The 55462-nt window shown below is 62.8% G+C and carries 57 protein-coding genes and 1 pseudogene (1 of these 58 cut by a window edge); 20 read left to right on the top strand and 38 right to left on the bottom strand.

Going from position 1 to position 55462, the window contains the following annotated elements; translation table 11 throughout:
• Both aztC and NKK47_RS23080 read left to right on the top strand, forming a co-directional pair.
• A protein-coding gene (gene aztC / locus NKK47_RS23085) for a zinc ABC transporter substrate-binding protein AztC (RefSeq protein ID WP_352578340.1) crosses the window boundary here: on the top strand, positions 1-610 show its 3' portion. 332 nt of this gene lie to the left of the window's left edge; the window shows 610 of its 942 coding nt (coding positions 333-942); the start codon falls outside the window, past its left edge; its stop codon occupies positions 608-610.
• A 184-nt stretch (positions 611-794) separates the two neighbouring features.
• Entirely contained in the window at positions 795-1133 is a 339-nt protein-coding gene (locus tag NKK47_RS23080) for a protein tyrosine phosphatase family protein (RefSeq protein WP_352457135.1), read from the top strand.
• Between the two features lie 250 nt (positions 1134-1383).
• On the opposite strand, the gene NKK47_RS23075 is transcribed toward NKK47_RS23080, so the two are convergent.
• Positions 1384-1851 (bottom strand): Lrp/AsnC family transcriptional regulator, encoded by a 468-nt coding sequence (locus NKK47_RS23075; RefSeq protein ID WP_023674409.1) that lies wholly within the window; start codon positions 1849-1851, stop codon positions 1384-1386.
• A 139-nt stretch (positions 1852-1990) separates the two neighbouring features.
• Here NKK47_RS23075 and hppD point away from each other — a divergent pair, with 139 nt between their 5' ends.
• Entirely contained in the window at positions 1991-3103 is a 1113-nt protein-coding gene (hppD, locus tag NKK47_RS23070; RefSeq protein ID WP_352569813.1) for a 4-hydroxyphenylpyruvate dioxygenase, read from the top strand.
• A 49-nt stretch (positions 3104-3152) separates the two neighbouring features.
• Positions 3153-3377 carry a type II toxin-antitoxin system Phd/YefM family antitoxin gene (locus NKK47_RS23065; RefSeq protein ID WP_352578339.1) on the top strand — a complete coding sequence of 75 codons (225 nt, stop codon included), beginning with the start codon at positions 3153-3155 and terminating at the stop codon, positions 3375-3377.
• Between the two features lie 19 nt (positions 3378-3396).
• On the opposite strand, the gene NKK47_RS23060 is transcribed toward NKK47_RS23065, so the two are convergent.
• The 7 genes and pseudogenes from NKK47_RS23060 to hmgA all read right to left on the bottom strand — a co-directional run bounded on the left by NKK47_RS23060 (position 3397) and on the right by hmgA (position 8139).
• Positions 3397-3708 (bottom strand): BrnA antitoxin family protein, encoded by a 312-nt coding sequence (locus NKK47_RS23060; protein ID WP_352578338.1) that lies wholly within the window; start codon positions 3706-3708, stop codon positions 3397-3399.
• A pseudogene (locus tag NKK47_RS23055) lies at positions 3695-3951 on the bottom strand (BrnT family toxin). The gene NKK47_RS23060 and the pseudogene NKK47_RS23055 overlap by 14 nt, the downstream one beginning before the upstream one ends.
• Before the next feature lie 50 nt (positions 3952-4001).
• On the bottom strand, positions 4002-4550 hold the full coding sequence (locus NKK47_RS23050; protein WP_352578337.1) for a DinB family protein: 549 nt from the start codon (positions 4548-4550) through the stop codon (positions 4002-4004).
• A gap of 4 nt (positions 4551-4554) precedes the next feature.
• Positions 4555-4848, bottom strand: coding sequence for a hypothetical protein (locus NKK47_RS23045; RefSeq protein ID WP_352578336.1), 294 nt, complete (start codon positions 4846-4848; stop codon positions 4555-4557).
• Positions 4845-5867: a fumarylacetoacetate hydrolase family protein gene (locus NKK47_RS23040; protein WP_352578335.1), complete on the bottom strand. Its 1023-nt coding sequence runs from the start codon at positions 5865-5867 to the stop codon at positions 4845-4847. The genes NKK47_RS23045 and NKK47_RS23040 overlap by 4 nt, the downstream gene beginning before the upstream one ends.
• A 48-nt stretch (positions 5868-5915) precedes the next feature.
• Positions 5916-6815 (bottom strand): MBL fold metallo-hydrolase, encoded by a 900-nt coding sequence (locus tag NKK47_RS23035; protein ID WP_352578334.1) that lies wholly within the window; start codon positions 6813-6815, stop codon positions 5916-5918.
• Between the two features lie 10 nt (positions 6816-6825).
• On the bottom strand, positions 6826-8139 hold the full coding sequence (gene hmgA / locus NKK47_RS23030; protein ID WP_352578333.1) for a homogentisate 1,2-dioxygenase: 1314 nt from the start codon (positions 8137-8139) through the stop codon (positions 6826-6828).
• A gap of 154 nt (positions 8140-8293) precedes the next feature.
• Here hmgA and NKK47_RS23025 point away from each other — a divergent pair, with 154 nt between their 5' ends.
• Positions 8294-8731 carry a MarR family winged helix-turn-helix transcriptional regulator gene (locus NKK47_RS23025; RefSeq protein ID WP_352452268.1) on the top strand — a complete coding sequence of 146 codons (438 nt, stop codon included), beginning with the start codon at positions 8294-8296 and terminating at the stop codon, positions 8729-8731.
• 30 nt (positions 8732-8761) lie between these two features.
• On the opposite strand, the gene NKK47_RS23020 is transcribed toward NKK47_RS23025, so the two are convergent.
• The 3 genes from NKK47_RS23020 to NKK47_RS23010 all read right to left on the bottom strand — a co-directional run bounded on the left by NKK47_RS23020 (position 8762) and on the right by NKK47_RS23010 (position 11720).
• The gene (locus NKK47_RS23020) at positions 8762-9382 is read right to left on the bottom strand and encodes a DUF4304 domain-containing protein (RefSeq protein WP_352578332.1); all 621 of its coding nucleotides are present in this window, start codon (positions 9380-9382) and stop codon (positions 8762-8764) included.
• Positions 9383-9400: 18 nt separating this feature from the next.
• Positions 9401-10435, bottom strand: coding sequence for an L-threonine 3-dehydrogenase (tdh, locus tag NKK47_RS23015; protein ID WP_352452270.1), 1035 nt, complete (start codon positions 10433-10435; stop codon positions 9401-9403).
• Positions 10436-10532: 97 nt separating this feature from the next.
• The gene (locus tag NKK47_RS23010; protein ID WP_352578331.1) at positions 10533-11720 is read right to left on the bottom strand and encodes a glycine C-acetyltransferase; all 1188 of its coding nucleotides are present in this window, start codon (positions 11718-11720) and stop codon (positions 10533-10535) included.
• Between the two features lie 265 nt (positions 11721-11985).
• Between NKK47_RS23010 and NKK47_RS23005 the strand changes: the two genes are divergently transcribed.
• Positions 11986-14058 carry a putative bifunctional diguanylate cyclase/phosphodiesterase gene (locus tag NKK47_RS23005; protein WP_352578330.1) on the top strand — a complete coding sequence of 691 codons (2073 nt, stop codon included), beginning with the start codon at positions 11986-11988 and terminating at the stop codon, positions 14056-14058.
• A 5-nt stretch (positions 14059-14063) separates the two neighbouring features.
• Here NKK47_RS23005 and NKK47_RS23000 read toward each other — a convergent pair whose 3' ends face one another.
• Complete coding sequence (locus NKK47_RS23000; RefSeq protein ID WP_352578329.1) at positions 14064-14306, bottom strand: type II toxin-antitoxin system Phd/YefM family antitoxin; 243 nt, start codon at positions 14304-14306, stop codon at positions 14064-14066.
• A gap of 20 nt (positions 14307-14326) precedes the next feature.
• Positions 14327-14755 (bottom strand): MarR family winged helix-turn-helix transcriptional regulator, encoded by a 429-nt coding sequence (locus NKK47_RS22995; protein WP_023674397.1) that lies wholly within the window; start codon positions 14753-14755, stop codon positions 14327-14329.
• Positions 14756-14872: 117 nt separating this feature from the next.
• On the opposite strand from NKK47_RS22995, the gene NKK47_RS22990 reads away from it, so the two are divergent.
• Positions 14873-15280 (top strand): hypothetical protein, encoded by a 408-nt coding sequence (locus tag NKK47_RS22990; RefSeq protein WP_023674396.1) that lies wholly within the window; start codon positions 14873-14875, stop codon positions 15278-15280.
• Between the two features lie 139 nt (positions 15281-15419).
• On the opposite strand, the gene NKK47_RS22985 is transcribed toward NKK47_RS22990, so the two are convergent.
• A complete protein-coding gene (locus NKK47_RS22985; RefSeq protein ID WP_352578328.1) occupies positions 15420-17465 on the bottom strand; it encodes an oxidoreductase in 2046 nt (681 codons plus the stop codon).
• Here NKK47_RS22985 and NKK47_RS22980 point away from each other — a divergent pair.
• Together NKK47_RS22980 and queF are read left to right on the top strand one after the other, a co-directional pair.
• Positions 17455-17583 (top strand): hypothetical protein, encoded by a 129-nt coding sequence (locus tag NKK47_RS22980; RefSeq protein ID WP_352578327.1) that lies wholly within the window; start codon positions 17455-17457, stop codon positions 17581-17583. The genes NKK47_RS22985 and NKK47_RS22980 overlap by 11 nt on opposite strands.
• Positions 17580-18041: a preQ(1) synthase gene (gene queF / locus NKK47_RS22975; protein WP_352578326.1), complete on the top strand. Its 462-nt coding sequence runs from the start codon at positions 17580-17582 to the stop codon at positions 18039-18041. The genes NKK47_RS22980 and queF overlap by 4 nt, the downstream gene beginning before the upstream one ends.
• A 14-nt stretch (positions 18042-18055) precedes the next feature.
• On the opposite strand, the gene NKK47_RS22970 is transcribed toward queF, so the two are convergent.
• From NKK47_RS22970 to NKK47_RS22945, 6 genes are all read right to left on the bottom strand, one after another.
• Positions 18056-18910 (bottom strand): alpha/beta hydrolase, encoded by an 855-nt coding sequence (locus tag NKK47_RS22970; protein ID WP_352578325.1) that lies wholly within the window; start codon positions 18908-18910, stop codon positions 18056-18058.
• 41 nt (positions 18911-18951) lie between these two features.
• On the bottom strand, positions 18952-20136 hold the full coding sequence (locus tag NKK47_RS22965) for a mandelate racemase/muconate lactonizing enzyme family protein (protein WP_352578324.1): 1185 nt from the start codon (positions 20134-20136) through the stop codon (positions 18952-18954).
• Positions 20137-20147: 11 nt separating this feature from the next.
• Positions 20148-20705 (bottom strand): hypothetical protein, encoded by a 558-nt coding sequence (locus NKK47_RS22960; RefSeq protein WP_352578323.1) that lies wholly within the window; start codon positions 20703-20705, stop codon positions 20148-20150.
• Between the two features lie 4 nt (positions 20706-20709).
• Positions 20710-21189: a DUF3828 domain-containing protein gene (locus tag NKK47_RS22955; protein ID WP_352578322.1), complete on the bottom strand. Its 480-nt coding sequence runs from the start codon at positions 21187-21189 to the stop codon at positions 20710-20712.
• Positions 21190-21294: 105 nt separating this feature from the next.
• The gene (locus NKK47_RS22950) at positions 21295-22944 is read right to left on the bottom strand and encodes an ABC transporter substrate-binding protein (protein ID WP_352578321.1); all 1650 of its coding nucleotides are present in this window, start codon (positions 22942-22944) and stop codon (positions 21295-21297) included.
• 41 nt (positions 22945-22985) lie between these two features.
• The gene (locus NKK47_RS22945; protein WP_352457115.1) at positions 22986-24536 is read right to left on the bottom strand and encodes a trimethylamine methyltransferase family protein; all 1551 of its coding nucleotides are present in this window, start codon (positions 24534-24536) and stop codon (positions 22986-22988) included.
• Positions 24537-24628: 92 nt separating this feature from the next.
• Here NKK47_RS22945 and NKK47_RS22940 point away from each other — a divergent pair, with 92 nt between their 5' ends.
• Positions 24629-25540: a LysR substrate-binding domain-containing protein gene (locus NKK47_RS22940; protein ID WP_352578320.1), complete on the top strand. Its 912-nt coding sequence runs from the start codon at positions 24629-24631 to the stop codon at positions 25538-25540.
• Between the two features lie 8 nt (positions 25541-25548).
• Here NKK47_RS22940 and NKK47_RS22935 read toward each other — a convergent pair whose 3' ends face one another.
• On the bottom strand, positions 25549-26538 hold the full coding sequence (locus NKK47_RS22935) for a zinc-dependent alcohol dehydrogenase family protein (RefSeq protein ID WP_352578319.1): 990 nt from the start codon (positions 26536-26538) through the stop codon (positions 25549-25551).
• A gap of 103 nt (positions 26539-26641) precedes the next feature.
• On the opposite strand from NKK47_RS22935, the gene NKK47_RS22930 reads away from it, so the two are divergent.
• Entirely contained in the window at positions 26642-27544 is a 903-nt protein-coding gene (locus NKK47_RS22930; protein ID WP_352578318.1) for a LysR family transcriptional regulator, read from the top strand.
• 80 nt (positions 27545-27624) lie between these two features.
• Positions 27625-29475 carry a DNA mismatch repair endonuclease MutL gene (gene mutL, locus NKK47_RS22925; RefSeq protein WP_352578317.1) on the top strand — a complete coding sequence of 617 codons (1851 nt, stop codon included), beginning with the start codon at positions 27625-27627 and terminating at the stop codon, positions 29473-29475.
• 205 nt (positions 29476-29680) lie between these two features.
• On the opposite strand, the gene NKK47_RS22920 is transcribed toward mutL, so the two are convergent.
• On the bottom strand, positions 29681-30574 hold the full coding sequence (locus tag NKK47_RS22920; RefSeq protein ID WP_352578316.1) for a DMT family transporter: 894 nt from the start codon (positions 30572-30574) through the stop codon (positions 29681-29683).
• 90 nt (positions 30575-30664) lie between these two features.
• Between NKK47_RS22920 and NKK47_RS22915 the strand changes: the two genes are divergently transcribed.
• Together NKK47_RS22915 and NKK47_RS22910 are read left to right on the top strand one after the other, a co-directional pair.
• Positions 30665-31591: a LysR family transcriptional regulator gene (locus NKK47_RS22915; RefSeq protein ID WP_352578315.1), complete on the top strand. Its 927-nt coding sequence runs from the start codon at positions 30665-30667 to the stop codon at positions 31589-31591.
• Between the two features lie 230 nt (positions 31592-31821).
• On the top strand, positions 31822-32055 hold the full coding sequence (locus NKK47_RS22910; protein WP_031211156.1) for a DUF2093 domain-containing protein: 234 nt from the start codon (positions 31822-31824) through the stop codon (positions 32053-32055).
• 252 nt (positions 32056-32307) lie between these two features.
• Here the strand turns inward: NKK47_RS22910 and lpxK are convergent, their stop codons facing one another.
• The 7 genes from lpxK to epmA all read right to left on the bottom strand — a co-directional run bounded on the left by lpxK (position 32308) and on the right by epmA (position 39107).
• Positions 32308-33336 carry a tetraacyldisaccharide 4'-kinase gene (gene lpxK, locus NKK47_RS22905; RefSeq protein WP_352457109.1) on the bottom strand — a complete coding sequence of 343 codons (1029 nt, stop codon included), beginning with the start codon at positions 33334-33336 and terminating at the stop codon, positions 32308-32310.
• Position 33337: 1 nt separating this feature from the next.
• Positions 33338-34654: a lipid IV(A) 3-deoxy-D-manno-octulosonic acid transferase gene (gene waaA, locus NKK47_RS22900; RefSeq protein WP_352457108.1), complete on the bottom strand. Its 1317-nt coding sequence runs from the start codon at positions 34652-34654 to the stop codon at positions 33338-33340.
• Positions 34651-35430 (bottom strand): lysophospholipid acyltransferase family protein, encoded by a 780-nt coding sequence (locus tag NKK47_RS22895; protein ID WP_023717166.1) that lies wholly within the window; start codon positions 35428-35430, stop codon positions 34651-34653. Before NKK47_RS22895 ends, waaA begins: the two co-directional genes overlap by 4 nt.
• A gap of 5 nt (positions 35431-35435) precedes the next feature.
• Positions 35436-35681: a DUF4170 domain-containing protein gene (locus NKK47_RS22890; RefSeq protein ID WP_023674378.1), complete on the bottom strand. Its 246-nt coding sequence runs from the start codon at positions 35679-35681 to the stop codon at positions 35436-35438.
• A 74-nt stretch (positions 35682-35755) separates the two neighbouring features.
• On the bottom strand, positions 35756-36562 hold the full coding sequence (locus tag NKK47_RS22885) for a 3'(2'),5'-bisphosphate nucleotidase CysQ (protein ID WP_352578314.1): 807 nt from the start codon (positions 36560-36562) through the stop codon (positions 35756-35758).
• The gene (locus tag NKK47_RS22880; protein WP_352578313.1) at positions 36549-37892 is read right to left on the bottom strand and encodes a TldD/PmbA family protein; all 1344 of its coding nucleotides are present in this window, start codon (positions 37890-37892) and stop codon (positions 36549-36551) included. The genes NKK47_RS22885 and NKK47_RS22880 overlap by 14 nt, the downstream gene beginning before the upstream one ends.
• A gap of 168 nt (positions 37893-38060) precedes the next feature.
• On the bottom strand, positions 38061-39107 hold the full coding sequence (epmA, locus tag NKK47_RS22875; RefSeq protein ID WP_352578312.1) for an EF-P lysine aminoacylase EpmA: 1047 nt from the start codon (positions 39105-39107) through the stop codon (positions 38061-38063).
• A gap of 114 nt (positions 39108-39221) precedes the next feature.
• Here epmA and efp point away from each other — a divergent pair, with 114 nt between their 5' ends.
• Positions 39222-39788, top strand: coding sequence for an elongation factor P (gene efp / locus NKK47_RS22870; protein ID WP_352569791.1), 567 nt, complete (start codon positions 39222-39224; stop codon positions 39786-39788).
• Positions 39789-39919: 131 nt separating this feature from the next.
• Here efp and NKK47_RS22865 read toward each other — a convergent pair whose 3' ends face one another.
• On the bottom strand, positions 39920-40927 hold the full coding sequence (locus tag NKK47_RS22865; RefSeq protein ID WP_023674373.1) for an AraC family transcriptional regulator: 1008 nt from the start codon (positions 40925-40927) through the stop codon (positions 39920-39922).
• Positions 40928-41153: 226 nt separating this feature from the next.
• Here NKK47_RS22865 and NKK47_RS22860 point away from each other — a divergent pair, with 226 nt between their 5' ends.
• The 5 genes from NKK47_RS22860 to NKK47_RS22840 all read left to right on the top strand — a co-directional run bounded on the left by NKK47_RS22860 (position 41154) and on the right by NKK47_RS22840 (position 46348).
• Positions 41154-42536: an FAD-binding oxidoreductase gene (locus NKK47_RS22860; RefSeq protein ID WP_352578311.1), complete on the top strand. Its 1383-nt coding sequence runs from the start codon at positions 41154-41156 to the stop codon at positions 42534-42536.
• Positions 42537-43184: 648 nt separating this feature from the next.
• A complete protein-coding gene (locus tag NKK47_RS22855; protein ID WP_352578310.1) occupies positions 43185-43337 on the top strand; it encodes a hypothetical protein in 153 nt (50 codons plus the stop codon).
• Between the two features lie 142 nt (positions 43338-43479).
• The gene (locus NKK47_RS22850) at positions 43480-44460 is read left to right on the top strand and encodes a hypothetical protein (RefSeq protein ID WP_352578309.1); all 981 of its coding nucleotides are present in this window, start codon (positions 43480-43482) and stop codon (positions 44458-44460) included.
• Positions 44460-45494, top strand: coding sequence for a hypothetical protein (locus NKK47_RS22845; RefSeq protein WP_352578308.1), 1035 nt, complete (start codon positions 44460-44462; stop codon positions 45492-45494). The genes NKK47_RS22850 and NKK47_RS22845 overlap by 1 nt, the downstream gene beginning before the upstream one ends.
• Before the next feature lie 113 nt (positions 45495-45607).
• Positions 45608-46348, top strand: a complete 741-nt coding sequence (locus tag NKK47_RS22840; RefSeq protein ID WP_352578307.1) for a gamma-glutamylcyclotransferase — start codon at positions 45608-45610, stop codon at positions 46346-46348.
• Here the strand turns inward: NKK47_RS22840 and NKK47_RS22835 are convergent.
• The 8 genes from NKK47_RS22835 to NKK47_RS22800 all read right to left on the bottom strand — a co-directional run bounded on the left by NKK47_RS22835 (position 46335) and on the right by NKK47_RS22800 (position 55297).
• Positions 46335-48326, bottom strand: coding sequence for a glycoside hydrolase family 127 protein (locus NKK47_RS22835; RefSeq protein WP_352578306.1), 1992 nt, complete (start codon positions 48324-48326; stop codon positions 46335-46337). The genes NKK47_RS22840 and NKK47_RS22835 overlap by 14 nt on opposite strands.
• Positions 48327-48353: 27 nt before the next feature.
• Positions 48354-49211: a carbohydrate ABC transporter permease gene (locus NKK47_RS22830; RefSeq protein WP_352578305.1), complete on the bottom strand. Its 858-nt coding sequence runs from the start codon at positions 49209-49211 to the stop codon at positions 48354-48356.
• Positions 49211-50140, bottom strand: coding sequence for a carbohydrate ABC transporter permease (locus tag NKK47_RS22825; RefSeq protein ID WP_352452309.1), 930 nt, complete (start codon positions 50138-50140; stop codon positions 49211-49213). Before NKK47_RS22825 ends, NKK47_RS22830 begins: the two co-directional genes overlap by 1 nt.
• Before the next feature lie 289 nt (positions 50141-50429).
• Positions 50430-51683 (bottom strand): ABC transporter substrate-binding protein, encoded by a 1254-nt coding sequence (locus NKK47_RS22820; protein WP_352578304.1) that lies wholly within the window; start codon positions 51681-51683, stop codon positions 50430-50432.
• Between the two features lie 70 nt (positions 51684-51753).
• The gene (locus NKK47_RS22815; RefSeq protein ID WP_352578303.1) at positions 51754-52809 is read right to left on the bottom strand and encodes a LacI family DNA-binding transcriptional regulator; all 1056 of its coding nucleotides are present in this window, start codon (positions 52807-52809) and stop codon (positions 51754-51756) included.
• A 250-nt stretch (positions 52810-53059) separates the two neighbouring features.
• On the bottom strand, positions 53060-54034 hold the full coding sequence (locus NKK47_RS22810) for a DUF4917 family protein (protein WP_352578302.1): 975 nt from the start codon (positions 54032-54034) through the stop codon (positions 53060-53062).
• 94 nt (positions 54035-54128) lie between these two features.
• Positions 54129-54881: a hypothetical protein gene (locus NKK47_RS22805; protein ID WP_352578301.1), complete on the bottom strand. Its 753-nt coding sequence runs from the start codon at positions 54879-54881 to the stop codon at positions 54129-54131.
• Entirely contained in the window at positions 54878-55297 is a 420-nt protein-coding gene (locus NKK47_RS22800; RefSeq protein WP_352578300.1) for a hypothetical protein, read from the bottom strand. Before NKK47_RS22800 ends, NKK47_RS22805 begins: the two co-directional genes overlap by 4 nt.
• Between the last annotated feature and the right edge of the window lie 165 nt (positions 55298-55462).

Here is a 55462-nt window from a genome sequence, read left to right as displayed (position 1 = left end):
GGTCACGCCGATCAATTTCAAACCCGAATTCGCCGAGGCCGATGTCGCCGAAGGCGCGGAAACCGATGGCGGCAAGACGGTCACCGATCCGCATGCCTTCCAGTCGATCGCCAATGCCAAGATCTATGTGAAGAACATCGCCGACGCCTTTTGCACGGCCGACGCTGCGGGTTGCGACAGCTACAAGGCAAATGCAGCCGCCTATACGCAGAAGCTCGAGGCGCTTGAGGGCGAAGTGCAGGCGGCGATCCAGTCGATCCCGCAGGAGAAGCGCGTCGTCATCACCTCGCATGACGCCTTCGGCTATTTCGAGCAGGCCTACGGCTTGACGTTCCTTGCCCCGGAAGGCGTGTCGACCGAGTCGGAGCCCTCCGCTGCCGACGTCGCCAAGCTGGTCAGCCAGGTGAAACAGGACAAGGCGGCGGCGATCTTCGTCGAGAACATCACCAACCCGCGGCTGATCGAGCAGATCGCCAGCGAGACCGGCATCAAGGTGGGCGGCACGCTCTATTCCGATGCGTTGTCGCAGCCCGACGGCCCGGCCGCGACCTATATCGATCTGATGCACAACAACATCGCCCAGATCAGAGGCGCGATCCTCGGCAGTTGAGCCAACCGATCCGGTTCATCCAGCCGGGCTGGCGCATGATGCATCCTGGCGACGTACCGCGTTAGCCCGGCTGGATTTCCGGCATCGAAATCTCTATCTGCGCGATGGATTTCTTTTCGCGCGGATTGCCGACCGGGTCAGGGAGTGGCAAGACTGCCGCTAACCAGATTGCGAGGACACCGCCATGGAATACCGTCAGATCAGCGAGGACTATTCGGTCTCCGGCCAGATCCAGCCCGAGGATGTCGCCACCATCAAGGCCGCCGGCTTCAAAAGCGTGATCTGCAACCGGCCGGACGACGAGCAGCCCGGCCAGCCATCGGCCGACACCGTCAAAGCGGCGGTCGAGGGCGCCGGGCTCGCCTTTCGCTACATCCCTGTCATCAGCGGCCAGATCACGGCCGAGAATGTCGAGGACCAGGCCGAGGCGCTGGATGAGCTTGATGGCCCGGTCTTCGCCTATTGCCGTTCCGGCGCGCGCTGCACTAATCTTTATGGGCTGATCCAGCAGTCGAAGGGGTGAGAGGCCTCACATTCCGAGCGGAGGAAGTCAAGTTCCGCACTGTGGCGATCCTTCACACCCCCCTCTGTCCTGCCGGACATCTCCCCCTCAAGTGGGGAGATTGGATGTCGCGTTGGCTTTCGCCAATTTTCAGCGTTGCGGAGTGGGCAGCGAGGTCAGAGCTGCCAATCTCCCCACTTGAGGGGGAGATGGCCGGCAGGCCAGAGGGGGGTGCTGTCCCTCCGCCATATCTAACGAAAAGCCGTCTGGGCTAAATCGGCAGCGCGCCGGTTTCCTTCAATGTCTCGAGCACGATCGCCGTCTTCACATGCTGCACCGATTCGTGCGGCAGCAGCACGCCGTTGACGAACTCCGACAATGATTTGAGATCGGGCGTCACGACTTTCAATATGTAGTCCATCTCGCCGGTCAGCGCGTGCGCTTCCTGCACCTGCGGCAGCCGCGCCACCAGTTCGCCGAAACGCCGCGCATTGTCGCGGTTGTGGGTGGCGAGCGTCACCGAGATGACGTTGACCAAGGAAAAACCGAGCTTGTCGCGGTCGAGCACCGCCCGGTAGCCCTTGATATAACCGTCCTCCTCCAGCCGCTGGCGACGGCGCGAGCATTGCGACGCCGACAGGTTCACCCGTTCCGACAGATCGTTGTTGGTCAGCCGTGCATCGCCCTGCAGCAGAGCCATTATCTTGCGATCAAACTGGTCGATGCGCGCCTCATCCATGAATTTCGGCTCCGCAGTGCACAACTCGCGCATGATCAGACCATTTCAAGTGTTTGAATGCAAGCAATTTGCACTCGCTCCGCGCTATAATTGGGTTCAGATGGCCGACGCGGCCAGTTCCAGATTTCGGAGCAATGCCATGGGTCCCTTCCCGCACGACGCACCGCCCGCCAAGATCAGCAAAACCAATCCCGCCGGCACCGACGGCTTCGAGTTCGTCGAATTCGCGCATGCCGAGCCGGAAAAGCTCGCCGAGCTTTTCACCCGCATGGGCTATGTGCCGGTGGCCAAACACCGCAGCAAGGACATCACCGTCTGGCGGCAGGGCGACATCAACTATGTCGTCAATGCCGAACCCGGCTCGCATGCCATGAAATTCGTCGACAAGCACGGCCCTTGCGCCGCCTCGATGGCGTGGCGGGTGGTCGATGCAAGGCATGCCTTCGATCACGCGGTGGCCAAGGGCGCGACGCCCTATGAAGGCAACGACAAGACGCTCGATGTGCCGGCGATCGTCGGTATCGGCGGATCGCTGCTCTATTTCATCGAAACTTACGGCGAGAAGGGCTCGGCTTACGACGCCGAGTTCGACTGGCTGGGCGAGCGCGACCCCAGGCCGGAAGGCGTCGGCTTCTATTATCTCGACCACCTGACCCACAATGTCTATCGCGGCCAGATGGACAAATGGTGGGATTTCTATCGCGACCTGTTCGGCTTCAAGCAGATCCATTTCTTCGACATCGACGGCAAAATCACCGGCCTGGTCAGCCGCGCCATCACCTCGCCCTGCGGCAAGATCCGCATCCCGCTCAACGAGTCCAAGGACGAGACCAGCCAGATCGCCGAATATCTGAAGAAGTATAATGGCGAGGGCATCCAGCACATCGCCGTCGGCACCGACGACATCTACGGCGCCACCGACAGGCTGGCCGCCAACGGCCTGAAGTTCATGCCGGGCCCGCCGGAGACCTATTACGACATGTCTTATGCCCGCGTGAATGGGCACGAAGAGCCGATCGAGCGCATGAAAAAGCACGGCATCCTGATCGACGGCGAAGGCGTCGTCGACGGCGGCACGACCAAAATCCTGCTGCAGATCTTTTCCAAGACAGTGATCGGCCCGATCTTCTTCGAGTTCATCCAGAGAAAGGGCGACGAAGGTTTTGGCGAGGGCAATTTCCGCGCCTTGTTCGAGTCGATCGAGCAGGACCAGATCAAGCGCGGCGTGCTGAAGGTGCAGGCGGCGGAGTAGGCTAACCGGACTTCTTGCGATTCGGTCAGTAGTAGATCAGACTTTGGCCATGAACATTGCTATCGCAGAGGCCAAGGCAAGACTGTCGGAACTCGTCAGTCGCGCGGAAGCTGGCGAAGAGATTGTGATTACCCGTCGCGGCAAGGTTGCGGCGCGCCTCGTGCCGCTAGCCGTGCCCGAGTCCCTGCCTCGTGTCGGCGCCATGAAGGTCAAAATCAGGATTGCCGACGATTTTGACGAACTCGGTCCCGAATGGGACGGGTATGCCAAATGACGCTGTCACAGGCAAACGTCTATTTGGCGAGGCCGGCGGCTTTGCGCAGAATCTTGTTGATGCGGCTCTGCCAGCCGGGGCCGCCGGCACGAAAGCGGGCGACTACGTCACTGTCGAGACGGAGTGTTACCTGCTTCTTCGGATTATCGAGAGCCGGCCGGCCGCGCGAACGGCGAATGCTTTCGGCAAGCTCAGGGAACGCTTCGGCGAAAGGACGAGCGTTTCGAAAATCCTCCTCTGTCCATTCCGGATTCTCCGAAACGGCTTCCCAGTCTTCTTTGCTGTAGCCGCGACCAGCTTCGAACTCGGTGCGCACCTTACGCTTTGCCATTGAACAATCTCCTTTCCGCGGGACTTGCCGCGCGCATCGAAATTATCGAGATGCCCTCGGAACCGAGCCGGGCAAACACCACCGCAACGATGCCATCGATGATCCGGCCAATTGCCATGAGACGACCGGCCTTGGCAGTGCGGATTGTCGAGGCAAGAAAAACTCGTCATCAAGCGCCGCAAAATCCAAGCCGTGCTTGTCAATGTTGGCCAACCGTTTCGGTTCGTCCCAAACGATCTTCATCAGAATTTATGTACCTACAATAATTAAGTCAATAATTTTCGTAACTACAACTAATTGCGACGTTCGAGCACCAACCTCTCGACCTCGGCTTTCCTGAGTTTCAGATCATAATCGAGGAAAAACTCGTCGAGTTGCGGCGGTTTCACCGAGGTGCCGGACAGCATCGCGTGCACCTGGCCGCGATGATGGATGTCGTGGATGAAGAGATGGGCGAGCAGGTCGCCGATCCGTTCCGGTATCATGCCGTCCTCGCGCCGGTCGGTGACGACGCGGCGCTCGAGATCGTCCGCCGACAGGCGGTCGCAAAAGGCGATCAGCCGCCGGTCGGCCTCCGCCTGTGCAACAAAAAGCGCCTTGGCATCATTGAACGGCACAAAATCGTCATGGGCGGCGGCGCCGACGCCGCCCTCTTCGAGAAAATCGAGATAGAGGTGATCGACCGCCAGGATATGATTGAGCGTTGCCTTGATCGAGGGGAAGAAGCTTATCCTTTCAGCCTCGAATTCGCCGGGCTCAAGCTGCAGCACGGCACGATAGAGCCGGTCGTTCGACCAGAGATTGTTGGCTGCCATGCGGCGGAAATGGTTCAGCAGGTTCATGACTTCACGGCGCGACCCGGAATAGCGACACACCCGCCCATAGAAGCGCAAACCCAGCCAAAACAATCAGCAGCAGCCCGATCATGCGCCGCCGCATGCCTTGCGTTTCCTGGTCCAGCGCGACATTCGTGTTGGTGACGGTGTGAAACATCATCGCCTTGCGCGGAAAGCCGCTGCGGTTGGTCAGGCCGGGCGAGCGCGCCTCGATCCGATAGCTCAGCCGGATCGCCTGGATGAAGATCGCCAGCATGACAAGGGCCCAGACACCGCACAGCAGGTAGAATGTCTCGCCCGTCATTCTCTTGCCCCCGCGTACTTCTCGACCTTCTGCTCGATGGCGCCGAAGATCGAATGCCCACCCCGGTCCTTCATCTCGATACGCACGGTATCGCCAAAGCGCAGGAACGGCGTTTTCGGTTCGCCGGCTTCGATGGTCTCGATCATGCGCAACTCGGCGATGCAGGAGTAGCCGACGCCGCCCGCCGAGACAGGCTTGCCCGGCCCGCCGTCGAGCTTGTTGGAGACGGTGCCCGAACCGACGATGGTGCCGGCGGCCAGCGGCCGCGTTTTTGCGGCGTGGACAATCAGCGCCGGAAAATCGAAGGTCATGTCGATGCCGGCGTTCGCCCGGCCGAACGGCTTGCCGTTGAGATCGACCAGCAGAGGCAGGCTGACCTTGCCGCCGTCCCAGGCATCGCCCAGCTCGTCCGGCGTCACCGCAACCGGCGAAAAGGCCGATGACGGTTTCGACTGGTAGAAGCCGAACCCCTTGGCGAGCTCGGGTCCGGTCAGGCCGCGCAGCGTTACATCGTTGACCAGCATGACCAGCCGGATCGCCGCCCGCGCCTCATCGAGGCCTGCGCCCATCGACACATCGTCGACGATGACGGCGACCTCGCCTTCCATGTCGATGCCAAGGGTCTCGTCGACCATGCGGATTGGGTCGCGCGGTGCGAGGAAAGCGTCCGAGCCGCCCTGGTAGATCAGCGGATCGGTCCAGAAGCTTGCCGGCATCTCGGCGCCGCGCGCCTTTCGCACCAGCTCGACGTGGTTCACATAGGCCGAGCCGTCGGCCCATTGGTAGGCGCGCGGCAGCGGCGAATGGGCGTCATGCTCGTGAAAGCGGGCAGACGGCACCGCATTATTCTCAAGCGATTCGGCCATCGCAGCGAGATGCGGCGCGATGCGATGCCAGTCGTCGAGCGCGGCCTGCAGCGTCCGCACCAGGAACGAAGCGTCGGTAAACCGCGTCAGGTCGCGCGAGACGACGACGAGCTTTCCGTCGCGCGTCCCGTCCTTCAATGTGGCAAGCTTCATGCGGTTTCCTCTCCTGGCGCAGCTTTGGCGCTGCTTTGATTTTTTGTTCTACGCATGATCTCTTCCGAAAACCGGTTCCCACTTTTCGGGATCATGCTCCAGCCCCACAACAAGGCCGTCGCGGGCGATCGTCAAGTCGCCGGCCCATGTTTTCCTGACGGCGGCAATCCAGTCGGCCTCGCCGATCTCCGGATCGTCGGCCGGAATGAGGTGGTTGACGACTAGCCTTTTGACGCCTGCGTCGCTGGCGATGCGGCCCGCCTCCTCGGCAAAGCTATGGCTGGCAAGCAGGTGTTCCCTCAGCCTTGCGCCGTTGCCGGTCTTCGCGACCAGCCGCTCGATACCCACTTCCAGCATGGCCTCGTGGACCAGTATGTCGGCGCCTTGGGCGAAATCCGCCAATGGCGGAAAGAACGCCGTATCGGAGGAGAACACCACACTTTTCGCGCCGTGATCGAAGCGCAGCGCAAAGCAGTCCGTCACCGGCGGGTGGTCGACACGCAGCGCCGATATTTTGAGACCGCGCTCTTCCGCCACCTGGCCTTCACCAAACTCGACGATCGAAACCATGTCGCGGAGATCCGGCCGCCCTTCATCGGCGATGCGGATCTCGATGTCGAATTCCATCGCCTGGCAAAAGCGCTGCCAATAGTAGCCGGTGCCGGGCGGGCCGAACACGGCGACCTTTGTTGCCAGGCCGGCCGTCCATGCGGAGTGGATCAACGGTCCGAGTTCCAGCACATGGTCGGAGTGCAAATGCGTGATGAAGATCAGGTCGAGCGCCTTCAGGCTGATGCCGGCAACGGTCAGCCCGCGCGTTACGCCCAGCCCGCAATCGACGACGATGGTGCGGCCGCCAATCTCCAGCAGTGACGAACTCGGCCACGGCCCGCCCGGCCGCAGCGCCGGGCCACCCTTCGAACCCAGAAGCACCAGACGATCCGTCATGCGACGGCGCTCAAGACCAGTCGCCCTCTGGCGTCCCGTTGAAGCGTTTCTTCAGGTCGGCCCAGCAGTCGATGTAGTTGTCCTGCCGGGTTTCGAGCTCGGCGCCATAGCGGGTCACCATCTGCGGAAAGCGTGTTTCGAACATGAAGGCCATGGTGTGGTCGAGCTTGACCGGCTTCAGCTCCGCGCGCGAGGCTTTTTCGAAGCCGGGTGCATCGGGTCCGTGAGCCAGCATCATGTTGTGCAGGCTGATGCCGCCGGGCACGAAGCCCTCTTCCTTGGCATCGTACTGACCATGTATGAGGCCCATGAACTCGCTCATGATGTTGCGGTGATACCAGGGCGGGCGGAACGTATCTTCGGCGACCAGCCAACGCGGCGGGAAGATGACGAAATCGATATTGGCGGTGCCTTCCTCGCCGCTCGGCGCGGTCAGCACGGTGAAGATCGACGGATCGGGATGGTCGAACAGGAGCGCGCCGACCGGCGAAAAGGTCGCAAGATCATATTTATAGGGCGAATAATTGCCGTGCCACGCCACCACATCCAGCGGCGAATGGTCGATCTCGGTGACATGGAACTGGCCACACCATTTCGCGATCAGCCGACAGGGCGTGTCCTTGTCCTCGAACCAGGCGCAGGGCGTCTTGAAATCGCGCGGATTGGCCAGGCAATTGGCGCCGATCGGGCCGCGATCCGGCAGCGTCAGCTTGGCGCCGTAATTCTCGCAGACATAGCCGCGCACTTGCGGATCCACCAGTTCGACCTTGAACACCAGGCCGCGCGGCAGCACGGCGATCTCGCCCGGCCTGAGTTCGATGACACCCATCTCGGTGACGAAGCGCAAGGCTCCAACCTGCGGCACGACCAGCAACTCGCCGTCGGCGTTGAAGAAATGATCGTCGGCCATCGAACGGTTGGCGACATAGACATGTGCCGCCATGCCGGTCTGGCCGAGCACGTCGCCGGCGGTGGTGATCGAGCGCATGCCGGCAATGAAATCGGTCGGCTCGGTCGGCATCGGAACTGGGCTCCAGCGATATTGGCCGAGCGCGAGCCGGTGGTCGCCGACATTCGGCGCGCTTTTCCAAAGCGGATAATTCGCCGCTTTGAAGCGGCCGGTGTGCCTGACGCTCGGCCTTATCCTATAAAGCCAGGAGCGCTCATTGGTGCCGCGCGGCGCGGTGAATGGAGAGCCCGAAAGCTGCTCGGCATAGAGGCCGTAAGCCGGCCGCTGCGGCGAGTTTCGCCCTTGCGGCAGCGAGCCGGGCAGCGTTTCGGTCTCGAAGTCGTTGCCGAAACCCGGCATGTAGGAATAGGCCATGGAATCCTCCCGAATTCATAGTCTCGGAGCATCGTTTGCGCATCCGCAAAGATGCTCAGAGTTGACCATACCGGTTTCATTTGTAACCATTGAAAATGTAACCATCAACGGTGATTTCGGCATGAGCCGCCAGCATGCCCAGTCAGGGCCAACCATGGAAATCCTCGAGCTGGAATCCTTCCTGCCTTACCGGCTCTATCGGCTTGCCGATGCCGTCAGCCGCGAATTTTCAAGAATATACAAGGACCGCCACGGCCTGACCCGGCCCGAATGGCGCACACTGGCCGGGCTTGGACAGCACGGCACGATGACGGCGACGGCGCTCGGCGAGCAATCGGCCATGCACAAGACCAAGGTTTCGCGCGCGGTCGCCGAACTCGAGCGGCGCCGCTGGCTGACCCGCACGCCAGACGAGAAAGACCGTCGCGTCGAGCATCTGACGCTGACCAAAGCGGGGCTTGCCGCCTATCGCGAAATGGTGCCGCTGGCGAAGGAGTTCGAGCGGGAGCTGCTGGAGAGGCTTGGTGCGGAAGAGCGGGCGGCGATTGTCAGTGGGGTAGCGGCGCTGGAGGCAAAACTCACCCTGGGTTGAAATCCTCTATAGGTTCGACCGTCGCAGAAATCAGATGGCTACCGCGGCAGGCAACGCTCCTAAACCGTAATAGGCGCGTTCGGCTACAATGAAGCCTCTGACACGGCTTCGAAATGCTATCTCATCGATGTAGCCCAAGAGAAGCTGCGCCTGCGAAGCCGCATGTCTCTGAGCGCTTTCAAACAGCCGCCTTGCCGTTTCAAAATCACCAGCCAAACCGGCCGCCACCCCGGCGTGGAAAGCTGCCCATTCGCCGTAGGCGCCCGGCTGCAATTCATTCACGAGGATTGTCGCTGTCGCCTGCACGGAAGGGAACATTGATCGGTGAACCTGATCGATTTCGACGGCCTTCTTGCCCATTTGATCAACCGCGAGCAGAAACTGTGCCGGGCTCTCGAACGGAACGAACTGTCCAATGCGCTGAGGACGATCGAAGGTAACTGTTTCAGGGAGCGAACCCCAGAGCCAGTGGACTGCTACGTTAAGGTAAGTGCCTTTGGACCAAGAGCTGGGCTGGAACTCGACTACACTTAGCCAGAAGCCGCGATCGGCGATCCAGATTCGAGACTTCCCTTTGCGTTGAAATCCGGCGGGCTTCAGTACGATCTTTGCCTGCGAGGCAATGATGCGACCGTGCTCATTATCCGCCATCTTGCACCCCTATATGCCTCACCAATCCATCACCACCTTGCCGGAATTGCCGCTCTTCATCGCTTCGAAACCGGAAATGTAATCGTCGATGCCGATCCGGTGCGTGATTAGCCCCGACACATCGAGCGGGCCCTGCACCAGGGCGATCATCTTATACCAGGTCTCGAACATCTCGCGGCCGTAGATGCCCTTCAGATGCAGCATCTTGAAGATGACCTTGTTCCAGTCGATCTCGAAGCCGGTCGGCGCAATGCCGAGGATGGCGATCTTGCCACCATTGTTCATGGTGTCGATCATGTCGCGGAAGGCGGGCGCCGCGCCCGACATTTCGAGGCCGACGTCAAAACCCTCGGTCATGCCGAGCGCCGGCATCACGTCGCGCAGCTTTTCCTTCGACGCATCGACGACATGCTGGACGCCGAGCTTTTTCGCCAGTGCCAGGCGCACCGGATTGATGTCGGTGATGACTACTTTTCGCGCGCCCACGCACTGCGCCACCAGCGCGCCCATGATGCCGATCGGCCCGGCGCCGGTGACCAGCACGTCCTCGCCAACCAAGTCAAAGGACAATGCCGTGTGAACGGCATTGCCTAAGGGATCGAAGATTGCCGCGATCTCGTCCGGCACGTCGTCGGGGATCGGCACGACGTTGTGCTGCGGGATCGCCAGATACTCGCCGAAGGCGCCCGGCCGGTTGACGCCGACACCAAGCGTGTTGCGGCACAGATGCCCCCTGCCCGCCCGGCAGTTGCGGCAATGGCCGCAGACGATATGGCCTTCTCCGGAAACGCGCTGGCCGAGTTTGTACTCGGTCACCGCCGTGCCGAAATCGGCGACGGTTCCGACGAATTCGTGGCCGGTCACCATCGGCACCGGCACGGTCTTTTGCGCCCACTGGTCCCAATTGTAGATGTGCACGTCGGTGCCGCAGATCGCCGTCTTCCTGATCTTGATCAGCACGTCGTTCGGACCGATTTCCGGCACCGGCACTTCTTCCATCCAGATGCCCGGCTCGGCCTTGGCCTTGACCAGCGCCTTCATCATGTTCGACATTCTCTTGTCCCCTGAACCTTAGTCGCCTGAACCTTAGTCGCCTGAACCTCAGTCGCTTGAATCTCTTGATCCGGAATCGCTTTTCGGTTCCGGCCGTTCAGGAAATTACGCCGAGTTCGCGACCGACTGCCGCGAACGCCTCAACCGCGCGATCGATGTCTGCCCTGGAATGGGCGGCTGACATCTGCGTGCGGATGCGCGCCTGGCCCTTCGGCACCACCGGGAAGGAGAAGCCGATGACGTAGATGCCGCGCTTCAGCATCCGCGCCGCCATCTCCTGCGCCAGCGTCGCGTCGCCCAGCATCACCGGGACGATAGGATGGTCGGCGCCGGCCAGTGTAAAGCCGAGCCTGCCCATCTCGGAGCGAAACCGCGCTGCGTTGGCATATAGGCGCTGACGCAACGCATCGCCATTGCGGACCAGTTCGAACACCCGAATCGAGGCGCCGGCGATCGCCGGCATCAGCGTGTTGGAAAACAGATAGGGCCGCGAGCGCTGGCGCAGCCAGTCGACCACCTGCTTCCTGCCCGAAGTGTAGCCGCCCGACGCGCCGCCCAACGCCTTGCCAAGCGTGCCGGTGATGATGTCCACCCTGCCCTCGACGCCGCAATGTTCGGCCGAGCCACGGCCATTCCTGCCGACGAAACCAACTGCATGGCTGTCGTCGACCATCACCATTGCATCATATTTGTCGGCGAGGTCGCAGACGCCCTTCAGATTGGCGATGATGCCATCCATCGAGAACACGCCGTCGGTGGCGATCAGCCGGAACCGGCAGTCGCGCGCCTCTTTCAACCGCGCCTCCAGATCGGCCATGTCGTTGTTGGCGTAGCGGAAGCGCTTTGCCTTCGACAGCCGCACGCCGTCGATGATCGAGGCGTGGTTCAGCGCATCGGAGATGACCGCATCCTCCTCGCCGAGCAGCGTCTCGAACAGGCCGCCATTGGCGTCGAAGCAGGAGCCGTAGAGGATCGTATCCTCCATGCCGAGGAAGCCAGAAATCGTCGCCTCGAGCTGCTTGTGTTCTTCCTGCGTGCCGCAGATAAAGCGCACCGACGCCATACCGTAGCCGTAGCGGTCAAGCGCCTGCTTGGCCGCTTCCCGCAGTTCGGCGCTGTCGGCGAGGCCGAGATAATTATTGGCGCAGAAATTCAGCACCTTCTCGCCGCCGACCTCGATCTCGGCCGATTGGGTCGAGGTTATCACCCGTTCGGATTTGTAAAGGCCGGCCGATTTCAGTCCTTCAAGCTCGCTGTCGATGTGGGAAAGGAATGCTTCGGTCATGATCAGGCCCTGTTGAGATCGACGAGGACTGTCGCGCCGCGAGGGCGAAAAATCCATCGCAAAAGCGACCGCTTCGGTGGCGGCAATGGCACGGCAGAGGCCACGATGTTCAAATGCGGAGGCGCCGCGAAAGATTGCAATAACCACTTTGCGGGTTTCCCGCCACGGTCGCCGCCGCCGGCCTGCTGCCGTCCCAAACCTGTTAACACTTTGAAGCCAAAGGTTGTCGCACAAGAATTCGTTGGCGAGAGGGCCGCCTCAGAAAATGTCGCAGCAGCCGGTGCACGCCGTTTCAGGCAGGCTCATACTCCTGATCAAATCCGGCTACTGGCTGGCTCTGCTGATCATAGCCGCCATGGTCGTGGCCTCCTTCATCCTGCTGCAACAGGTGATGTCTACCCAACGGCACAATCAGGCGCTGCTCGATATCGTCAGCACACAGAAAGCCCTGTCGCAGCGCATCGTCTTCCTCGCCGGCGCGACAGGCAGCGCCTCACGCGACCAGCAGCCGGCCCTGGTTAGCGCGCTCAAGCAAGCGACGGTGGAGTTCGAGAAGAACTACGATCTGCTGCTCGAACGGACCGCCGCCGATCCGGCGTCGCCGGCAAGGTTCGATCCGAAATCGATCGAGAGCGTGCTTTTCGCCAAGCCGTACCATCTCGACTATTTCTCGGTCGGGCTTATCGCCAACGGCGAACGCCTGATCTCGTCATTCGAATCGCGGCTCAACATGGCCGGCAATGGTGGCTACAAAGGCGGAGAGGAGCGTGTCAACCTGAACGCTTCCGTTGCCAACGCAACATTGTCGGGCTATGCCGCACTTGGCCAGCGCATCAGCGCCTTTGCAGACCAGCGATCCGAAACACTTCTCGATCTTAACCGCACATTGTTCTACTCGACCATCGGCGTCATCGTGCTGGTGGCGCTTTTCATTTTCAGGCCGATGTCGAATGCCATCCTGCGCCGGACGCGCGAGCTGGTCGATGCGCGCAATTCCATGGCCTTTATTGCCGTGCATGACGGGCTGACCGGCCTGCACAACCGCACCTTCCTGACCGAGCATTTCGATACGCTGATCAATGCGGCGCGGCGACGGCGTGAACGGGTTGCCGTGGTGCAGTTCGATCTCGACCGGTTCAAGCAGATCAACGACACGTTCGGCCACGCCGCCGGCGATTATGTGCTGGTGGCGGCTGCGCAGCGCATGCGTGATTCGTGCCGTACGTCGGATCTCAACGTGCGGCTCGGCGGCGATGAATTCGTCATGATTCTCAATGGCGCCGGCAGCACCGAGGACATCGATACCGTCGCCCGGCGCATCCTGACCAAGCTCAACAAGCCGATCGTCTTTCGAGGCACGACAATCCATCCAGGCGTAAGTGCCGGGATTGCGGTCTACCCTGTCGACGCCGACAATGCGCAGGATCTGCTCGTCCATGCCGATCTGGCGCTGTATTCCGCCAAGAAGCAGGGCGGCGGCAGCTTGTCGTTCTTCTCCGAGGAGCTGAGGCACGAACTCGATTATCGCAAGCAGCTCGAGCTCGACATCAGGACCGCCATCTCGGAGAAGGCGTTCGAAGTCTATTTCCAGCCGCAGGTGTCGCTGTCGGACGGCGGCATCAGCGGCATCGAGGCTCTGGTTCGCTGGAGACATGCCGAGCGCGGCATGATCGCGCCGGGCGAGTTCATTCCGATCGCGGAAAAATGCGGTCTCATGCCCGAGATCGGCCGCATCGTCATCGCCAAGGCGATCGACGAAGCAGCCGAATGGAACCGCGCAGGCATCGCCTTCGGACGGATCGCCGTCAATGTATCCGGCTCGGAGCTGCGCGAGACAGATTTCGAAGTCTTCCTGTTCGACATGCTGGAGAGGGCTGGCCTGCCAGCGCACAGATTGTCGCTGGAGATCGTCGAATCCGTGATCCTCGACGACGAGAAGACCGGTATCGCGGCAAAGCTGCGGCACATTCGCGCCGCCGGCATCCATCTTGAGCTCGATGATTTCGGCACCGGCTACGCATCGCTCAGCCATGTCAATCCAAACGAGATCGATCGGCTGAAGATCGACCGCCGTTTCGTCCAGAACATCAACGAGAACAGCGGCAACACCAAGATCGTGCGTGCCCTCACAGAACTCGCCCGCGGTCTCGGCATCTCGATCGTTGCCGAGGGCGCTGAAACCGAAGCCGAGCTCGACTCGCTGATGGCGATCGGCTGCGACCAGGTGCAAGGCTATTCCATCGCTTTCCCGATGCCGCCGAACAGCGTGCGCGGATGGCTGGTGGCGCGAACGCCCAAGAAGGCCAGGCTGACGGTGCTGCAGGGCTGCCGGGCGTAGATCCGTCATGGTTCGGCCTTGCGAACCGACATGATCTGCCGAGGCGGAAGGTCATCCTCATCACCGGGAAATCCTGCCAGCAATTGTCCAAAGTTGGGCACACGCGCCAGTCTTTCGTAGTCCTGAAACGACAAAATGACCGCCTGCTTGCGGCCGTGCCGGGTGATGATGGCCGGTTCTCCCGCGACGACCTGATCGAGCAGCGCCGAGAGTGTAGCCCCGGCATCCTTCAGCGAAATTTCGCGCATGGCGTTTCCTATCCTAATTTCTAACCCTCGACATTGGCCCGCAGCGCAGCCAGCACCTGTGCAAACTCCGCCAGCCTGTCGTCGGACAATCCCTTCCGCAGCCGTTTGTCGAAGGCTAACGCGGCGGTGCGCAATTTCAGGAACAGCGCTTCTCCGGCTTGGGTCAGCTCCACCTGGTGAACCCGGCGGTTCTCGGGATCGCGGCGGCGCATCAGCAGGCCTTGCGTCTCCATGGCGTTGAGGTGGTGGGTCAGCGTTGCGCCCCGGATGCCGATCATGCCGGCGAGCTCGCGTTGGTTGGCCAGCTCCCGCGACTTGACCGACAGCAACGTGACCCAGACCGGCAGCGTGCCGCCTGCCTCGACCAAGGCAGCGTCGAAAGCCTGCGCAACCAGCTTGGCGGTGCGCGCGAGATTCATCCCGATCGGCGGGCGGTCAAAGGGCGTCATGATCCGACACTAGAACAAGGGCAAAGCCTATGGAACCGGCTCGAGCTTATGCGTTGACATCTAATCATTTGATATCTATCAATATGCCTAGCGGTGGGCAAGAGAGGAAATGCGGTCATGCAATATGTCTACATCATCGTCCTCGGCCTTCACGTCATGGCGGGCGTGTTCTGGGCCGGCACCACCATCGCGGTCGCCCGCGAACCGGAGATCAGGGCGGAACGTTTTTTCCGGCCGCAAATGGGCGCAGCCGGCGTGGTTTTCCTCACGGGCTTGCTGCTGTGGTATTTCTTCCACAACGGCTCTTTCGGCTCGATGGAGAAGGTCTTGGCGCTGGGCATCTTGACGGCGTTAATCGCCGCCGGGGTTCAGGGCGCGCTGGTGGGTTCCGCCAGCAGGCAGTTGGCCGGCGCTGATGCGGCGAAGCAAACCCAGTTGCGCGCCAAGATGACAAAAGGCGAACGCATCGCTGGCGGCCTGCTGGTCATCACCGTGTTCTGCATGGCCACCGCCAGGATGTTTTGAGCGTCCTGCCGCAATCGCAAGATCGTACGGTGCCCGGCGATAGCCGGCGGCGTGCGCGGCGCGCAGACCGGACCGACGTGCCTGGTGGCTCTCCGTACGGAGGTTCGGCTGCGCGCCACCAATCAATCCAAAATATTCCTCAGATTCGCAAGCCGAACCTGATGCCGTCATAGATGGCGGCGTGGATGTTGCGCGAGGCTACTGCATCGCCGATGCGGAAGAGCACGAAACCACTCTGCGGATTGCGCACCGGAAAGATGTCGCCGCCATTGACCAGTTTTTCGTAATCGATCGCGCCGGCGTTCTTCGACAGCGGCTTCAGCGCCAGGTAGAGATCGTCGAGCGGCAGCGTGCCGTGCTCGACCACCACCTGGTCGACGCGCCGCTCGCCGCGCCAGCCATCGGCGAAGTCGGAGGCGAGCTCGGCGATCAGCTGGTTGCCTTCGCGCCGCACCGAGCGCAGCCGTGTGTTGATGGTCACCGTGACCCCCTTTTCCTGGAAGGCGCGCATGTAGGGCACATGGTTCATGCCGCCCATTTCCGGGGCGAAGAAGCGTTCGGGCGAAACCAGCTCAAGCCTGGCGCCGCTATTGGCGATCAGTTCGGCAGCACCCATGCCCTGATGGCCGCCATTGTCGTCATAGAGCAGTACATTCTCGGCCGGCTTGATGCTGCCGGCCATGATATCCCAGCTCGAGGTGACGAGATTGTCGCCCGCCGTCAGAGGCGGGTTCTGCGGCAGCCCGCCGGTGGCGATCACCACCACGTCCGGCGACAACGCCAGCACGTCGTCCTTCTCCGCCCAGTTGTCGTAGCGGATCTCGACGCCGAGCCGGTCGAGCTCGGCCAGGCGCCAATCGATGATGCCGATCAATTCCTTGCGGCGAGGGTTCTGCGTTGCCAGCCGCACCTGGCCGCCGGCCTGGCTCGATGCTTCCAGCACCGTCACCTGGTGCCCGCGCTCGGCGGCGACGCGCGCCGCCTCCAGCCCGCCGGCGCCGGCGCCGACGACGACCACCTTCCGCTTCGGTCCCTCGGTTTTCGGAATAATATGCGGGATATCAGCCTCGCGGCCTGTCGCCGCATTGTGGATGCACAGCGCCTCGCCGCCCTCATAGATGCGGTCGAGGCAATAGGTGGCGCCGACGCAAGGCCGAATCTCGTGCTCGCGGCCCTCCATCACTTTTTTGACGATATGCGGGTCGGCAATGTGGGCACGCGTCATGCCGACCATGTCGAGCTTGCCGGTGGCGATGGCGTGACGCGCGGTGGCGACGTCGGAAATCCGCGCCGCATGGAAGGTCGGGAATTTCGTCGCCGCTCTCACCTCCCCTGCGAAGTCGAGATGCGGTGACGAGCGCATGCCGGTCACCGGGATGACCTTGGTCAGCGCCGCATCGGTCTCGATCGAGCCACGGATGATGTTGAGGAAATCGACCTTGCCGGAGCCGGCCAGCCGCTTGGCGATTTCGACGCCCTCCTGTTTCGACAGGCCTTTCTCGAAATCCTCGTCGGCGACCATGCGGATGCCGACGACGAACTTTTCGCCGACCGCGGCACGCACTGCGTCGAGCACCATTCCGGTGAAGCGCAGCCGGTTGTCGAGCGAGCCGCCGAAATCGTCGTCGCGCTGGTTGGTGGCCGGCGACCAGAAACCGTCCATCAGATGGCCGTAGGCTTCGAACTCGATGCCGTCGAGGCCGGCAGCCTGGCAGCGCTGCGCGGCCGCCGCATAGTCGGCGACGATGCGCTCGATATCCCAGTCCTCGATAGTCTTGGGAAAGGCGCGATGGGCCGGTTCGCGCACCGGCGAAGCCGACAGGACGGGCAGCCAGTCGGCCTTGTTCCAACCGGTGCGGCGGCCGAGATGGGTGATCTGTATCATCACCTTGCAATCGTGCTCGTGGCAGGCATCGGTAAGCTCGGCGAGCCATGGCACGATGCGGTCGTCATAGACATGCAGATTGCCAAAAGCGGCCGGGCTGTCGCGCGAGACGATCGCCGAACCGGCGGTCATGGTCAGCGCCATGCCGCCCTTGGCCTTTTCGGCATGGTAGAGCCGGTAGCGTTCCTTCGGCATGCCGTCCTCGGAATAGGCCGGCTCATGGCTGGTCGACATCACCCGGTTCTTAAGCGTCAGATGCTTAAGCCGATAGGGCTGGAGGAGCGGGTCGTTGCTGGTCATCGTCTTCCTGCTGTTTCAAATTGTGCTAATGAGCGGCAAATTTTTGTTTTTACGCATGTCGCTGTCCCAAAATCGCTGCGCAGTTTTGGGCGACATGCAGCAAGGAACCTGCTCATGACCGATACGAAGAACCTCACCCAGCTCGGCACCAACGTCGAGGCACCACAGAGCCCTGAAGCGGCAGTCCTGGAAACCGTGCCGTTTTCGCGCGGCGACGGCCCGCCGGCCATCGTTCGCTTCACCTGCCCGGAATTCACTTCGCTCTGCCCGGTCACCGGCCAGCCGGACTTCGCCCATATCGTCATCGACTACGCACCCGATGCGCTGCTGGTGGAATCGAAGTCGCTCAAGCTGTTCATGACCTCGTTTCGCAACCATGGCGCCTTCCACGAAGAATGCACCGTCATGATCGGCCGCCGCATCATCGCCGCGACCAAGCCATTGTGGTTGCGGATCGGCGGCTACTGGTATCCGCGCGGCGGCATTCCGATCGACGTGTTCTGGCAAACCGGCGCGCCGCCGGAAGGTGTGTGGCTGCCCGACACCAGCGTCGCCCCCTATCGCGGGCGCGGCTAATCGGACGGAGCGGCTCACCTGATCCCGGTCCGGCACAGGTTGGTCTCCAGGAAAGGCATCACCGCGTCGCGGTACCGCTGTTGGTCATAGCGATAGAGATCGACATGCCGCGCGCCGTCGAACCAGACCAGCTTTGCGTCAGCGCCTGCCGCATCTTTCAACGCCAGTGTCAGGCTGCGAGCGACAAACGGATCCGAATTGCCACCTAGCAGCAATATCGGCCGATCAATCGCGCCGATGCGATCGACCGGCCTGACATCATCTACCCCGAAGCCAAGGCGGAGCTGCATCTGCGCCAAGAGGATGGTCGCCTGTACGTCGCGCAACATAGGCAAGGGCGCTCGCAACGCCGTGGTTTCCAGCAAAGTCGCGTAGAGCTGCTCCAGGACATAGGCATCGGCATGCTCCTGCTGAGCGCCAAATACAAAAGCAGCCGCACCGAGCGACGAGCCGATGGCCGCCACCTTGCGACCGGCGAAGTTTTGCCGCGCAAAGGCGAGGATGCGGCTGGCGTCCTGCCGTTCGATGTAACCAAAGCCTCTGATATCGCCGCCGCTTTCGCCATGTCCCGACAGATCGAACAGCACGATCGAGTAGCCGCTTTCGAAAAGCAGCTTCGCTCTTGGAACCATGGCCAGCTTGTTTGAACCGCGTCCGTGTAACAGCACAATTGTTCCGCAACTGTCCTGCCGATCCGCCACCCAACCGGCAAGATCGGGCGCGCCCTCTTGCTGCAGAACGATGCGCTCCACCTCTAACCCCACAGGCAGCGTGAAGCTTTGCTGAGGCACGCGGGCCACCGCGCGGCTTCCTGCCTCCCAGGTGACAGCGCAGGCCAGGACGCAAACCGCCGCGAATAAAGCAGCCACGACAGGACCTCTTCTCATCGATCGGTCACGTGCACTTCGCATCAGTTGAGCGGCAGCCGCCGGTAGCGGCTGGGGTTGTTCGGGTCGCTGAAATGGTGCATCGGCCCGTGTTCGGCGAAGTGTGCTGACCAGCGTTTCATGGCGGCCGGATCGAGTTCGACGCCCAGCCCGTCACCCTCCGGCACACGCACCGTGTTGCCGGTCTGCCGGAATGGGCCATCCTTGATGACGTCGCCGGTCTGCCAGCGAAACAGCGACTGCGACGCTTCCGTGATCCACGGCGTCGCCGCTACGACGTTCAGATAGGCCGATGTCATAATGCCGAGATCGTTCGAATAGCACCAGAACCCCTTGCCCATCGCCTCACAGGCGGCGATGAATTTCAGGGTTTTCGACAATCCGCCGAGTGCTGCGAAATTGCAGACGAAGTAATCCGGCGCACCGAGCGCGATTGCCCGTCTGAGATCCGGGATGTGCGTCGAGAACGGAATGCGCGAATGCTGGCGCAGCGCAGCCATCTCCTCGAAGGTCGCGACCGGATCCTCGTAGTTGCGGATGTTGAACGGCTCGATCTCGCGCAGCACCCAGCGCGCTGTGGTCAGCGACCACTGCATGTTGGAATCGAGTTTGATCTGCGCCTTATCGCCAAGCGCCTCGCGCAGCATGCGCACTGTCCTGATCTCGAGCTCGGGATCGCCCATGATCAGCTTGCCCTCGAAGATCGTCGAGCCGTGCTGTTCTCGCATGCCGAGACAGTAGTCGACGATCGCTTCGGCGGTCATCTCGCCGCCGGCTCCGCCTTGAGCGGGGCGAAAGGCGAAATATTCCGAAAACGGAATGTCCTTGCGCACCGCGCCCCCGAGCAGCTTGTAGAGCGGCATGCCGAAGACCTTGCCTCTTATATCCCACAGCGCCAGTTCGACGGCGCCGAACGCCACCGAGGCTGCATTCTCGCCGGTGTTGGCGGTAATCTGCCAGGGCGGCACGCAGCGCACCTCGCAGTCGGCGATGTCGAGCGGATCGGCGCCAATCAGCGCCGGCGCGATCTCGGCCTTGATCACCTCGCCGAAATGCCACCATGGCGCCTCGCCCAGTCCGACCACGCCTTCGTCCGTCTCGACCTCGATGATCGATTTCGAGGCGCCGCCGTAGAGACCAGCCGTCCACCAAAACGGAGCATCGAGCGGGACGTTGACGTGGGTGACGCGGATGTTGCTGATCTTCATCGGTTCCGTTCTCACTCACACTGGTATTGGCTTAGCGCCCATTCGCCTGTCACCGAGAGCAGGTCCGATATCTTCCAGTCGCCGTCGATTTTTTTGAACTTCCATTCCAGCCGGTGCGGATTGCCGGAGACGACAAAAGCGACGACGACCTTGGCCTCGTCGCCCTTGACCGCTTCGATGGTCTTCAGGCTGTTGTCGATCTCCGCCTTTTCGTATTCGGAATTGTCGAGCGCCATGTTGGGATCGAGGCACTCGCCCTGCCCCGACTTCCGCAGCGCGTCGCTCTTGTCGAGCACCGACTTTGCCGGGTCGGTGAAATGGCCCCGCTGAGCCGGATCGACCTCGAGCCCGGCATGCTCGTAGAACGGCTTCACTACCGCGGTCGGCGAGCCCGGCTGCACGGGTGCGGCCGGCGCGTTTTCTGCCGGCGGCAACACTGCCGGCGGGGGTGCCGCACTGTCGGCCGGCGCGTTTGCGGGCGGCGCGCCGAACAGGCCCTGAGCGGCGGCGCTGCTCAATCCGGCCAGCAGGCACGCAGTCGCCAAAATCCAGGGATGGCAGCGAAGCACGGCGTCACTCCGGAGGCTGCCCGGCCAGGCATTCGAGCGCACTCAGCGTCCAGCCGCTGGTCTTCGAGGTAATGTCGGCGACCTTCCACTGGCCGTCGATCTTCTTCAACGACCAGACCATTTCGCGTTTGGAATCATCGCCTTCCGGAAAAAGGTTGAACGTCGCCGTCACCTCGGCGCTGTCGCCATCCAGCGTTTCGGCCAGCGTCAGCGTCTTGGCCACGGTCTTCTCGTCATAGTCCTGCGCATCGAGACCAGGGGCGAAGTCGATGCAGGGAACTTCATCCGGATGGTTCTTTGCCGCATTGTCGTTCAGCTCGAACAGTTTCGTCACCGGTGCGGTGAAGCGGTCGCGATATTGCGCATCGGCCTCGAATTTGACCGACGGGACATAAAAGAACTTCACGGCGTTGGCAGCAGGGCCGGCAAACGCGGCCGCCGGCACGGCCATCGAAAGCGCGGCAACAAAAAGTGGCAGTTTCATGGGTGTCCCCGATTGTTCACTGACGGAAGCTATCAGTACCACGCATCTTGCCCGTCGGCTTTCTTGCGGTCCATGAAATCCTGCAACGCGTCCTCTGCTGGCAACTCAGGCGTTCAGCCAGACATTCTGGAGATCCATCTCGAAGGTTTGGTGGACACCGTAGTTCTTCACCTTCTCGTTCATGTGGCTGAACAGCTTCTGCCAAAACGGCTGAATGATGACGCCCGAATCCTGCAGGATCTGCTCGATGTCCTTCATGACCTCGCGGCGCTTTTCCACGTCGATGAGCGAAAGAGCCTGCTTGAGCTTGGCGTCGAAATCAGGGTTCGAGTAGCCGGTTTCGTTCCAGGCCTCGCCGGTGCGATAGCCGAGCGCCAACACCTGGACGCCAAGCGGGCGCATGTACCAGATGGTCATCGAATAGGGGTATTTCGTCCAGTCGTTCCAGAAGGTCGACCCCGGCAGCACGGTGCGCTTCACCTTGATCCCGGCATCGCGCAACTGGCCGGCAATAGCGTCGCCGGTGTTCTTTTGCCAATCGTCCTCGACGGTGATCAGTTCATGCTCGAAGTCGTCCTGCCCGGCATCGGCCATAAGCTTCTTGGCGCCCGCGGCGTCGCGTGTCTTCTTGGGCAGCGCGTAGTATTCCGGATGAATCGGGCTGACGTGGTGGTTTTCACCAACAGTGCCTCGCCCGGCGTAGCCAAGTTCGAGCACCGCTTTGTTGTCGACGGCCATCTGGAGGGCGTTGCGAACCCGCTTGTCGTCATAGGGCTTGTTCGTGATGTTGGTCCGGGCGACGAGCGTGGTCGCTGTCGCGACCTCCGATTTGACCAGCCCCATCTTGTCGAGAATCTCTATGAAGTCGGCCGGCGTCTCGAAGTTGAGGTCGATTTCGCCGGAGTCGAATGCATTTATCGAGGCGTTGAAATCGGTTCCGTAATCGATGAATTCGACGCCGTCGAGAAGCGCTTCACCGCCCCACCATTTGCCATTCTCACGACGCTTGACGACCGCTTTCTGGCCGACCGCATAAGACACCAGTTCGAACGGCCCGGTGCCAATCGGCTTCTCAATCGGATTGGCGCCGTCGGCGTCGAAGTTGCGATGGACCACCAGCGCCGGATAGTCGGTGAAGTTCGGGATCAGCGAGATGTCCGGTTCGTTCAGCTTCAGCTTCACCGTGTTGTCGTCGACCTTGGTGATCGCCCCTTCCCTGGCCTTGCCGGTCTTTGCATCGATCAGCGCACCAACGCGCGCGGCCATCGAATTGCCGGCGGTAGCCTTCTCGCACCAGCGCGTCAGATTGTAGGCCACGTCATCGGCGTTGAAAGCATCGCCGTTGTTCCAGGCGATGCCCTTGCGCACATGCAGCACGTATTCGGTGGCGTCGTCGTTGACCTCCCAGCTTTCGAGCAGAACCGGCTCGAATGTGAACTGGCGGGTGTAGCGGACAAGCGGCTCGAGCCAGCAGCGTGAAATGTTCGCAAGTTCCACCCAGTCGTAGGTGCGCGGGTCCTTTTGCGCCTTCACCGACATCGAAACGTGCAGCGTTCCGCCTTTCTTCGGCTCTTCAGCCAAAGCCCGCTCCGGCACGGCAAGTCCAATCATGCCGTAGGCAAGGGCCGTCGATGCGCCGAAAGCGCTTGCCAGGGCCAGAAACTCCCGCCGGTCGACGCGACCGGCGCGCGCCTCGCTGGCCATTGCTTCGATGGCGCTCGGTACGCGATCGCCGTTGCTTCTGAAGAGTGTCATTTTTTCCTCCCTTATGGTTCGCATCGGGTCTTCGCCCCTGATCAACTAACGCTGTCCGGCAGTTTCTCCTCGCGCCGCGCAATCAAATCTTTGAGACCATCGGCGATGCCCTCATCGAGCTTCGGCTCCTCATAATCGGCGAGCATGTTGCGCGCTTTCTCGCGGCCGCGGGTGTCGTGGTCCTTTGCTCCTTCCGCCTTCCACTGTTCGAACGAATTGAAGTCCATGATGCTCGGTATGAAGAAGGCGGACTCGAAATGTTCAAGCGTGTGCTGGGTGCCGAGGAAATGGCCCTGCGGTCCGACCTCGCGGATAGCCGCCATAGCCTCCTTGAAATCGTCGAATGGCAGCCCGCCAGCATATTTGTACCAGCCGACAAGCTGCTCGCAGTCGGTGGCAAATTTCGAATAGCCGCAGGTCAGGCCGGCCTCGAGCCAACCGGCAGAGTGCCAGATGTAGTTGGCGCCGGCAAGGATGGCGGCATGCATCAGCATGTTCGCCTCGTAGCCCGCCTGGGCGTCGTTCAGCTTCGAGCCGACATGGAAACCGGACGTGCGCCACGGCAGACGATACCTCCGCGCCAGCGCGCCCATGAGATACATCATCTGGGCCGCCTCCGGCGTGCCGCCCATGGGAGCGCCGGTCTTCATGTCGACCGTCACCATGAACTGTCCGTAGATCTGCGGCGAACCCGGACGCAGGAGCTGTGTGAACGCGACGCCCGCCAGCGCTTCGGCATTGACCTGCGCGACCGCACCGACGGCAGAGGCCGAAGTCGAGGCGCCGCAAAGGGCGAAGGGGGCGAGGATCAGCGGCTGGTTGTGGCGCGCATAGACTTTCATCGCGTCCAGCATGGTGGCGTCCCACACCAGCGGCGAATTGCAGTTGGTGATCGACACCAGGACCGGGTTGTCGCGGACATAGTCCTCGCCGAACACGATGCCTGCCATCGCCATCGTGTCTTCGGCTCGATCCCTGGAGGTCACGATGCCCATGAACGGCTTGTCGGAGTGCTTCAGCGCCGAATGGATGATGTGGAGGTGACGTTTCGGCACCGCGATTTCCATCGGCTCGCAGATGATCGAGCTCGACGAATGCAGCGCCGGCGCCATGTAGGCGAGCTTGTGGAAATTGTTGAGGTCGGCGAGTGTGCCGTAGCGCCTGTTGTTGTCGAGGTCGCGTACGTAAGGCGCCCCGTACATCGGCACGAAGATGGAGTTGTTGCCACCCACACGTACGGAACGCTGGGGATTCCTCGCATTGAGCGTGAACTCCGACGGGACCTTCGAGATGAGCTCCATCAGCAGGGCGCGGTCGATCCGGACCCTTGTCTCCGAGACATCGGCGCCCGCCGCCTTCCACATTGCGATCGCCTCGTCGTCGCGGAACTCGCATCCCACTTCTTCGAGGATGGAGAGCGACTCCTGGTGGATCAGCTCAACCGCCTCGTCCGGAACCATCTGATAGACGGGAATCTGGCGGACCAGGGTTGGAAACGACGCTATGGGTGCGCCCCGCAGCGCCTTGCGCCCCAGGCGGCCACCGCTGCGGCGGTTGGCGTGTTCGCTCACTTCAACGGCCGGTGCGTTCATGAAGGCTCCATATTCCTGTTGGTGACCAATCTAGCCAGACAAAATGCAGCTGTGACGCTGGAAAATCCTGATCTCTTGTATAAGCTCAGCTTATGCGAAGCTTGCGCCACCTGCTGCCGTCGGCCGGCAGCCTGATCGTTTTCGAGGCCGCCGGGCGGCTGTCGAGCTTTACCGCCGCCGGGCGCGAGCTCGGCATGACGCAGGCTGCCGTCTCCTATGCGATCCGTGGGCTCGAAGAGCAGCTCGGCGCCAAACTCTTCCAGCGCCGCCACCGGCAAGTCAGCCTGACCGAGGCCGGCGACCGCTTCCATGCCGATGTCTCGCTCGGCCTGTCGCACATTCGCAAGTCGGCGGAGGATCTGCGCCAGATCGCCGTCGGCGCGCATGTGACGCTCGCGGCCTCGACCGCCTTCGCCTCGTTCTGGATGATGCCGCGCCTGCAGCAGTTTCGCGACGAATTGCCGGGCATCGACCTGCGCATCCAGACCGCCGACCGCGATCTCGACATCATCGCCGAAGACATCCCGCTCGGCGTCCGCGGCGGCGAGCCCAAGGAATGGCCGGATTATCATTCGCTGCCGCTGGCCGATGAGGTGATATTCCCCGTTGCCGGCGTTAGTTATGTGGCACGGTTCGGGCTGCCGGAGCGTGTCGCGGACCTTCAATCGCACCGCCTTATCCATCTTGAAGAGCCGTTTCGCGAGGCCGCGAGCTGGGACGAATGGTTCGCCTCGGCCGGTGTCGACATCGCCGATGCCGGACGCGGCTTGCGCATCAACGACTATGCGCTGGTGATCCAGGCAGTCATGGAAGGGCAAGGCATCGCGCTCGGCTGGGGTCACCTCGCCGAGCGGCTGCTGGCATCAGGGCTGCTGGTGCGCGTCACCGGCCACACGATGACGACCGGCAAGGGTTTTCATGTCATCTGGTCGAAGAACCGCGAACTCAGCGACAACGCCCGCAAGGTCCGGGACTGGCTGGCGGCGCAGGCGTGGGGCCGATAAATGCCCGGTCAAACGGTCACGACGATCTTGCCGAATTGCTCGTTCGATTCGAGATAGCGGTGCGCCTCGACGATCTGGTCGAACGGAAAGGTTCTGGCGATTGCCGGCTTCAGCGAACCCGAGCTCAGTCCGTCAAGGATGAACGCCTTGGCGGCCTGCAGCCGGACCGGATCGCGCACGATCTCGTGGACGAGATAACCGCGCAGCGTCAGTGTCTTGGCCAGCACTGCAGGTAGCGGAAAGGGTGTCGGGTCGGGGCTCAAGCCGCCATATTCGATGAGAATGCCACCCCGTGCCATCGCTGCCGTCAGAGGCTTGAAAATCGCGCCGCCGACGGCATCGAACACCACGCGCACGCCCTCCGGGCCGGCGATTCGCTTCAGCCTGGCTTCCAGGTCCTCCTCTGCCGAGGCGATGACGTGGGCCGCGCCGAACTCAAGCAAAGCCCGCTTCTTGGCAGATGTCCGTGTGACCGCGATCGGGGTCGCGCCAATCATGTTGGCGATCTGGATCGCGGCAAGTCCGACGCTGCTCGAGGCCGCGGTAACGACAATAAAGTCCTCGCTTTGGAGGTTGGCAATGTCGATCAGCGCACCGTAGGCGGTGAGATATTGCATCCACGCGGCGGCGGCTTCTTCCCAACTCAGCGATGGCGGGTGCTTGACGACGAGCTCGGCGGGATATGTGGCAATCTCACCATAGGCAGGCCAGCGGGCCATCGATAATGGCGGCACGATGCTGACGGCATCGCCAGGCGCAAACCCGTCCACGCCTTCGCCGACCATCTCGACGATACCCGCCGCCTCGAGCCCAAGACCGGAAGGCAACGGCGCGGTCTGGATGTAGGTCCCCGAACGCAGCAGCGCCTCGGCGCGGTTTATACCCAGCGCCTTGACGCGGATCTGAATCTCACCGCTCGCGGGCGCAGGCGTGTCAACATTCTCGATGCGCAGGACCTCGGGACCACCGAGCTCATGAAAGCGAACGACACGTGCCATCGATCACAACTCCAAAATATTTGAACTGAATCAGCTATGCCAGCGCTCATCAGGCGGATAAATAGCCGCTTGAGTAGATCAGCAGAAACTGTAGGTTTTGAATATGGATCGCCTTACGAGCATGGCCGTGTTCGTCAAAGCCGTCGACCTGGGCTCGTTCGCAGCCGCGGCGGCGGCTCTCGATCTGTCCGGGCCGATGGTCGGCAAGCATGTCCGGTTTCTCGAGGAGCACCTGAGCGTGCGCCTCATCAACCGGACCACGCGCCGCCAAAGCCTGACCGATTTCGGGCGCGCCTATTATGAACGCTGCCGGTTGGTGCTTGCCGAAGCGGAGGCCGCGGATGCACTCGCCGCCGACCAGCTTGCCGAACCGCGCGGAAAGCTGCGTGTCCTCATGCCGGTGCATTTCGGCCGGCGCTGCGTTGCCCCGATCCTGTTCGGGCTTGCGCAGCAATATCCGGCGCTGGAACTTGACCTATCGTTCAGCGATGCCATCGCCGATCTGGCAGAGGATGGCTGCGACCTTGCCATCCGAACGGGCGATCTGGAGGACCAGACCGGGGTGATGGCGCGTCGCATCGCGCGCCAGCACATGGTCGTCTGCGCGTCCCCGCCCTATCTCGACCGGCACGGCGAGCCACATGAAATAGATGACCTCGGCAGCCATCACGCGATCATCTACCGCCGTTCCGGGCGTGCCGTTCAGCCGTGGCTGTTTCCGCGCAATGGCCATCCCCCGATTGAGGTCAGGCCAGTCAGCAGATTGCGGCTCGACGACCTCGATGCCATCGCCGATGCCGCGGCCGCCGGCATGGGGCTCGCGTGGCTGCCATACTGGATGGTTCGCCAGCGCATCCAGGCGGGCGCACTTGTCCCGCTGTTGCCGGAACAATCCCGGTTTCTCTACGACGTTCATGCCCTGTGGTTGCAGACGCCTCATCTGCCGATGAAAGTCCGCCTTGCCGTCGATGCACTGTCGGCAGCGCTGCCCAAGCTCATGAGTTGAAGTGCACGGCCGCGGTCGGCTGCGTGGATTTCCTCAATTCCGCCCTCCCGCATCGACCACGAATCCGCCTATAGTGCCCCATGCCCATCCGCCAGCTTTCCGAAACGATGATCAACCAGATCGCCGCCGGCGAAGTCATCGAGCGTCCGGCAAGCGTGGTCAAGGAACTGGTCGAGAACGCGCTCGATGCCGGTGCTGCCAGAGTCGAGATCGTCACCGCCGGCGGCGGGCTGAATCTTATCCGGGTCAGCGACGACGGCTTGGGCATTCCGGAAAACGAACTGGCGCTGGCGATTGCGCGCCATTGCACCTCCAAGCTCGCCGACGACATTCACGACATCCGCTCGCTCGGCTTCCGCGGCGAGGCCTTGCCTTCGATCGGCTCGGTGGCGCGGCTGTCGATCCGCTCGCGCACCGCGTCCAGTGAAAACGCCGCCGAGATCGGCATCGACGGCGGCCGCGTCTCCGCGGTCAGGCCGGCGGCGGCCAATCGCGGAACCACGGTTGAGGTGCGCGACCTGTTCTTCGCCACGCCCGCAAGGCTCAAATTCATGAAGGGCGAGCGCGCCGAAAGCTCGGCCATCGGCGACGTGGTCAAGCGCATCGCCATCGCCTTTCCCGCCGTGCGCTTCACCCTGGCCGGCCCGGACCGCTCGACGCTGGAACTGCCGGCGACCGACGACAGCCCGGAAGGCCGGCTGCGCCGGGTGGCACAGGTGATGGGCGCCGACTTTCCGGACAATGCGATCGCCATCGACGCGATGCGGGACGGCGTGCATCTCGCCGGCCATGTCTCGGTCCCCTCCTTCACCCGCGCCAACGCGCTGCAGCAATACGCTTATGTCAACGGCCGCCCGGTGCGTGACAAACTGATCGCCGGCGCCATTCGCGGCGCCTTCGCCGACGTGCTGCCGCGCGACCGCCATGCCGTCAGCGTGCTGTTCCTGACGCTCGATCCGGCGATCGTCGACGTCAATGTCCACCCGGCCAAGGCAGACGTGCGCTTCCGCGACCCGGGGCTGGTGCGCGGGCTGATCGTCGGCGCTATCCGCGAAGCGCTGGCCAATGCCGGCATCCGCGCCGCCACCACCGGGGCCGCCGGCATGATGGCGGCGTTCCGGCCAGGCGCGGCATCCTATGCGCATGGTGGCCCGGCCAACGGTCACCGCAGCTACGAGGCCGCCTATCGGGCATCGGGCTTTTCCGGGTTCGATCCTGCCCGTTCGCCGCAGCGGCCGCTCGATATGGGCGACGGGTTCGGCGAGGACGAGCAGGCGGCCTTCGACGCGGGGCCGCTGCACAGCGCCGATGCGCGCGCCGGGCAAAACGAAGCGGCGGAAACGCTGCTCGGCACGGCGCTGGGCGCGGCGCGCGCGCAAGTGCACGAGAATTATATCGTCGCCCAGACCAGGGATTCGCTTGTCATCGTCGACCAGCATGCGGCGCATGAGCGGCTGGTCTACGAGGCCTTGAAGAACGCCCTCCACTCACGCGCGGTGCCGTCGCAGATGCTGCTGTTGCCCGAGATTGTCGATCTGTCGGAAGAGGATGCCGAGCGGCTTGCCAGGCATTCCGAGACGCTGGCCCGCTTCGGCCTCGGCATCGAGCGCTTCGGCCCCGGTGCCGTCGCGGTGCGCGAGACGCCGTCGATGCTCGGCGAGACCAACGTCCAGCAGCTGGTGCGCGATCTCGCCGACGAGATCGCCGACAACGACACGGTCGACACGCTGAAGGAGCGGCTGGACAGGATAGCCGCGACCATGGCCTGCCACGGCTCGGTACGCTCCGGCCGGCTGCTCAAACCGGAAGAGATGAATGCGCTGCTGCGGCAGATGGAGGCGACGCCGGGCTCCGGCACCTGCAACCACGGCCGCCCGACCTATATCGAGCTCAAGCTCGCGGATATCGAGAGATTGTTCGGGCGGCGATAAGAAACTCGCAGGGCGCAGCCCCCACCCGGACCTTCGGTCCGACCTCCCCACAAGGGGGAGGTAGGGAGCCTACCCGCCGACGCCTCGCGAGGAGCTTACCCTCCCCCTTGTGGGGAGGGTCGCTGCGAAGCAGCGGGGTGGGGGTACGAAAAGAGCCGCTGTACAGCGGCTCTTTTCGAGTCAGGCACAGCCCCAAACCCTTTGCTCATCTCTTCAAATTCACCACAATGACGCCGCCGAGCGCCAGTGCGCCGCCGAGGATGCCGAGCAGCGTCGGCACCTCGCCCAGCCAGAAGAAGCCGATCAGCGTCGCCATCGGCGACACCAGATAGAGGAAGTTCGAGGCGCGCGCCGCGGGCAGCCGGGACAGCGCTATTGCCCATGCGGCATAGGCGATGAGGCTGGGCACGATGCCGAGAAAGATGACGGCGCCGAGCCCGGCGGTGTCGGCGACCGCCGCTTGCGCCAGACCGCTCGGCAGGAACGGCGACAGGCAGAGCGCGCCAAGCACCATGTTCGAGGCCGAGATGGTCAGCGGGTGGTGGCGGGCAAACAGCGGCTTCTGGACGATGGTGTTGACGGCCGAGCACAGCGCCGAGCCGAGGACAAGCAGCGCACCATTGTTGAAATGCAGTCCTTGCCCCTCGCCCATGGCGATGATCCCGATACCGGCGAAGGACAGGAATGTGCCGGCCCAGGCCAGGCCCGAGAAGCGTTCGCCGAGCAGCGCCATGGCCATGATGGCGGTGAAGATCGGGCTGACATTGATGATGAAGCCGGCCGCACCGGCCGAAACGGTCAGCTCGCCGAAATTGAGCATCACCGTGTAGAGTGCGACGAAGACGGCACCACCGAAGACAAAGCGCCAGAGTTCATCGAGCCTGGGCAGCGCCGGCCGCTTGACCGCGAGGAAGATCGCCGCCGGAACCGCGGCGATGGCAAAGCGCAGCGCGCCAAGTTCCAGCGGCCCGAAAGCGGCAAGGCCGGCGCGGATCGCCGGAAAGGCGGAGGCCCAGCCGACCACCGTCAGCGCCACCGCGATGGCAGCCGTGGCATCCATGCGCTGTGTCGTATTCAACGTGCCGGTGTAAGCGCTCATCTGGGTGTCCTCGCGATCCAATGCCATGAAGTAGAGAAACGCTATTGCGGGTCGGTTGACAAACGAACAAATCGAGGATCACCTGTGACTATGGATCACAGCTTAGACCCGATGCTGCCGCTCGAAACGCTGCGCGCCTTCGACGCCGCGGCTCGGACCGGCAGCTTTTCGGCGGCGGCCGAGAAGCTCAACATCACCCACGGCGCCGTCAGCCGGCAGATCGCCAAGCTCGAGGGCTGGCTTGGGCTGAAAGTCTTCGATCGCGGCGCCCGCGGCGTCTCTCTGACCGTCGAAGGCAATCGCCTGCATCTGCGCACCACCGAAGCCTTTGCCCTGATCGCCAGCAATTCGGACCGTTGGGTCGAGCCGCGCGGCACGGCGGTGGTGCGGCTGACCTCGATCCCTTCGGTCAGCGGGCTGTGGCTGATGCCGCGCATGGCGGCGCTGGAGAACCACCCGTCCAAGCTGCGTATCGTGCTCGACGTCGACATCCGCCAAGGCGATCTTGCCGACGAGGGCATCGACCTGTCGATCCGCTGCGGGCGCGGTCGCATTCCGGGCCGGATCTCGGTGCAGCTTTTCGAAGAATATGTGTTCCCTGTCGCCTCGCCGGAATTGGCCAGAGAGATCGGTCGCGGAGATCCCGCCCGACTGCTCGAATTTCCGGTGATCAATGATTCCGACGCTTCGGCCTGGCGGGCCTGGTTTGCGGCGCAGGAGATGGACTATCGGCCGCGGCCGCACGACCGCCGTTTCGAGGACTACAACCTCGTGCTCGACGCCGCCGCGCACGGGCTCGGTATTGCGCTGGCACGTCCGCCGTTGACGGTGGACCAATTGAAATCGGGCCGCATCGTCGCCGTAGACGAACGCAGTGCGCTGAGCCCGATATCCTACTGGCTCGACCGGCCGCTGGGGCGCCCGCGCGCCGCCGCCGCCGAACTCGCCCGGCGCATCGCGGTCCAGGCAGGATTAGCAGCGGAGAAGATCGAAGAGTTTATCATCGCCGAAGAATGAGATGCCTAAGGCGCGTTGCGTTCGACCGGCCTCATGCGACGCGCTTCAGGTTCTTGTGTTTATGCATGTCGCGCAAAACCGCTGCACACTTTTGCGCGACATGCATTGGCATCCGGTTTGCCGGCTTGTTCGAGCAAGTGCCACCAGAAACAGAACCAGGCAAGGCCAACCGAGCTTGACCTCGCCGCAATTTGTGGCGATGACATCGTCATGAATTTCGGCACCACCCCATGATGAACCGTTTCGAAGGACCCGGCGGCAAGGAAGCCCGCATCCGCTATCTCGACGGCGACTTCCAGGTGACCAGCCCCGGCGCCTTCGTGCGCTGCGCGGTGACCGGCGAGAGCATCCCGCTCGACGAGCTCAAATACTGGAGTGTCGCCAGGCAGGAACCCTATGTGAATGCCGCCGCCTCGCTGCGCCGCGAGATCGAAGCGCATCCGGAACTGCGCCGCCGACGCTAGTCCAGCGCAAATGGAAGTCGCCCCGTTGCGATCCTGCGCCCTCTGCCGCGGCGTCAGGCCGGCAACACCGAAACCTTAGAGGCTATCTTGAAATAAAAAACCCGCCTCAGGCTCGAGGGCGGGTCACCGGCGAATCATCACCATAGCTAAATTACTAGCATAGGTGCCGGCACAAAGCAAGAACAAAATACGTTCGACCGGCGGAAAGCTGCAAATTCCAGTCCCGCATTGCCTCGGTGCTCAAGCTTCTGGTCAGCCTTTAAGCCGGCGCTGCCGCCAGGCATCCAGCGTCTCGTCCATGATGCGTTGCGGCACATGGTCGAGCTCGAAGACGGTGTCGATCTCCAGCACATCGAGCCCGTCGAGGAATTCCGGCGGTGCTGCGCCGTGACGCAGGCGGGCAGCGTCCTTGGCGGTGGTAATGAGGCCAAGCCCGGCTTTACGTGCCGTCGCCGCCAATTCGGCAAGCTCGTCCTCGCCATAGAAATGATGGTCAGGAAACGATTTGGTCAGCGCAAGCTCGCCGCCGGCCTCGCGGACAGTGTCGAAAAACTTATCGGGATGACCGATGCCGGCGAACGCCAGGAAACGCCTGCCGGCCAGCGTCACCTTGCTGCTCGGGGCAGTGTGCGCCTCGAAGATCGGCCTGCCGGCGCGCGCTGCCTGGCGCACGACCGTGTCGGCCGCGGTGCCCTCGCCCATCTTCAGCAAGGCGCTGGTGAAGACCAGTTGGTCGACGATCTTTGCCCGCAGAGGCCCGCCGGGGATGACGCGGCCATTGCCGATGCCATGGCGCGCATCGACAACGACCAGCGCATAGTCGATGTGGATGCGCGCGCTCTGAAAACCGTCATCCATGATCAAGAAATCGCAGCCGAGCTTCTCCAGCAGAAGCCTGGCGCCCGCGGCCCGGTTCGGCGTCACCGCGACCGGCGCGTGTTCGGCCAGAAGCAGCGGCTCGTCGCCGACATGCTTGGCGGCGTCGTGGTGCGGATCGACGATATGCGGCTGCGCGAAGGAGCCGCCATGGCCGCGCGACAGGAAACCCGGATTGAGCTGCATGCGCCTGGCCTGCTCGGCCAGCGCGATCGCCACCGGCGTCTTGCCGGTGCCGCCGACGGTGAAGTTGCCGACGCAGAGCACCGGCGCCTCGACCTTTTCGCGCGGCGCGTGCCGCATGCGGCGACCGGCGACAAGCGCATAGACGGCGGAAAGCGGCGACAGCGCCGTGACACGCCAGTCCGGCTCTTCCCACCAGAAGGGTGGCGCTTCCGAGGTCACGTCAGCGCCCGTTCGCGCCCTTCAGGCGCGACTTGACGACCAGCGGCTGGATATAGGGCTCGAGCGACCTGAGCGTATGCGCCAGCGCACCGCGCATCTCGTCGACCGTCGCCGCACCCGCCGCCATCATCTCATGGCGGGCCGCCTCGTTGGTCAAAAGGAAATTAACGGCGCCGGCCAGCATATCGCGGTCGCGCACCAGCTTGGCGCCGCCGCTATCGAGCAGGCGCTGATAGGCCTCGCGAAAATTCTGGACGTTGCGGCCGGCAAGCACCGCTGTCTCCAGCATGGCTGGTTCCAGCGGGTTCTGGCCGCCCTCGGAAGTCAGCGAACGGCCGACAAAGGCGATTTCCGTCAGCCTCAGATAAAGCCCCATCTCGCCGATCGTGTCGCCGAGCAGAATATCGGTGTCGGCGGTGATCCTGTCGCCCTTGCTGCGCTGCGCCAGCTTCAGGCCCATGCCGGAAATCTGGGCGGCCAGCTGCCCGGCGCGATCGGGATGGCGCGGCACGATGATCGTCAAAAGCCCGTGGTGGCGCTTGTGCAGCATGGCGTGAACTTCGGCGGCGACCGCCTCTTCGCCGTCATGGGTCGAGGTCGCCGCCCAGGTCGGGCGACCGCCGATCTGGCGTTTCAGCGCCGCCAACGCCCGCTCGTCGGCCGGCGGCGGCGCGGTGTCGACCTTGAGATTGCCGGATACGGTGACCGGCCGGGCGCCGAGCGACAGGAAGCGCTCGCCATCGAGATCCGACTGGGCGACGACATGGGCAAGATTTTCGAACAATGCTTCGGCAATGTTGGCGCGCTTCTTCCAGGACTTGAAGGAGCGGTCGGACAGCCTGCCGTTGACCAGAACCTGCGGCACGCGGCGGGCGCCGAGTTCCAGGATGGTCATCGGCCAGATCTCCGATTCGGCGATGATCGCCAGGTCCGGCTGCCAATGGTCGAGGAAGCGGCTGACCGCCGGCTTGAGGTCGAGCGGCACATATTGGTGGATGATGCGGTCGCCCAGCCGTTTTTCGGCGACCTGCGCCGAGGTTACCGTGCCCGTCGTCAGCACGATGTTGACGCCGTAATCGAGAATGCTCTCGACCAGCGGCACGACGGCGATGGTCTCGCCGACGCTGGCTGCATGGATCCAGATCACCGGGCCCTCGGGACGCTCGCGTCCGGCGACGCCGTAGCGTTCACGCCGGCGAATGCGGTCCTCCTTGCCTCTGGAAGTGCGCCAGGCGACGTAAGGTCCGACCAGCGGGTAAGCGGCGGCCCCGGCGAAGCGGTAGGCCGTCAGGAAGGCGCGGGCCCAGCGCATACTCATTTCGAACCGTCCACAAGGCGATAGGCCTCGGCGGTCGCGGCATTGAGCGAGGCCGTGACCTCCTGGCGCTTGCGTTCCATTTCCGCGGCGTCGGCGTTGGCCGGCACGAAGACAGGCGTGCCGACGACAATCGAGGAGCGGCCGAAGGGCAAGTTGATCGTCGTCTTGTCCCAGCTGCCCTCGATCACCTTGCGGCGGCTGGTGGCTATCGCGGCAGGCAGGATCGGCCGGCCGGACAGCCGCGCCAGAAGGACGACGCCGAGCCCCGCATCGCGCGGCGTGCCGTGGGGAATATCAGCAATCATGGCGACATTCTTGCCGGTGGCGAGCGACTTTTTGAGGGCGATGAGCGCCTTGGCCCCGCCCTTGTCGAGATGCCTTGCGCTTTCGCGCCCGCCAGAGCCGCGCACCGCCTCGATGCCGAATTTCTCGACCATCAGCGCGTTGAGCTCGGCATCGGCGCTGCGCGATACCATGGCAACCAGCGGCCGTCCCTTGGGATAGTAGGCCGGGGTCAGCAGGTGCTGGCCGTGCCAGAGCGCGATGATGCCAGGCTCGAGCTGCGCATAGGCGCCGCCGGAAAACTTGGCCGATCCGTCGACCATGCGGTTGGTCAAGCGGACAAGGCGGACGAAATACGCAAACAGCGCGGCAAGCGCATTCTTGACGAATCGCGACTGCGCCAGCGGTTCGCGGATCTTGCGCCAGAACGTCTTCGGCTTGCGACGTCTGACCGCCGACCGCGGGGCTGATCGCTTGACCGCTTCATGGTTCATCGATGTCAACCGACAGCCTTGTTTTCGGGATCGAGCAAGCGGTGCAGGTGAACGACGAAATAGCGCATATGGGCATTGTCGACGCTAGCTTGCGCCTTGGCCTTCCAGACGGCGTGCGCCGATTGATAGTCCGGATAGATGCCGACAATATCGAGCGCGTCGAGATCGCGGAATTCGGTGCCGCCCAGCTTCTTGAGTTCGCCGCCGAACACCAGGTGCAAAAGCTGTTTCTTTCCGTCTTCAGCGGCCATGTCGATCCTTCACATATCGTGAGTTTGGGACAGGTCTAGACCAAAGCCGCCGACTTTGGAACTATTGATAGTGGTCAATTGTCCAGCCCGGCGATGACGCCGGCGAGCACGGCGAGGAGTTCGCCGCTGCCGGCGGCGAGCGGTCCGTGACGGATCACTTCGCCGGCATAGAGCGGCGCGCGGCCATGCCGATCGAGCAAGGCGCCGCCTGCCTCGCGCAGGATGAGATCGGCCGCGGCGATGTCCCAGTCATGGGCGTTGGCCTTGACGAAGGTGGCATCGAGCTGGCCGCCGGCGATCATCGCCAGCCGGTAGGCGAGCGAAGGAATATAGAGCACGCGCTTCAGCCGTTTGTGCCATTTCGCCGGCATCAGGTCGATCATCGCCTGCGGTCCGGCGATTTCGGCCGTTTCCGACGGCGGACGCACGCTGATGCGCCTGCCATTCAGGAACGCGCCCTCGCCCGGCAGCGCCCAATAGATTTCGCCCTTCGCCGGGCAGTCGAGCACGCCGGCAAGCGTTCGGCCGTTCTCGACCACAGCGACGCTGACGCACCATGTGGGCAGCCCTTCGAGGAAGCCGCGCGTGCCGTCGATCGGATCGACAACAAAGGTGCGGCGCGCGACGAGCCTTACCGGGTCGTCGACGGTTTCCTCCGACAGCCAGCCATAATCCGGCCGGGCCGCCAGCAAGGTCTCGCGCAGATATTTGTCGGCGGCGTGATCGGCTTCACTGACCGGCGAGGTGCCGCCCTTCATCCACACCTGCGGATTGTTGTTGAAGTACTGCATGGCGATGAGCCCCGCCTCGCGGGCGGCGTCGCGCAGCAGCTCCAGGTCTTCAGTAGCGCCGGCCGTGACGGCCGGGTCAAGCTCCGGCAAGGGTCATTCCTTCGATCAAAAGCGTGGGTGCGGCGGTGCCGAAATTGCGGTCGAGATCGCTCGCCGGAACCATGTTGAGGAACATCGTCTTCAGATTGGAGGCGATGGTCACCTCGGCGACGGGATAGGCCAGCTCGCCATTTTCGATCCAGAAGCCGGAAGCGCCGCGGCTATATTCGCCCGTCACCATGTCGACGCCCTGGCCGAACACTTCGGTGACGTAGAAGCCGGTCTTGAGCGACTTGATCAGCTCTTCCGGCGTATTTTCCCCGGGCTCGATGGCGAGATTGGTCGACGACGGCGAGACCGACGAGCCGCTGCGCGAGCCGCGCCCATTGGTGACGAGGCCGAGTTCCCGAGCCGCCGAAGTCGACAGGAACCAGTGGTTGAGCACGCCCTTGTCGACCATGAACAGTTTTTCGCCCTCGACGCCTTCGCCGTCGAACGGGCGCGAGGCCTGTCCACGGCGCCGGAGCGGCTCGTCGGTGACGGTGATTGCGGCCGAAGCCACCTTCTTGCCCATCATGTCGCGGAGAAAGCTGGTCTTGCGCGCGACCGCGGCGCCATTGATGGCACCGGCAAGGTGGCCGGCAATGCCGCGCGCCACACGCGGATCGAACACCACGTCGACAGGCCCGGTCGCCGCCTTGCGCGCGCCAATGCGGCATACGGCGCGCTCACCGGCCTTGCGGCCGATGTCTTCCGGCGCGTCGAGATCGGAAAAATGCTGGCGCGAGGAGAATTCGTAGTCGCGCTCCATGCCGGTGCCCTCGCCGGCGATCACGCTGGTCGAGCGTGAAAAACGCGAGGCGACGTAATGGCCGACGAAGCCGTGCGAGGTGGCGAGCACCAGGCCGCCGAGCCCGGCACTGGCGCCACTGCCGGCCGAATTGGTGACGCCCTTGACGGCAAGCGCCGCCGCTTCAGCGGCAAGCGCTGCTTCCTTCAACTGGTCCGCCGATACCTCCGTGGCGTCGAACAGATCGAGGTCGCGCGGTTTCTTGACCAGCAAGGCCGGGTCGGCGAGGCCCTGATAGGGATCCTCGGGGGACACCTTGGCCATGGCGACCGCGCGCTCGGCCAGCATATTGGGGTCGGATGCCGCCGTTGCCGAAACGCTCGCTACCCGCTTGCCGACGAAGACGCGCAGCGAGACGTCCTCGCTCTCGGACGCCTCTGTGCCTTCGACCTTGCCAAGCCGCACCGACACGCCGGTCGAGCGGCCGCGTACCGCAACGGCATCGGCGGCATCGGCGCCGGCCCGTTTGGCAGCCTCGACCAGGGCCGCGACGCGATCGGTCAGTTTCGCTGCGTCGAGCGTATCGGTCATGCGCATGATCCTGTTATTTCCGGCCGGCTGAAGGGCAGCCGCTGCTGCACCATCTATTGTCCCGATGCCGCTTCTGCAATGGGAGAAGCGGGCAAACCGGGTGCATCAAGCGCCCAAACAGGACCGCAGGCCGCAGGCGGATGAACGGCGAGCGAGATCGACAATCCCTCAGGAAGCGGCCACCGGTGTCCAGATCACGTCCTCGATCCTGAGCGCGCCGGTGGCGAGCATCACCAGCCGGTCGAAGCCGAGCGCGGCGCCGCTCGCCTGCGGCATGATGGCGAGCGCGGCGAGGAAGTCCTCGTCGATCGGATAGCGTTCGCCATAGACACGCTGCTTCTCATCCATTTCGGCGGCAAAGCGCAGGCGCTGCTCGGCCGGATCGGTCAACTCGCCAAAGGCGTTGGCGAGTTCGACGCCGCAGCAATAGAGCTCGAAGCGCTCGGCGGTGCGCGGATTGTCGGCGCTCGGCCGGGCCAATGCCGCCTCCGAGATCGGATATCCGAAAAGAATGGTGTTGCGCCCCTGCCCCAGCGCCGGCTCGATTTTTTCGACCATCACCCGGCTGAACAGGTCGGCCCAATTGTCGTCGGGCGCGGTCCGCAATCCGGCCTGGACCAGGGCGGCATGCAACCCCGCGCGGTCGGTGCTGCCGTCGGCTGCAACCGTCGCCAGCAGATCGATGCCGGCATGGCGCATGAAGGCTTCGGCGACGCTCAACCGTTCCGGCTCGGCGAACGGATCGGCTTCACGGCCGCGGAAGCTAAAACGCTTCGCTCCGGCCCGTTCGGCCGCCAGCGCTACGAGCTCGGCGCAATCGCGCATCAGGCTCTCATAGGTCTCGCCGACGCGGTACCATTCGAGCATGGTGAACTCAGGATGGTGCAAGGGGCCGCGCTCGCGGTTGCGCCAGACAGCCCCGAGGCTGAAGATGCGCTCCTCGCCGGCGGCAAGCAGCTTCTTGCAGGCGAATTCCGGCGACGTGTGGAGGTAGAGCGGCTGGCGCTGCCCGTCCGGCCCGATCGCCTCGGTGGCAAAGGCCGACAGGTGCGCTTCATTGCCGGGCGAGACCTGCAGGGCCGATGTCTCCACCTCGACGAAGTCGCGGCGGGCGAACCAGTCGCGCATCCCGGCGGCAATGGCATTGCGCAGGATCAGCCGCGGCCGGCGGTCGGCGTGGACATGCGGCGTCCACCACGGCGAGGCGGCGGTCATCGGCTTCAGGGGAATTGCACAGAGGGCTGGCGATTGCGGCCAAGATGCGCTAGGCCGCACGCAACGGCCTCTCCAGCCGATTTGCGCCAACAAATTTTATCAGGATGGAAACCCGTGAAGGTCATCGCCAGCTCCTTACGCAAAGGCAACGTCGTCGAAAAGGACGGCAAGCTTTATGTGATCCTCTTTGCCGAAAACATTCATCCTGGCAAGGGTACGCCGGTCACCCAGCTCGACATGCGGCGTATCTCCGACGGGGTAAAGGTTTCCGAGCGTTACCGCACCACCGAGCAGGTCGAGCGCGCCTATGTCGAGGAGCGCGAGCACACGTTCCTCTACCGTGACGGCGAAGGCTTTCACTTCATGAATCCGGAGAGCTACGACCAGGTCGCGGTGCCGGAAAGCGTGATCGGCGACATGGCGCCCTATCTGGTGGAAGGCATGCCGGTGCAGATCTCGCAATACAACAACATCGCCATCTCGCTGGTACTGCCGCAGCGCGCCACTTTCGAGGTGGTCGAGACCGAGCCGGTGACCAAGGGCCAGACGGCGTCCTCGTCCTACAAGCCGGCAACGCTGTCCAACGGCGTGCGTACCCTGGTGCCGCCACACATCAGCGCCGGCACCCGCGTGGTGGTGATGACGGCCGATGGCGCCTATGTCGAGCGCGCGAAGGATTGAGGCGCGAAGTCTGACACGCCTCGCCGAAAGCGTCGCGGCGGCCGGTCATCGTCTACCGCTTTGTGCCAGGGGCTTTCGAGCATTGGGACGCTGCACGCAGACCGAAGCGTCAACGCCCTGCCAGTTCTTTCCTATTGTACGACGCCAGCGGGCAATCTCTGAGCCTCGAGCAACGCCGACCGTCCCTTTCGCCAGGTGCCAGGTGGAATGCCGACGAACTTTTTGAAGGCGCGATTGAAGGCGGCTTCCGACTCGTAGCCGACCTCGGCACCCGCTTGCGCGATGCTCATTTCGGGCCGTTCGAGCAAGCGTCCTGCCAGTTGCAGACGCCAGCGAGCAAGATAATGCATGGGGGAGACCTCGACATAGTGGGTAAAGCGGCTCGCAAACGCCGTGCGCGAGAGCCCTACTTCGCGGGCGAGCCGGTCCAATGTCCATTCCTCCCTTGGGCGAGCGTGGATGAGCCGGAGCGCCTCGCCGACGTGTGGATCCCGTAGGCCTGACAGCCAGCCGCGCGAATCGTCGGGGAGGGTCTCGAGATGGCGGCGGATTATCTCGACAAACATCAGCTCGCTCAGCTTGGCGAGTATCGTTTCACAGCCCGCCCGCCCACTGCCACCTTCGGCCAGCGCCAGCCGAAAAAGGTCGATAACCCAACTGCTTCCATCGGCGGGCTTGCGGGCACACAGGATGGCCGGCAATGCGGCCAGGAGAGGATTGAAGGGACGTGCATCGCAGCCAAGATACCCGCAAATGAACCGGGTCCGCTCGTCTCCGCCGCCACCATGGATCACCGCGAACGGCAGGCTCTCGTCTATCGGCCGATAATACATCGCCATATTGGGTTCGCCCCGCGCCCCCGGCGAGGAGCTCAACACGTTCGGAACACCACCGGGGAAGACAACGACATCACCGGCGTTGACGAGCACCGGCGGCACCGAATCGTCTCCCAGCGCGGCCCAGCACGAGCCCGACATCACGGCATGAAAAGAAATGATGTGCTCTGCCTCCGGCATGACGGCGGCGGCAATGTCGGCCGTGCCCGGCGACTCGCCAACCCAGGGAGAGCTGGCGTCGACGTCGAAATAGATCGCACCGGTGAGGCGAACGGCTCGGAGCACATCGGAAAGGACATCCATGCACTACACCTCCGGAAACGATCGGCTACTCCCTTTGACAACGAGTTTTTCCGCCAGGCATCTCGAACTATCCGGCAATATGGCCGCCCGGGCAACTATCCATCCGGTCTAATCCTACTCTGAACGATCGGGCAACAGAAATGGACGATGTGACATTTGCGGGAACAGCGGACGGGATTAGCGTTTCATCGGCCGGCCGACAGGTCCAATAACAGGGAGGAATGTCATGAACGATGAAGATATCACCAAATTCGCAGCAAGCCTGCGAGGCGAAGTCATCCGCGCCGGCGACGCCCGCTATGACGAGGCCCGCAAGCTCTACAACGGCATGATCGACAAGCGGCCGCTGATCATCGCCCGCTGTGTCGACGTCGCCGACGTAATCACAGCGGTGAATTTCGGCCGCGACAACAATTTGCTGGTTGCGGTACGTGGCGGCGGCCATAACGGACCAGGATTGGGGAGCTGCGACGACGGTCTGGTGATCGACCTGTCGGCGATGAACGGCGTGCGCGTCGATCCGGATGCCCGCACGGCGCGGGTGGGCCCGGGCTGCACTCAGGGCGACCTCGACCATGCCACCCATGCCTTTGACCTGGCCGTACCGGCGGGCATCATCTCGACCACCGGGGTCGCCGGACTGACGCTGAGCGGCGGCCATGGCTATCTGACGCGCAAATATGGCCTGACCATCGACAATCTGATCGAGGCCGATGTCGTGCTTGCCGATGGAAGCTTCGTCACCGCCAGCAAGGAGCGGAACCCCAACCTGTTCTGGGCGCTTCGCGGCGGCGGCGGCAATTTCGGCATCGTCACCAGCTTTGTGTTCAAGCTCCACCAGGTCAGCATGGTCTTTGCGGGGCCGATCGCATGGGATCAGCGCCACGCCCGCACCATCATGCAGCATTATCGCGAGTTCCTGCCGAACGCGCCCGAAGAACTCGGGATCTTTCTCGGGCTCAAGACCGTCCTCTCGAGCGCACCCTTCCCGGAAGAGTTTTGGGGAAAGCGGATGTGTCTGCTGATGTGCTGCTACAACGGCCCGGAGGAAAAGGGCAGAGAGGCGCTGGCCCCGCTGCTCGATGCGCTGCCCGCGCCCTGGTTCAACTGGATGGGAACGATGCCCTATCCCGCGGTGCAGAGCATGTTCGATGGGCTCTACCCAAAGGGAATGCAGTGGTACTGGCGGGGCGATTTCGTCAAGACGCTGTCCGACGAGGCGATCGACGCCCATCTCAAGCAGGCGGCGAAGACGCCGAGCGAGCTATCGCTCATGCACCTCTACCCGATCGATGGTGCGGTCCATCGCGTCGGCAAAGACGAGACACCCTGGAATTACCGTGATGCGACCTGGTCGATGGTCATCGCCGGGATCGATCCGGACCCACAGAAAGCGGGGCCGGTGACGCGCTGGACCAAGGCCTACTGGGAGGCCGTGCATCCGTTCGATCTGGGCGGCGCCTACCTGAACTTCATGATGGATGACGAGGGCGATGCAAGGCTCAAGGCGGCTTATGGCGACAACTATGAGCGCCTGGCTACGCTGAAGAAGAAATACGACCCGAACAACCTCTTCCGGGTGAACCAAAACATTCGACCGGCTGCTTGACGGCGGCCCTCGTCAGGCCGGCAAGCGTACCGGCCGGCCCAGCTAAGGCTCGGCCGGTACGATAGCTGCCGGTCAGGACGCTCTGATCCAGACCAGCATCTCGCCGGAATCGTGGTGTCCCAGGCGAAATACGGCACGGTGACTTTTGCTGCCTCGACCGCCGGTGATTTTCAAACGCCTCTTTCCTGTCAATAGCCGACAGCGTGACGACGTCGCCGGGCACGTTCGAGAGCTGACTACATTTGAAACCAGGCCAGACGACCGCCGAATGGCGTCCAATGAGCCATGCCGGGCTGCTTTTCAGGCTACCCCGCGCTTCTGATCGTAGTGGGCCGCGTACTGTCCATGCACAAGTCCGGACCTGTTTGGCGACACCATCATGACTGGATCGTTCGCACATGATCGACAAAATGACCCGGAAATGACCGAGATACAAAGCTTTCCTTCAGTTGTGCATCAATAAGCCGCGACAATTTTTTAGCCAATCTTTAGGCAAATTCTCAGGTTTATCGACAGACAGCAGACAATTCGGCAAAACGGTCTTTGCTGGATTTATGTGGATGGGCAATGCATCCCTACTTGACACCGGGACAAGCTGAAGAGCTATGCTGAACATGGGTCGCAAGTTTGCGCGGAGGGAATCTGTTCATGGATTTCATCGAGAGTTGGTTTGGTATTTCACCTGACGGCGGCGACGGATCGACCGAAGCTCTCTACATACTTGCCGTTGTCGCAATATTGGCGCTCGCATTCCACAAGCGCATCGTGCAGTTCGCGCGCGGTTTCTTCGCGCGGAAATAGCCCGCGTACCGTTCGAGCCCAGCTTTATTCGTCTGACCAGAGTACAAACGGCACCAGTCGTCTGACACTCCAATACACTGTTGCCGCGCGAATCCCGTTGTTATCAGAGCGTTGCCCTGCGTTAGCTTCAGAGGGGAAGTCGATGCGAGGAATAGCGGCAATCCTGCGAGCATTGTTCTCCGCCTGGATTCCGGCACTGATCGAGATGGCTCGCCGTTTCTGTCGCCGGTGGCGGCTAGGGGGCGACCGCCGGGTCGACCAGAAAGGGTCCCGGGCGCATTGCGTACCGATCGATCACCCTGCTTTCTGCCGGCCTGACCCGCTGATCTACGATCAGTATTATCTGATCGGCCTTGGTCTCGCGGTCACCTGGGATAATCCCGATATCGAGCTACGCCAGGGTGGTGTGCCCGTTCCCGCCGGCAGGTTGCAGGCGGACACCGACTACGAGGTGCGGGTTCGCGTATGGAACGCCTCCCCGGATGCCGTCGTCGTCAAGATGCCGGTCCATCTGTCCTATCTGTCGTTTGGCATCGGAACCGTGTCGAATCCGATAGCCACCAGGCCGGTCTCGGTCGGGGTGATCGGATCCGCCAGCCAGCCTGGGTTCGTCTCCTTCGACTGGCATACGCCGCGGCAAGCAGGTCACTATTGCCTGCAAGCTTTGCTCGACCCGGCCGATGACGCCAACTTCGCCAACAATCTCGGGCAAGAAAATACCGATGTCGGACTGGCGCAGTCGCCAGCAACATTTCAATTCGAGTTGCGCAACGCTACCCGTCGGCCGCATCGGTACCGGTTCACCGTCGATGCCTACACCATTCCGCCGCTCGGCCCCTGTCGCGACGACCGGCAGCCAACGGAAGAGACCGCCAAGGCGGAGCAAAAGCGCCGGCTGGCGGCACACTTGCCGTCGGCTCATCCGCTGCCGCCGGGCTGGAAGGTCGAGATTTCGCCTGACCTGCCGTCGCTGGCACCGGGCGAACAGGTGACGATCACGGCGGTCGCTAAGCCGCCGGACGGCTGGACCGGCCGGCAAGCCCTCAATCTGAATGCGTTTGACGAGGGTGACCGCGCCAGCGGCGGCGTCACCTTGACCGTCCTCAGCAGCTTGGAGCCGTGATGGCCACCGACGACAAATCCTGGACCAAGTGCACGACCGCCGACGAGGTGATTTCGGTCAACCAGTACATCAGCGCGGCGATTACCAGCGGCATATTCGCAGCCATGATGGTCGTGGTGGTGGTCGCGATGGGCGAGCCGTGGTGCATACCGATCGCGCTGGTGGTGACTGAGATTGTGTGGATTCTCGCTTATTGCGACTGGTGGCTCAACAAACGGCTGGTTTGCCTCGGCGAGCCGGTGAGTATCGTCGGCATGGTCATCAGCATCGAGCCGCCGTCGGAGAAGACCTGGCCAGGAAGCCTGGACTCCGACTACAGCCTCAATTTGCTGCTGCCGAACAACCCGGTGGGCGTCTCCCAGGCCGTTGCCGCCGCCAGTGCCCCGTTCGGCTATCTGATGGCCGAAAACGCAATCACCTCCTCGCACGGCTTTCTGTTCACGGGGAACCCGGCGGAGGACAAGGTGACCGGAGTAAAGTCAGAGGCGCTGCATGTGGAGTTCGAAGGGGCATCGATCCATGACCTGCAGACCGTCAACATCCTCGCCCTGATCGCCGCCCTGGCAGCGCTGGCGCTATGCATGTCGGGCGTCGGCGTGGTCGTCGCCTACGTATTGGCGCTTCTCGCCTTGCTCGCTTCGCTGCTCGGCGCGGCCTTCAGCAGTTCGGACACCGCTAGTCCGAGCGATGCCGGCCTGCCCAGCATCGAGACCAACAAAGGCGATGGAACCGGAGCGACAATCCTGGGGGTGACCGGCCGGTGGGTCTATGATGCCGGACACATCCACGACAGCTTTCATGAAGGCCACAACGAACTGCATCCGGTCCAACAGGCCCAGATTCTGGGACGGCCATGGGACGGCGACTGGCCCGACGATATCGACGAAATCGTTCGGGGCTACCAGGACGGCTACGCGCAGTCCCAGGATCCGCTCACCAAGGCGCAACAGGCCCGGCCCGGCTCCCGGTGGTCGGTCCATCCCTATGTTGACGGCTGCAACGACACCGTCCGGCCAGATCAGCCTCCGCACTGAGCCAGTCAAGCTGTTGGACACGATAGTTCGAATCCCGATACCGCGCTGGTGTACTCGGCCCTTGAGAATCCTTCAGCCTTCGGCAACATGGCGGCAAGGCTGAGAGCATGAGGATGAGCAAGGTCATTTCCGCCGCATCACGGCGTTCGCCGCGCAAGACACCGATGGCGCTGACCGAGGCGCTGGTCGCCCGCACCTTGCGTGCGGTCGAGGATGCCGGGCCGACGCCGGGCATGGTCTACATGACCGATGCCGATTACGCGCGCATTCGCGACGAGGTGCTAGCCGGCGCGCCGGGCGGGCCGGTGAAGCTGTTCGCCTATGGCTCGCTGCTGTGGAAGCCGGCCGGCGAGGTCAGGGGTGGCGAACGGGCCGTGGCGACGGGCTGGCACCGTTCGTTCTGTTTTACGGTGCAGCGCTTCAGGGGCACCGTCGAGCAGCCCGGCCTGATGATGGCGCTCGACCGCGGCGGCCAATGTCAGGGCATGGTGTTCGAGGTCGCCGAGCCAGTGGGGGCCAATCTCGAAACGCTGCTGCGACGTGAGATGACCATCTTGCCGGCCGTCAACGTGCCGCGCTGGCTGCAGGTGAGGACGGGCGACGGCACGGGCCAAGCGCTTGGTTTCGTTGTCGATCCCGCCAATCCGCGCTATGCCGGCAAGCTCGAAAAGCGAGCGATAGCGGCGACCCTGGCCACGGCCGTCGGCCATTGGGGTTCGGGCGCCGAATATCTGTTCGAGACCATTCGCCATCTCGACGCCTGCGGCATCCGCGACCGCAATCTCTGGCAGTTGCAGGAACTTGTGGCCGAGGAGATCGGTCGGGCGCTGCGGTCGGGCTTCATTCGTCCCTGAGCCAGACCAGCATCTCGCCGGGGTCGCGGTTGTCCCAGGCGAAATACGGCACGGCGGTGATTTTCGCGTCCTCGACCGCCGGCGGTTCGGTGCGGTAGAGCCCCTCTTCCCAGTTTTCCAAAGCCTCCTTTTTGGCAATCGCCGAAAGTGTCACGACGCCGCCCAGAAGGTTCGGCTGCTGATGCGCCTCGATGTCGGTCGTTCGCGGCAAAGCGATGCGGTGCAGCTGGCTGGAATTGTCGGTCTCCTCGACGCAATAGATCAGCGGGCCGCGCGCCAGTGCGACGCGGCCGATATCCTGCCGCACCTGCGGATTGGCGTAGAGGCGGTCGACGGCCATTTCGAGGTCGAGGTCGACGCGGTCGCCCTTGCGCCATTCGCGGCGGATCGCGGCATAGCCGTCGCTGCTGATGGCAGCCAGATCGACATCGGCGCCGTTGACCTTGAGCGCTGCCTTGCGGCACCAGGCCGGCAAGCGCAGGTGCAAAGTGAACTCGGTCGGAGCTTCCGGTTCGACAGAGATCGAGACCGCGCCGTCCCATGGATAGTTACTGGTCTGGGTGAGCTCTATTTGCCGGCCCGCGATATCGAAACGAGCCGTGCCGTTTCCATAGAGATGGACGGCGAGTGCGTCGTCCGACAGGCCGTAGAAATAGCTGCCGATCGAGGCGACCATACGCCCGACATTGGGCGGGCAGCACGGGCAGCGGTGCCATTTCCAGCGGTGGTGGGCGCCGCGGCTCTCGAGCGGATTTTCGTAGAAGAACAGCGAGCCGTCGAGCGACAGGCCGGAGATCGAGCCGTTGTAGAGCGCCCGCTCCATGATGTCGGCGTAACGCGCATTAGGACCCATGCCGAGCATGCGGCTTGCCCAGAACACCAGGCCGACCGAAGCACAGGTTTCGGCATAGGCGGTGTCGTTGGGCAGGTCGTAATCGGCGGTGAAACCCTCATTGTGCGACGACGGCCCGAGGCCGCCGGTGACGTAGAGGTTCTTGGTCATGAGGTCGTCCCACAGCCGGTCGAGCGCCACCCGCAGCGTGTCGTCACCATATTCGGTGGCGATGTCGGCCATGCCCGAATAGAGATACATCGCCCGCACCGCATGGCCGACGACCTTGTCCTGCTCGCGCACCGGTCTGTGCGACTGGTTGTATTCGTAAGTCTTGAAATGATAGGCCTTGGGGTCGGCGCCGCGGGCTCGCGCCTCCTCGTCGAAATAATGCGGCTCAAGCCCGCGCTGATCGATGAAATATTTGGCAAGCTCCATGTATTTGCGCTCGCCCGTCACCCGCGCCAGCTTGACCAGCGCCAGCTCGATCTCCTCATGGCCGCAATAGCCCTTCTTCTTGCCGGGCTCGGGACCGAACGTCTCGGCGATATGATCGACGTAGCGGCACATGATGTCGAGCAGCTTGCGCTTGCCGGTGGCCTGGTAATAGGCGACCGCGCCTTCGATCAGGTGGCCGGCGCAATAGAGCTCGTGGCAATCGCGCAGATTGGTCCAGCGCAGGCCCGGCTGGATGCGCTGGTACCAGCTCGACAGATAGCCGTCGGGCTGCTGCAGCTTGCCGTACATGTCGATGACGGCGTCGATCTTCTTCTCCAGCTCGTCGTTGCGGCGGCGGTAGAGCGAATAGGCGGCGGTCTCGATGGTCTTGCCCCAATCGGAGTCCCAGAACATCTGCGTCGTCACCGTCGATCCGGTGAACTCGTTGCCGGCGGTGGCCGCCTCGTCCGGCGAGGGTGAGTGGAACGGAATGACGACGCCGGGCGACGGCCGGTCGGGGTCGATCTGCTCGAGCATGCGCGCCTCGACGCAGCGGTCGTAGAGGATGCCGGCGGTCTTTGAGGCGACGGCATCGACGCGGTCGCCCCAGAAGCCGCGCACGTCGACCTGCGGCACCGGCAGCGGGCGGAAGGCGAGTTTCGGCTTGCCGGGCTCGGCAGCCGGCTTGGCGGATTGCGATGCGGTCATCAATTTACTCCGGTTCGGTTCGATTGGTCACTTCACGGCCCCTGCCATCAGGCCGCGGATGTAGAAGCGCTGCAGCAAAAGGAAGAGCACCAGGCACGGCACCATCATGACGGTGACGCCGGCCTGCACGGCGCCCCAGTCGATGGCGCCGAAGCGGCCGGACTGCAGCGCGGTCATCATGATCGGCAGCGTGAATTTGGACTGGTCGGTCATCAGCACCAGGGCTGCCAAAAACTCGTTCCAGGCGCCGAGGAAGGCGAACAGCGCGATGGTGACGATGCCCGGCCAGACCAGCGGCAGCATGACCCTCAGCAGCATGGTGACGTTGTTGGCGCCGTCCATGCGGGCGGCCTCCTCGATCTCGCGCGGCACCGCGTCGAAGGCGTTGCGCATCATGAAGATCGAGAACGGCAGCTGCAGCGTGACGTAGACGCAGACCAGCCCGGTCAGCGTGTTGTGCAGGCCGATTTTTGTCAGCACCAGGAAGATCGGCGTCAGGATCGACTGGAACGGGATCATGATCGTCGACAGGATGACGACGAACAGCAAGTTCTTCAGCGGAAAGCGGAAGCGCGAGAAACCGTAGCCGGCGAGCACGCTGACGATCACCGACAGCACCACCGTCATGACCGAGACGTAGATGCTGTTTTGCGCCGGCAGCCACAGGCCGTCGCCAAAGGTGTTGAGCGTGGCGTAGTTCTCGAGCGAGATGCCGCTGGTCGGCCAGGGCGGCAGCGGCGGCTGGCGCGCCTCCTGCGCCGGCTTGAAGGCCGAAAGCACCGTCCAGACGATCGGTGCCAGGAACAGAATGGACGCGATGATGCCGGTCGAGTGCTCGGCGATCTGCATGCCGATGCGGCGTTTGCGGCTCCTTGCCTGCGCCATCAGTCGACCCCCTCGGGATTGCGCAGCAGCCGCAGCTGGATGAGGCTGAGCGCCACCAGGATGACCAGCAGGACCATCGAAAGTGCGGCGCCATAGCCGAGCTTGAACGACACGAAGGACTGGTTGAAGATCCAGTAGACGGCGGTCAGCGTCTGGTTGCGCGGCCCGCCGCGCAGGATGATGTAGAACTGGTCGAAGGCGAGGATCGAGCCGGCAACCGACAGGATCAACGCCAGCGCCAGCGTGCGGCGCATCAAGGGCAAGGTAATCGCGCGGAACCGCGCGAATGGCCCTGCCCCGTCGATCATCGCCGCCTCCTGCAGGTCCGGCGGGATCGACTGCAGGCCGGTCATCAGGATGATCATGGTGAAGCCCGCCACCTTCCACACGACCATGGCGATGATCGACCAGAAGGCCGGCTGGAAGGTCGCCAGCAGGTTGAATTTCTTCTCGGTCAGGCCGAGCTCGAAGGCGGCCGGGCTGAACAGGCCGGAATCGACATTGAGCAGCCACGACCACAAAAGGCTCGCCGAGGCGAAACCGATAACCGCCGGCATGAAGAAGGACGTGCGGTAGAAGCCGGTCAGTTGCCGCGGCCTTTCGATGAACAGCGCCAGCGGAAAGGCGACGGCGAAGATCGCGATCGTGACCACCACCGTGTAGTAGCCGGTGAACTTCAGCGCGTTCCAGAAGCGGGTGTCGCGCAGGATCGCCCAGTAATTGTCGAGGCCGATAAAGCTATGCGCGCCCATCAGCGGCCAGTTGTGCAGCGACATCCAGGCGGTCATGCAAAGCGGCACGATGAAGAAGACGACGACAAGGGCAACGGCGGGCGCGACATAGAGCAAGCCGATCCACTGCCGGCGGCCGGCGCCGACGAGTTTGTATGCGCGCGCTGGCGCGGCGGTGGTTGCTGTGATGGTGGTCATGCCTGTTGTTCCATTGGCGGGACGTCCCCCTCCCCCTTGAGGGGAGGGTCCGGCCGAAGGCCGGGGGTGGGGTCCTCCGCGAAGCGCGCCGACATCAAAAGAGCGTCGAGCACTGCCGCGATGACCCACCCGGACCTGCGGTCCGACCTCCCCTCAAGGGGGAGGTTAAGGGGCTGCGGGGTGGGGTCCTCTGCGAAGTGCGCCGACAGAAACGTCGAGCACTGCCGCAACGACCCCACCCGGACCTGCGGTCCGACCTCCCCTCGAGGGGGAGGTGAGCGCCGGCGCCTTACTTCTGCGGCGCCGAATCGATGATCGACTGCATCGTCTCCTGCGCATTGGCGATGGCGCCGTCGACGTCTTCACCGAAGAAGACCTCGTTCATCATCTGGTTCCACGGACCGTTGGCCGAGTTGATCAGGTCGTTGAACACCACCGAATAGGGTGTGCGGCCCTTGGCCATGGCTTCGGCGGCGGTCTGGTAGCGCGGGTCGAGGTCCTTGAGCGCATCCTTGGCGATGTCGCCGCGCACCGGCAGGCTGCCGTATTTCGCCAGGATGGTCTGGCCCTCGAGCGAATAGGCGAAGTCGAGGAACTCCTTCACCACCGCGACCTTGGTGGTGCCCTTGGTGACGACGAAATTGTCGCCGCCGGCAAACGACGACCAGCCGCCATCCTTGCCGGGCAGGAAGGTGATGCCGTAATCGATGTCGGGATATTGCGTGTTCAGCGCGCCGATGGCGAAGGCGCCGGACGGCGAGATGCCGATATTGCCGGTGGCGAAGGCGGCAAAGAAGTTGGAGCCGGTGTCGGTCTGCGCGCCTGAAGGCACCAGGTCCTTCTTGACCATCGAACGGTAGAGGTCGATGGCACCGCGCATCTGCGGCGTGTCCAGCGTCGCCTTGGAGCCGTCCTCGGTGAGGATATCGCCGCCCGAGGCCCAGATCAGCGGCGTGAAGGTGAAGATGTTGCAGCCGCCGCAATTGCCGGAGAAATAGAAGCCCTTGATGTCGCCGCCGAGCGCGTTGACCTTTTCGGCGTCGGCTTCGATCTCGGTCCAGTTGGTCGGGCCTTTTTCCGGGTCGAGGCCGGCCTGCTTGAACAGCTTCTTGTTCCAGATCAGCACTGAAGAGTCTGCCGAGAACGGCAGCCCGTAGATGCGGCCCTTATAGGTGCCGGTCTTGACATGCGCCGGCGACAGGCTGGCGAAATAAGGCAGCGATTTCGCCCAGTCGGTGATGTCTTCGAGCTGGCCGGCGGCAGCGAAGGACGGCGTGTAGATCAGGTCGAGCGACAGCGCATCGGGTGCGGTGCCGCCGGCGGCGGCAGCACCATATTTCGGGATGATTTCGGCGTTGGGGATGATGTCGAGCTTGATCTGGTTCTGATGCCCCTTGTTGAAGGCATCGACGACGCGCGGCATGAAGTTCGAGCCGTCGGCGCGCACCCAGATGTTGGCGGTGTCGGCGGCGGCCGGCCCGACTGTTGCCAGCGTGCCGAAAATGCTCGCGGCGATGGCGAGCCCGGTAATGGTGGTTCTCATGCTTCTCCTCCACATGGTTTTAGATCGGCCGCGCCCCCAAGCGGGTGACTATCGACACGGCCCGTTTCGTTCAGCCGTCCGGCGGACGGCCGCATGACTGACGCACCACCAGCCGGCACGGCAGTTTTCTGATGCCCGGCAAAGCGGGTTCGCCGCCGACGAGCGAAAGCAGGGCAAGGCCGGCCTCGCGGCCAAGTGCTGAAAGGTTCATGTCGACCGAGGTCAGCGGCGGCCGGGTCGCCTCGGCGACGATCTGCCAATTGTCGAAGCCGATGACGCCGACCTCGTCCGGCACGCCGATACCGCGCTCGCGCAAGGCATCGATGACGCCGCGCGCGATCTGGTCGTTGCCGCAGAAGACGGCATCGGGCTTTTCGCGCGTGCCGTCGAACCCCTCGCCGTCGAACAGTTTTCTGACCGCCTCGTGCCCCCAGGCCTCCGACCACGGGCCGAGCAGCGGCTCCATGACCGGCAGGCCGTTCTCGGCCAGCACCTCGCGATAGGCCTCAGCGCGGGCATGCACCACGGCAAAGCTCGCCGGACCGCTGACATGGGCGATGCGCCGCCGCCCGAGCCGGCAAAAGTGCTCGACCGCCAGCCGCGCCCCGCCGGCATCGTCGGAGACGAAGGCGATGGCGCCGGGATCGGGCTGGGTGAAGGCGTAGATCGCCGGAATGCCGAGATTGGCGAGGTCGACCGGCAGATGGCGGTCGATGCGCTTGCCGGTGGCGATGATGCCGTCGACGCGCTTGTCGAGCATGGCATCGACATGCAGCTGGGCAAGCCGCGGGTCGTCCTCGACATTGCACAAAAACACCGAGACGCCGGCATCGACCAGCGCATCGGAAACGCCGGCCATCAGCGGCAGCGAAAAGCGGCCATAGGTGTCGTTGGTCAACAGCCCGACGGTAAAGGAGCGCCGCCGCAACAGGCTCTGCGCCAAGCTGTTCGGGCGAAAGCCAAGCCGCTGCGCCGTCTCGCGAATGCGGGCCCGCGTCTCGGCGGTCATCCGCCCCTGCCCGTTCAGCGCCTTGGACGCCGTGGCCACACTGACGCCGGCAAGCGCCGCCACCTCACGCAGGGTGACAGGCTGCTTAGCGGGCGTTGGCTGGACGTCGGACGGCATGATTTGGGTATCGATCCTCCCGGTTGGGAAAAGCTTTTCTCTTGTGGGCCTGCGAGGTGCTGATTGGTGAGTTCAGCGAGCGCGGGGCGGGTTGGGAAAAGGTTTTCTCAGAGGAAGATTAGGGGAAGGTGGTGGGGATGGCAAGTGGGAATGTGGCTACGGACTCGAGGGGGGTCCGCCCTTTCGCCGGGAGCTTTCGGCGCGCTCGCAGTCTTGGGGCGACCGACGATCGCAGAACACAACGTTCAGCCTATACTGCTCGATTCCAGACCTGAGCTGTTTCGGAATCGACGAACGTGTAATCTACTCCTGAGGCAGATTGGTGCTTATACAGAGCCAGTTCTCCGTCGAGTGCTGTCACATCAGCTGTTGGTTTGTGGAGGCAAAAATACAGATGTTCTATTCCCGAACTGAAAAGCGCTCTGTAGATATGCTCATCGTTCTGATCAGCTGAATGCCCATAGACAAAGAACATGCCACTGCTGGACTTGAGCTGTTCGTAGCAATGACGAAGGTATGGAAGCGAATTTATCTTGGCTAGCTTGCGAGAAGAAGTGCCTTCTGCGACATAGATAGGCAAACGTTTTTCAGCCGTGATAGTTTGCGCTATCGCATCAATTACCCCTGAAGGACCCATCAGTCGCTTCTCGACATCGCCCTCCGTCGTTTTAAACAAATGAAGACCTCCGTGAAGGTTATATATATTGCAGTGGGCAGCCTCTTTGAATGGCCCCCGGAACCCTCCATGTTCGTCACCAAGACCGAAACCATCTTTGAAATCGCGCGATAGATCTAGCTGCACCCAATATAGAAGCAGATCATAGTTCATCGAAAACAGCTTGGAGAAATTCTTTAAGAATTGGACACAGCTCGGAATACGACCGGCGATATCTTCCCGATGAGCTGGATGGGTCACTCGCACAGCATGCACTAGCGCTTCACGAAGACGGTTCGCATCGGAGCGAAAGGTGGCAGCTTTAGCGTTGTCACCGTAAGCGGTTTCTACCAGTGCCGCATCTTCGAGTGCTCTGATGACTGACTCGAAATCGAAAGTATCAAGCACTGCAAACAATTTTCTCATAGGATCAGTGTTACCTAAGCCGGCCTTTTCCACCAGTGTCCGATAGCTGAAGTACTCAATGGAGAATCCATTTCCGATAAGAAGGGAGCGATCCTTTTCCTTGGTTCGGCCTAGCGCCTCTTCAAATGAAATGATGTTAGGCATGCGCACCTCACATAAGGGTTATGTTCGAACTCTCGCCGCATCGTGCGGAGATGGACGAGGTCGGGGAACGCTGAACCTTTCGGGCAAGACGGTCTCAGCCTAGTTTCAAGATCACATTTGCCACTAAGTCCGTTATCATGTCATCGGCTTGGTGTTGGGTGATCGTAACCCGCGAGGGATGTGCAGCCATGTTGCGTCGGCCCAACTTGTCCTTAAGGATTTGAGTTGTGTTCTTGTCGAGAAGGTTCGCCGTTCGAGCGGTCTCGATGAACTCAGATTCCTTCAAGGCATCCGCATCCTCGTGCTTCGCCACTACTAAATTCTTTTTGGGGTATTTCGACGCGATTCCAGCATTGAAGGACTGCACCCGGTTTGGGTCACTGAACACCCAGCGCACTAAGTGATCAAACGCGAGATTCCATGTCATGATGATCGTCGCTCGAAATGCCCGAACGCGATTGCAATTCAGCGCCTCCGTCAAAAACTCTCGCTCGGATAAGTCTGGTACTTGCGCGGGCAGGTCCGTGAGAGCCTTCGCTACTGCGGCAACGGTTGGATCGCCGCCAAGGCGTGTATCCAGTAAACGACGAACTGCGCCTGCAAGCCGGTAGCCGCCCTTTTCCTTGACGAGTTGGGGGGGCTTCTTTGCGGCTAAGCGTGGCAGATAAACGCTCATGTCAGGAGGGTCGATACCTGCCTCCTTGAAGCACTGTCGCATGCTCGCCCCATCGAAGCAGGCGCGCTGCTGGCGCGCCTCCACGAACCATGCAAGCGCTAACAGTTGGTCAACCGCCGTCTTGCGATAGAAACTCGGTGAAGAACCTACAAAATCGGCGATAAGGCTCAAGAGCCTGCGCCCATCTTCTCAACTCGCGCGATGCCAAGGTGATTGATGGCATATTGCCCCCGGTGAGGGCTTGTCACGAGTTGCTCTTTCTTCAAAGCCCGGAGTGGCCATGAGAAATCATCGATCCCTGAAGGCCACTTTATTGCGCGATAACAAGTGTAAACGTGATTCGCAGTTACTGCCTCGTCCGGACGATGCTCCTTAAACCATGCAAGCACGACAAGATTGCGCTCCGTATCGTTCTTGGGCGTATGCTCGTTGGCGAATGCTTCGAATGAACCTCCGGACATGAGGTCTAATTCCAAAACTTTTGGGACGGTCGGCTTGCGAGGGCGCCCTTCACGAGCAGGCCGTGCAGTGGCTGATTCCATCTGGGCGTCGTCGCTAGGATCGACCAATTCATCTTCCCCCTCCATCTCTTCGTCCTGCACACCGTTCAGTAGGGCGGCAGGCGTTTCGGGAGGCAATCGCCGCTGGATAATCGTAGTTGTCGGCTTAAGAGTCCGTTTTGAAATTCACGGGTGAGCGTTTCGGCGGATGAGATTGCCGCCCATTGCGACAAGGATCATGGCTTGCGAGAC

Source organism: Mesorhizobium sp. M0019 (assembly GCF_040323975.1).
In the GTDB taxonomy this organism is placed as follows: domain Bacteria; phylum Pseudomonadota; class Alphaproteobacteria; order Rhizobiales; family Rhizobiaceae; genus Mesorhizobium.
Note: the sequence above shows the minus strand (reverse complement) of the source record. Positions and strands in the feature narration are given on the sequence as shown.

Excerpts from the sequence above, each read along its gene's own strand:
- NKK47_RS22845 (WP_352578308.1), top strand. The coding sequence starts at position 44,460 with ATGGCCACCGACGACAAATCCTGGACCAAGTGCACGACCGCCGACGAG.
- NKK47_RS23060 (WP_352578338.1), bottom strand. The coding sequence starts at position 3,708 with ATGGCAAAGCGTAAGGTGCGCACCGAGTTCGAAGCTGGTCGCGGCTAC.
- NKK47_RS23020 (WP_352578332.1), bottom strand. The coding sequence starts at position 9,382 with ATGGCGGATAATGAGCACGGTCGCATCATTGCCTCGCAGGCAAAGATC.
- NKK47_RS22860 (WP_352578311.1), top strand. The coding sequence starts at position 41,154 with ATGAACGATGAAGATATCACCAAATTCGCAGCAAGCCTGCGAGGCGAA.
- NKK47_RS22955 (WP_352578322.1), bottom strand. The coding sequence starts at position 21,189 with ATGAAACTGCCACTTTTTGTTGCCGCGCTTTCGATGGCCGTGCCGGCG.
- NKK47_RS22990 (WP_023674396.1), top strand. The coding sequence starts at position 14,873 with ATGCAATATGTCTACATCATCGTCCTCGGCCTTCACGTCATGGCGGGC.
- NKK47_RS22880 (WP_352578313.1), bottom strand. The coding sequence starts at position 37,892 with ATGACCGATACGCTCGACGCAGCGAAACTGACCGATCGCGTCGCGGCC.
- NKK47_RS22810 (WP_352578302.1), bottom strand. The coding sequence starts at position 54,034 with ATGCCTAACATCATTTCATTTGAAGAGGCGCTAGGCCGAACCAAGGAA.
- NKK47_RS22865 (WP_023674373.1), bottom strand. The coding sequence starts at position 40,927 with ATGGATGTCCTTTCCGATGTGCTCCGAGCCGTTCGCCTCACCGGTGCG.
- epmA (WP_352578312.1), bottom strand. The coding sequence starts at position 39,107 with ATGACCGCCGCCTCGCCGTGGTGGACGCCGCATGTCCACGCCGACCGC.
- NKK47_RS22910 (WP_031211156.1), top strand. The coding sequence starts at position 31,822 with ATGATGAACCGTTTCGAAGGACCCGGCGGCAAGGAAGCCCGCATCCGC.
- NKK47_RS22850 (WP_352578309.1), top strand. The coding sequence starts at position 43,480 with ATGCGAGGAATAGCGGCAATCCTGCGAGCATTGTTCTCCGCCTGGATT.
- waaA (WP_352457108.1), bottom strand. The coding sequence starts at position 34,654 with ATGAGTATGCGCTGGGCCCGCGCCTTCCTGACGGCCTACCGCTTCGCC.
- NKK47_RS22815 (WP_352578303.1), bottom strand. The coding sequence starts at position 52,809 with ATGCCGTCCGACGTCCAGCCAACGCCCGCTAAGCAGCCTGTCACCCTG.
- NKK47_RS23050 (WP_352578337.1), bottom strand. The coding sequence starts at position 4,550 with ATGAACCTGCTGAACCATTTCCGCCGCATGGCAGCCAACAATCTCTGG.
- NKK47_RS23040 (WP_352578335.1), bottom strand. The coding sequence starts at position 5,867 with ATGAAGCTTGCCACATTGAAGGACGGGACGCGCGACGGAAAGCTCGTC.
- NKK47_RS23035 (WP_352578334.1), bottom strand. The coding sequence starts at position 6,815 with ATGACGGATCGTCTGGTGCTTCTGGGTTCGAAGGGTGGCCCGGCGCTG.
- NKK47_RS22915 (WP_352578315.1), top strand. The coding sequence starts at position 30,665 with ATGGATCACAGCTTAGACCCGATGCTGCCGCTCGAAACGCTGCGCGCC.
- NKK47_RS22800 (WP_352578300.1), bottom strand. The coding sequence starts at position 55,297 with ATGGAGGGGGAAGATGAATTGGTCGATCCTAGCGACGACGCCCAGATG.
- NKK47_RS22890 (WP_023674378.1), bottom strand. The coding sequence starts at position 35,681 with ATGGCCGCTGAAGACGGAAAGAAACAGCTTTTGCACCTGGTGTTCGGC.
- NKK47_RS22825 (WP_352452309.1), bottom strand. The coding sequence starts at position 50,140 with ATGACCACCATCACAGCAACCACCGCCGCGCCAGCGCGCGCATACAAA.
- NKK47_RS22950 (WP_352578321.1), bottom strand. The coding sequence starts at position 22,944 with ATGACACTCTTCAGAAGCAACGGCGATCGCGTACCGAGCGCCATCGAA.
- mutL (WP_352578317.1), top strand. The coding sequence starts at position 27,625 with ATGCCCATCCGCCAGCTTTCCGAAACGATGATCAACCAGATCGCCGCC.
- NKK47_RS23065 (WP_352578339.1), top strand. The coding sequence starts at position 3,153 with ATGAACATTGCTATCGCAGAGGCCAAGGCAAGACTGTCGGAACTCGTC.
- NKK47_RS22965 (WP_352578324.1), bottom strand. The coding sequence starts at position 20,136 with ATGAAGATCAGCAACATCCGCGTCACCCACGTCAACGTCCCGCTCGAT.
- tdh (WP_352452270.1), bottom strand. The coding sequence starts at position 10,435 with ATGTCGAACATGATGAAGGCGCTGGTCAAGGCCAAGGCCGAGCCGGGC.
- NKK47_RS22985 (WP_352578328.1), bottom strand. The coding sequence starts at position 17,465 with ATGACCAGCAACGACCCGCTCCTCCAGCCCTATCGGCTTAAGCATCTG.
- NKK47_RS23080 (WP_352457135.1), top strand. The coding sequence starts at position 795 with ATGGAATACCGTCAGATCAGCGAGGACTATTCGGTCTCCGGCCAGATC.
- hmgA (WP_352578333.1), bottom strand. The coding sequence starts at position 8,139 with ATGGCCTATTCCTACATGCCGGGTTTCGGCAACGACTTCGAGACCGAA.
- NKK47_RS22835 (WP_352578306.1), bottom strand. The coding sequence starts at position 48,326 with ATGACCGCATCGCAATCCGCCAAGCCGGCTGCCGAGCCCGGCAAGCCG.
- NKK47_RS22945 (WP_352457115.1), bottom strand. The coding sequence starts at position 24,536 with ATGAACGCACCGGCCGTTGAAGTGAGCGAACACGCCAACCGCCGCAGC.
- NKK47_RS22855 (WP_352578310.1), top strand. The coding sequence starts at position 43,185 with ATGGATTTCATCGAGAGTTGGTTTGGTATTTCACCTGACGGCGGCGAC.
- NKK47_RS23045 (WP_352578336.1), bottom strand. The coding sequence starts at position 4,848 with ATGACGGGCGAGACATTCTACCTGCTGTGCGGTGTCTGGGCCCTTGTC.
- NKK47_RS22935 (WP_352578319.1), bottom strand. The coding sequence starts at position 26,538 with ATGGCACGTGTCGTTCGCTTTCATGAGCTCGGTGGTCCCGAGGTCCTG.
- NKK47_RS23025 (WP_352452268.1), top strand. The coding sequence starts at position 8,294 with ATGGAAATCCTCGAGCTGGAATCCTTCCTGCCTTACCGGCTCTATCGG.
- NKK47_RS22820 (WP_352578304.1), bottom strand. The coding sequence starts at position 51,683 with ATGAGAACCACCATTACCGGGCTCGCCATCGCCGCGAGCATTTTCGGC.
- NKK47_RS22920 (WP_352578316.1), bottom strand. The coding sequence starts at position 30,574 with ATGAGCGCTTACACCGGCACGTTGAATACGACACAGCGCATGGATGCC.
- NKK47_RS22995 (WP_023674397.1), bottom strand. The coding sequence starts at position 14,755 with ATGACGCCCTTTGACCGCCCGCCGATCGGGATGAATCTCGCGCGCACC.
- NKK47_RS23010 (WP_352578331.1), bottom strand. The coding sequence starts at position 11,720 with ATGACCGAAGCATTCCTTTCCCACATCGACAGCGAGCTTGAAGGACTG.
- NKK47_RS23075 (WP_023674409.1), bottom strand. The coding sequence starts at position 1,851 with ATGGATGAGGCGCGCATCGACCAGTTTGATCGCAAGATAATGGCTCTG.
- queF (WP_352578326.1), top strand. The coding sequence starts at position 17,580 with ATGACCGATACGAAGAACCTCACCCAGCTCGGCACCAACGTCGAGGCA.
- NKK47_RS22940 (WP_352578320.1), top strand. The coding sequence starts at position 24,629 with ATGCGAAGCTTGCGCCACCTGCTGCCGTCGGCCGGCAGCCTGATCGTT.
- NKK47_RS22895 (WP_023717166.1), bottom strand. The coding sequence starts at position 35,430 with ATGAACCATGAAGCGGTCAAGCGATCAGCCCCGCGGTCGGCGGTCAGA.
- NKK47_RS22830 (WP_352578305.1), bottom strand. The coding sequence starts at position 49,211 with ATGGCGCAGGCAAGGAGCCGCAAACGCCGCATCGGCATGCAGATCGCC.
- hppD (WP_352569813.1), top strand. The coding sequence starts at position 1,991 with ATGGGTCCCTTCCCGCACGACGCACCGCCCGCCAAGATCAGCAAAACC.
- NKK47_RS23000 (WP_352578329.1), bottom strand. The coding sequence starts at position 14,306 with ATGCGCGAAATTTCGCTGAAGGATGCCGGGGCTACACTCTCGGCGCTG.
- NKK47_RS22840 (WP_352578307.1), top strand. The coding sequence starts at position 45,608 with ATGAGCAAGGTCATTTCCGCCGCATCACGGCGTTCGCCGCGCAAGACA.
- NKK47_RS23005 (WP_352578330.1), top strand. The coding sequence starts at position 11,986 with ATGTCGCAGCAGCCGGTGCACGCCGTTTCAGGCAGGCTCATACTCCTG.
- NKK47_RS22930 (WP_352578318.1), top strand. The coding sequence starts at position 26,642 with ATGGATCGCCTTACGAGCATGGCCGTGTTCGTCAAAGCCGTCGACCTG.